The sequence below is a fragment of the Paenalcaligenes suwonensis genome (assembly GCF_011290505.1).
Lineage (GTDB): Bacteria > Pseudomonadota > Gammaproteobacteria > Burkholderiales > Burkholderiaceae_B > Paenalcaligenes > Paenalcaligenes suwonensis.
The window spans coordinates 1-57,671 of record NZ_JAANPV010000010.1 but is presented as its reverse complement, the minus strand read 5'-3'; the positions used below and the strand labels follow the sequence as shown (position 1 = coordinate 57,671).

Sequence of the window (57,671 nt, the reverse complement as noted above, 5' to 3'; positions counted from 1 at the left end):
GTTGCCATGGGTGTTAATACGATGAAATAAATACGCTGCGGGTGGCTTCATGCCTGATTTAGCTAGGAAATAGACAAAAAGTATTATGCGATGGCTAGAGCGTAGAAACCAGACTACGTGTGTATGCACTGTTCAAACTAAGAGGTGGTAGTTCTATACCTTGGTATAGCTAAGGGTGAAATACGTGTGTGGGATGTGCGGCATTTTGTGAACTAGTGATGCAATCTTATTTACATACGTTGTGTATGTAATTGATGGAACAGATAGACCCTCTAGGAGATTTGCTGTGTACGCGCAGTACAAAACATTATTGATTCGCCCTGATGTGCGGGCATTTGTGTGGGCTGGTTTACTGGCTAGGTTAGCGTTACCCATGATGGGGATGGCATTATTACGCTGCTAGTGCAGTGGCGAGAGAGTTATGCATTGGCAGGGGCCGTGTCGGCGACGTTTGTGCTGATGTATGCGGTAGTGTCGCCCTATACGTCGCGGTGGGTAGATAGCAAAGGGCAGCGTTACGTGTTGCCCAGAATTACCTTGCTGTGCGTAAGCGGTGGGGGGATCGTAGTACTGGCCTCGTACTTGGAATTGCACAATGCGTTTCTATTTGTAGGGGCGGCATTGTTAGGATGCATGCCAAGTATCTCAGCATTTATTCGGGCACGCTGGACGGCACTACTCTCTGGGCAGCCGGCATTGCAAACGGCGTATTCGCTTGAAACTGTGGCAGATGAACTCAGTTTTATTGTGGGGCCACCGTTGTCGGTGGGGGTAAGTGTTGTGTGGTTTACCCAAGCTGGGGTGGTGTTAGCGTTGGTGGTGCTAGTAATAGGGGCATTTGCACTGATGAACCAACACGCTACCGAGCCTGCTATAGCTCGCCCTAATCAGGCCAAGCCGCCGTCAGTGCTGTGGTCTACACCTACGGTGCCTCTGTTAACGCTGGTCATGATAGGTATGGGAGTAATGGTAGGGGCTGTAGACATACTGAGTGTGGCGTTTGCCGAGCAGCAAGGCTTGCCCGCGGCAGCCAGTTTGGTGTTGTCTGCTTACGCTGTAGGTTCGTGTGCGGCGGGGTTGGTTTTTGGTGCGCACACAGTAGCTGTGCCGTTGCGCAAGCTGCTTGTGTGGGGCGGCGTAGCGATTGCGATCAGCACTATTCCCTTTATATGGGTAAGTGGTGTGGTGGGGTTAAGCGCCAGTGTGTTCGTGGCTGGGGTTTGTTTTGCACCTACCATGATTGTGGCTATGTCCTTGGTAGAGCGGCAGTTGGCATCATCCCAGATTACCGAAGGCATGACATGGCTACTGGCGGGGTTGAACAGCGGTGTGGCGTTGGGCGCTAGTTGGTCAGGCAACCGGGTAGATGCGGCGGGCGCACAAGCGGGTATTCCCGTGTTGTGGTGGGCCGCACTAGCGGTGCTCATGTTTGCTGCAATAGCTGCCATGCAACTACGAGAACCCGCTAAAACGGCTTCCTAAAAAAACACCCCCAGCTGAATAGGCTTCAAGCTGGGGGTATGACGTTGCTTAGTCACTATCAGGGGTTACTGGCTACCTGAGGTTCCTCGTTAGTGGGGGCCTCGATTGCCTCTACCTTAGGTGGTGTGGCAGCAACAGTAGGTGCTACAGGGCTGGCAGCTTGCGGTGGTGCCTCAGCAGCAGCAACGGGTGCTGCTACTAAGTCTGCGGCAGGCGATTCACTGGCTGTAGTGGGTTCAACTGCGCTAGCAGGTGCTGCGTCACTGACGGTGTCAGGCTGAGCCTCAGTGTCTGCTTGCGGCCCGTCTACGGCCTTGGTCTTAGCCTCGCCCTCTGTTGCTGAGCTGTCTACGGCAGAGCTTGGTCGGTAGTAGTCTTATCACTTTCCGTAGTTTGTTTGCTGTGATCAGCGGCGATAGCAATGCTTAGCGCTTGCGGGTCTAGATAGCGTTTCAGGGTGTCATTAACCTGTTTAGCATCTAGCTTTTTCAAGGCTTCGTCAATTTCGGCAGACCAAGCAAAGCTACGGTTTTGGTCCAGATAGCGCAGCCATGTATTGGCCAAGATGGCATCTCTGCTGCGAGACAATTCACGGTATTTCAGCATAGCGTCTACCGCTTGTGTGACCTCTTCTTCAGTAAAGCCGTCTGTCAGTACTTTTTGGATTTCTTCCTGCATCGCTGCGGCAACTTTGGCAGAGTTTTCAGGTGCATGTATAGCGTAGAAAATCCACGTGCTATTAGGCTCGTACGACGATGTGTTCAGCATGCTGCGCACATCGTAAGACAAGCCATCTTGCACGCGTACTCGGTTCCATAATCTGGATGTTTCAGATTGACCCAGCATGTAGTTAGCTAAATACAGTGCAGGGAAGTCTGCGTCGGAGTCTTGCAGTGGCAAGCTTTGTTTGGCCATGTAAAACGCATTGGCTTTGTCCGGCGTATTGATAGAGAACTCTTTGGCTTCTACTTGATGGTAAGGGTTTTCAGGGCGTACGTAGGCGGGGGCTGCTTTCCATTGGTTTAAGCCTTCTACCAGCGCTTGCTGTACGACGTCGGGGTTAAAACTACCGGCAGCACTGAAGCGTACATTGCCTGTCCCGTAGAACTGCTCATAGAACTCAAGCACATCGTTGTGAGTAAGTGCTTTAGTTTCCTCAAGGCTTTCTTGCAGTGTAGGTACATAGCGAATGTCATCTTTGGGCCATGTGTTTTCATGCTGTGTGAGCGCTTGTGCGGCAAGCTCTGTAGGCTCGGTCATCGCATTTTGGTAGGCGGTGACTAACTGGGTTTTGTATTTTTCCAGTTCATCAGCCGGTAGGCTTGCACCGCGTAAAATTTCCAGCACCAGTTTTATGACGGCAGGTAGGTTTTCGCCTAGCGTGGAAACGCTGACATTAATCCCCGTGCTGTGACCACTGAACCCTACATCGGCTTGCAGTTCGGTGAAGCGATCGGCAATTTCTTGGCGGCCATGCTGTTGTGTACCAAAGCTCAACAAGCTTGCTACCGTTGTGCCTATGGCGCGTTTCCCTTTGAGGCTTTCTGCATCCCCAAATTGCAGACTTAACACGGCTTCTACACGATCACCGCGTGTGGCTTTGGGAAGTAAGGCCAGTTCAACCGTGCCTAAACCTTCGTTTAGGGTCAGCACAGGACGCAAGGTTTGGGCATCAATGTTGGCAGGAGACACATCAAAGCTGGCCGTTTCTTGTACCAGTTCTTTACCTTGGTAGTCGCTCACCAGTTTTTCTATATCTACAATCTCGGCTTTAGGCGCGCGAGTAGGGGATTCGGTAGGAATGTATTGGCCATTAGTGCGGTTGTCGGGCACTAACCAGCGCTCGACGGCTTTTTGTACTTCATCAGTTTTCAAATTTTCAACGCGATCTCGGCCAATAAAGAACAGTCTCCAGTCACCGACTGCTGCACTTTCTGATAAAGCGGAGGCAAGTTGCGCGGGGTCAGCATACACGCTAGACCAACTGTTCAGCCACTGGTTACGAATACGGTTAACTTCCTCGTCAGTGAAAGGGCGCGCTTGTAGGTTGTCTATGGTTTGGTCCAACACTTGCAAGGCTTCTTCTTGATTCATTTCAGCTTGCAGTTCAGCAGCAAAAAATGCGTAGCCTGGGTCGCGCATGCCAGCAGCATAACCAAAGACACTAGTGGCTAGGTTCTGGTCTACCATGGCTTTATACAGGCGGCCAGATGGCGTGTCACCCAAGATACCTACACCAATACTGAGGGCGATATACTCAGGGTCGGCTTCAGAGGGAATGTGGTAGAGCGCTGCCACAATAGGTGAACCGCCTTGACGGCGCAATACGACAGAGCGCGTGCCATCTTGTACTGGTTCGACGGTGTATTCAGGAGGTAATTGGCGCGTGGGCTTAGGAATGGCCCCGAAGCTTTGAGCAATTTGTGCCAAGGTTTGGTCAGCATCAAATTTACCGCTCACAATCAAAATGGCGTTATCAGGCTGGTAGTACTCGTGGTAAAACGCTTTTAGCTGAACTACATCCACATTTTCTACGTCAGAGCGTGCGCCAATGGTGGACTTGCCGTAGTTATGCCACTGAAAAGCGGCCGATTGCATCTGTTGCATCAGAATACGGAAAGGGCTGTTTTCTCCACGTTCCATTTCATTGCGCACCACCGTCATTTCAGCGTCTAGATCGCTTCTGGAAATGGTGGCGTTGACCATGACATCGGCTTGCCAATCTAAGTACCATTTCAAGGTATCGTCATTCGCGGCGAAGCTGGCGTAATAATTAGTGCGGTCACCCGAGGTAGTACCGTTGGCCGCTAAGCCACGCTTAGAAAACTCTGCTAATGCATTAGGTAGGGTTGGGGTGCCTCGGAACAGCATATGCTCCAGCAAGTGGGCCATACCTGTCTGACCGTAGTTTTCCTGACGTGAGCCTACCAAGTAGGTCATGTTGACCGTGATGTTGGGTCTGGAGGTATCGGCTGCCAACAAAACGCGTAGGCCATTTTGTAATGTGTATTCGGTGACACCTTCTACACTGGCTCCTTGAACTACACCTTCTGGTAGAGCATAAACGCTGACAGGCATCAGGCTGAATAGCGCTAGCCCTAGTCCGGCGGTTAAGCGTGAAACTCGGATGGACAGCATTGTTTGGGTTCCCTTGTTGAGCATGAATGACAACGAATGGTCTTGTAACCTAAGGCCTATACTGTACAGGGAGATAATGGAATGTGAAACAGCCGGAATCGTGAGAAAACGCAACCAAAATCAAACCGCCCCTAGAGGAGGCGGTTTTGGTGTGTATTCAAAGATGTTAGCGAAGGTTAATGCTATCTGGCTAAGTTTTGCATGGCACTTTCTAAACCCTGCAAACTGAGGTCATACATACGGCCACCCATTAACTTCTGAATGGTCAGAATAGATTGATGGTATGACCAGTAGCGACTGGGTTCAGGGTTAAGCCACGCGGCGTGTGGCCATTGATCTAACATGCGCTGTATCCAGACAGCACCAGTTTCATCGTTGTAATGTTCAACGCTGCCGCCTGGCATCATGATTTCATAGGGGCTCATGGTGGCATCACCGACAAAAATCACCGTCCAGTCATCGCCATAACGGTGCAGTACATCCATGGTGGGGATGCGCTCTTGATGGCGGCGGTGATTTTGCGTCCATAGGCCTTCATAAGGGCAGTTATGAAAGTAGTAGGCGTGTAAATGCTTAAATTCACTACGTGCTGCCGAGAACAATTCTTGAACGAGGGCGATGTGGTCATCCATACTGCCACCCACATCCAGCAGCATTAATACTTTGACCGCGTTGTGCCGTTCAGCACGCATTTGAATGTCTAGCAGGCCAGCATTATGCGCAGTTTGGCGTATGGTGCCTTCAAGGTCTAATTCTGTGTGTTGGCCAGCGCGCGCAAAACGACGTAACCGACGTAACGCCATTTTAAAGTTGCGTGTCCCCAGCTCTTGTTGATCGTCGTAATCTTTGAACTCACGCTCTTCCCATACCTTGACCGCAGTTCGATGCCCAGCCGAAGGCCCGCCTACGCGTATGCCTTCAGGGTGATAGCCGCCATGTCCAAAAGGCGAGCTTCCCCCGGTACCTATCCACTTATTGCCGCCCGCATGACGTTCCGTTTGTTCGGCTAGGCGTTCTTTGAACAGTTCCATCAGCTTGTCCCAGCCATGCTTTTGAATGGCGGCACGTTCTTCAGCGCTAAGGTGGCGTTCAAAGTTTTTAATCAGCCAATCCAAAGGAATCTGGCTAGCGTCGGGATCGGCTTCTAGCTTCATCTGGTGCTGCTCATAAAACTGAGCAAAAGCACGATCGTATTTGTCGTACAGGCTTTCATCCTTAATCAGGATGAGTCGTGCGAGCCGGTAAAAGCCTTCCACACGGGTGGGCATGACCGGTTGGCGTAAGGCATCGAGCAGGGTGAGGTATTCGCTTAGCGATACCGGCAACTGATGCGCGCGCAGATGGTAGAAAAAATCAATGAACATGGCAGAGCGAATACCTAGGCGGTAGCCTTAGGATCGTAGCAGACGCCCTAAGCGATTAAGTAGGCTTAGGTCTTGTTCATTTTTCAGCAGGGCGCCTGCCATGACCACTGCGTTTTGGCCGGGTTGCTGTGCAGCCGCTTGCAACTGTTCTGGCGTAATGCCCTCATGCAGCAGCAAATTAATCCAGTCTAAGAACTCAGAAGTGGACGGTTTCTTCTTTAAGCCGGGGGTGTCACGTAAGGCGAAAAACACATCCATGGCTTGGTTGAGCAGTTCGCTTTTTAGCTGCGGAAAGTGCAGTTGCACAATTTGCTCTAACGTCTCGCGGTCTGGGAAGCGTATGTAGTGGAAGAAACAGCGGCGTAAAAAAGCATCCGGCAGTTCTTTCTCGTTGTTCGAGGTAATGATGATGAGTGGGCGATGGCGAGCAGTGACAGTTTGCTGGGTCTCGTAGACGTGAAAGCTCATTTGGTCTAGTTCGCGCAGCAAGTCGTTGGGGAACTCAATGTCGGCTTTGTCTATTTCATCAATCAGCACAACCGTAGGTACATCACTTTCAAAGGCTTGCCACAGCACACCTTTGACAATGTAGTGGGCAATATCGTGTACACGAGGGTCACCCAACTGCGAGTCGCGTAGGCGGGACACCGCATCATATTCGTACAAGCCTTGCTGGGCTTTAGTGGACGACTTAATGTGCCATTGCAGCAGCGGCCTACCTAGTGATTTGGCCACCTCTTCTGCCAAGTGTGTTTTGCCTGTACCGGGTTCGCCCTTGATGAGTAGGGGGCGCTGTAATGCCAGTGCGGCGTTAACCGCCATACTGAGGTCATCGGTGGCAATGTACTGATCAGTGCTAGAGAAACGGACGGAGGTATCAGAAACAGAAGCAGACATGGCAACAAACAAGAAAAAGGTTAGCGGGTGCTGTAACGGTTGATGAGTTCTATATAGCGCTCGTTATCAAGCGGCTTATTCAAACGCTGGGCTTCCCAGATGATTTCACCTAGGGCTTCCATAATGCAGTGCACCGCATCATGGGGACTGCGGTGTTGCAACAACCGATTGTAAGCGGCCTTGATGCCTGGAGGCTGATCAATGGACAGTTGCTCGTGGATAGCCAGATGCATAGACAAGTGTAGGAAAGGGTTAGTTTGACCTTCCTCTACCGTAAAGTCCGCTTGTAAGGCATCGGGGTTGCGTAGCAGATCGTGGTATTCGGGGTGCTCACGTACCCAGTCCACCGCAATGGTTTCAATGGGGGTGAGTACGCCATTTTTCTGGTCTTTTTGCCAGGCCTCGACAAAGAATTGTCGTACCTGTTCGCGGCTGGGGTTGAACATGCGTATCTAGTCTCGTGCAGTATCGTATCTGGTATTATTTTACGCCATGAATTTTGTATTATTACCCGGCTTCGGTTTGGGGGCTTTTCCACTACAGCGGTTGATGAGCGGTTTGCAGGCAAAAGGGCATACGGTGCAGTTGCTTGAGCTTCCGCAGCAGTCATCGTGGGAGGCCTACGTGCATAGCCTTAATTCACCCGAAACCCCCACGGTGCTGGTGGGGTGGTCATTGGGTGGGCAAGTGGCAACCTTACTGGCTCAGCAGTGGGGCTGCGCTGTAGTGACGCTTGCTTCCAATCCGAAGTTTTGTGCATCAGACGATTGGCCTTGTGCCATGCCATCCGCTGATTTTCAGGCGTTTGAACAACGCTATATCGCACAACCTGAAAGGTCTAGGTTGCGCTTTGCGGCCTTAGTGTGCCAAGGTGATGCACACGCAAAAGACAGTGTGAGTCAGTTACGGGCAAGTTTTGATCAGACGGTAGATGTGGCCGCTAGTGCTCAGCAATTGCGTTTGCTGGCTGAGTGGGACACCCGTTCGGTATTGGCCAATTTGCCTACAGCACACTATCACTTTTTTGCCATGAATGATGCCTTGGTACCCGCTGAAGTGGCGCAGCGCCTATCATCGTATTGCGAAGCCTCGCAGATATTTCAATGGGCTGATGCCAGTCACTTTTTGCCTTATACACATGCGCCAGAATTGGTAGAGGCGTTGTGTGAGCTATTCCCTGGAGCGTAGACAGTGAGTAATACCCCCCTGAACATGGATGCTTTTGATAGGGAGCATCTATGGCACCCCTACACCTCGGCGGTAGACCCGCTGCCAGTTTATAAAGTGAGTCATGCCCACGGCTCTACCATTGTGCTAGAGGATGGCACAGAGCTGATTGATGGTATGTCATCGTGGTGGTGTGCTATTCACGGTTATAACCATCCCGTATTGAATCAAGCCGCGAGTGATCAATTACAGAAAATGTCGCACGTGATGTTTGGGGGCTTTACGCATGATCCCGCCATTGAACTAGGTAAGTTGCTACTACGTATAGCACCGCCCAGTATGGACCGCATCTTTTATGCGGATTCAGGTTCTGTGGCCGTTGAAGTGGCGTTGAAAATGGCGGTGCAATATTGGGCTGTTCAGGGCAAAACACAGAAGCAGAATATTGCCACCATTCGTCAGGGCTACCACGGCGATACGTGGAATGCGATGTCGGTGTGCGACCCTGTTACTGGCATGCACCAGATTTTTGGTACTAGCTTACCGACACGGTTGTTTGTGCCTGCACCAGAAAGCGGTTTCTATGACCCGTGGGATGCTGCTGATACTCACGAGCTAGAACAGTTGTTCGCAACTAACCATCACGAAATGGCCGCTTTTATCATTGAGCCCATTGTGCAAGGTGCGGGCGGGATGCGTTTTTATCATCCTCAATATTTAAGAGAGCTTAAGCGGTTGTGTGAGCAGTATGGCGTGTTGCTGATTTTTGATGAGATCGCAACGGGCTTTGGCCGCACGGGCAAAATGTTTGCGTGGGAACATGCAGGTGTAGAGCCTGACATTATGTGTATAGGAAAAGGGCTAACAGGTGGTTATATGACGCTGTCAGCCGTGCTAGCAACCGCGCAGGTAGCCGAGCTGTTATCCAGCGGATCACCGGGCGTATTTATGCATGGCCCCACCTTTATGGGGAACCCACTAGCCTGTGCCGTTGCGCGTAGCTCTACGGAACTCTTATTAGCACAAGACTGGCAGGCTACTGTTCAGCGCATTGACGCTCAGTTAACAGAAGCATTAGCCCCCGCGAAAACATGGTCATGGGTACGTGATGTACGTGTACTAGGCACTATTGGCGTCATAGAAATGCAAGATCCTGTAGACATGGCTGTTTTACAAAAAGAGTTTGTACGCCGAGGTATTTGGGTGCGACCTTTTGGGCGCTTAGTCTACATCATGCCTCCATACGTCATCAGCAAGCAGGAATTGCATACGCTCACCCGTGAGTTGCTGGCTGTAGTGCAGCAAATGGGGGCAGGGCAATGAGTTGGCAGCAGTATTTTGTAGAGGCACAAGAAAAGCAGCGCCAACAAGGCACATTGCGTCAGTTGAATAGCTTTGAGCACCACGATACAGAGTTGCGTAGACAAGGCCAAAGCTGGTGCAACTTAGCGTCGAATGATTACTTAGGGCTGGCGTCAGATCATGCCTTAAAGCAGCAGTTTTATGCGCAGTTAGCGAAAGCCGATGCCGGGCTTTCTGCCTCGTCCTCTAGGTTGCTGACAGGGACCTTCTCTACTCATAGTGCCTTAGAGCAGACCTTAGCTGCTTTGTTTGATCGCGAAGCGGCCTTGGTATTTGGTAGTGGTTACCACATGAACGTAGGGATATTGTCTGCTATTGCGGACAAGCAAACCTTGGTATTAGCCGACAAGTTAGTGCATGCCAGCATGATTGATGGTTTGCGCTTAAGCCCAGCGAAACTATTACGCTATAAGCATAACGACTTGCAGCATTTGGAGCAGTTGTTGCATACGTACCATGGTGATTATGAGCGTGTGCTCATTGTGACGGAAAGCATTTTCAGCATGGATGGCGATATTGCTGATTTACAGGCATTAGTGCAACTTAAACAACGTTATCCACAGGTGGCTTTGTATGTGGATGAAGCGCATGCCGTAGGCGTGCGTGGTCAAACAGGCTTAGGGTGTGCTGAAGAGCAGCAGTGCGTGCAAGACATCGATTTTTTGGTGGGTACCTTTGGTAAGGCTTTGCACTCTGTGGGTGGTTACGTGGTGTGTTCGCAGGTGGTGCGCGATTACCTTGTTAACCACATGCGTACCTTTATCTTTAGCACAGCATTGCCGCCACTCAATATGGCATGGACAGATTTTGTGTTACAGCGCTTGGCGGCGATGCAGGCTAGGCGCGATAGATTGCAACGCCTAACGCTGCAGTTGCGTGAGCGCGTGGCCGAACGATACGACCAGCATTTATCTGCCTCGCATATTGTGCCCGTCGTATTGGGCAGCAACGAGGCTGCCTTGAGTAAAGCCCAACAACTGCAAGAGCAAGGCTTATGGGTGATGGCGGTGCGTCCACCCACCGTGCCGATGAATCAAGCACGGTTACGCATTTCCTTAACGGCGGACGTGCCTGAGGCCGACTTTGAGCGGTTGCTTACGTGCTTGTGATGGATAAAGCCAAAGTGAAACAGCGCTTTCGCAAAGCGGGGGCGCAGTATACGCAGCAAGCTCATGTGCAGCAGCATATGGCGAAGCGTTTGTGGCAGTATGCGCGGCAATTGAATGTTGCCCCCAAACGAGTATTGGAAATAGGGTGTGGCCAAGGTGGTTTTACGCAGTACGTAAGTGGTTGGGCCTCCTTGCAGCAACTGGTGCTCAACGATTTATACCTGGCACATGACGCTTTGAAAGCGGTGTTGCCCGCAACGTTACACGTGCAGTATTTGGAAGGCGATATTGAGGCTGCGGCGTTACCTACCGACCTAGATGTGGTGGTGTCAGCAGCGTCAGTGCAGTGGCTGGTGGATGTGCCTAGCTTACTGAAACGACTAAGCGCTAGTTTGAACGACGGTGGCTATGTGGTGCTGTCTACTTTTGGGCCTGAACAGTATGCTGAAATACGCCAACTGACGGGGCAAGGGCTGCGCTATTACAGTGTGGCTGAGTGGCAAGCGTTATTATCCGTTGAGTACGAGGTGCTCATTGCTGAAGAAGAGCATTTTCAGCGTTATTTTGCCTCTCCTTGGCTGGTATTAAAGCACTTGCAGAGCACAGGGGTAACTGGCGCAGGGCAGTGGGAATGGAATAAAAGCCGTTTGCGTGAGTTCAGCGAAGGCTATGTACAACGTTATGGGGGTGACGACAATGCTGTGTCGCTGTGCTATCACCCTATTTATTTGATTGCCAGGAAGAAAAATGGCTAAAACGTATTTTGTGGGCGGTATTGATACCAACATAGGTAAAACCGTGACCACCGGTTATTTGGCCGGCCAATGGCTGCGCGATGGGTACAACGTGATTACCCAGAAGCTAGTACAAACGGGAAACCCCCATATCTCTGAAGATATAGTGCAGCATCGTAGTCTGATGGGTATGGGGCTAATAGAAGATGATTACCAAGGTTGGACGATGCCTCAGGTGTTTTCTTATCCTGCATCGCCACATTTGGCCGCTAAGTTAGATGGCAAAAGCCTAGACTTAGATGCCATCGCCAAGGCTACACACTACCTAGAGCAACGTTATGATCGCGTGTTGGTAGAGGGGGCGGGAGGGTTGTTAGTACCGTTAACCGATGATTTACTCACGCTAGATTATGTGCAGCAAAAACAGTGGCCCATTATTTTGGTGACCACCGGACGCCTAGGTAGCATTAATCATACTTTGTTGAGCTTGCAGGCCATCGCGCAACGTGGGCTTACTGTGGAGGCTGTGGCCTACAACCATATTCATGACCACGAAGATGAACGTATTGCCCAAGATACGTTGCAGTACTTGCGTCAGTATGTGCAGCAACACCATCCAGAAGCGCAGTTTCTAGAGGTGCCAGTGGTGGAGTTGTAGCGCTGTCCACTACAATGACAGAGAGAATTTGATCCAAAAATCATGTCTTTTTCATGTTTGGATCAGATTTGGGCTAAACTCTTATATAAGACTGGGGCGAGACGACCATCGGGTTTATCACATTCGCCTGTTTTCTACTTTGGAGCACTCATGTCCTATCAGCACATCAAGGTCCCCTCAGAGGGACAGAAAATCACGGTTAATGCCGACTTTTCTCTCAACGTACCAGATCAGCCAATTATCCCTTTTATCGAGGGTGATGGTACTGGCGTAGATATTTCGCCCGTCATGATCAAGGTTGTGGATGCAGCCGTTGCTAAAGCCTACGGTGGCAAACGCAAAATCCACTGGATGGAAGTTTACGCAGGTGAAAAATCCACACGCGTGTACGGCCCTGATGTTTGGCTGCCAGAAGAAACAATGGAAGCCGTAAAAGATTACGTTGTGTCCATCAAAGGTCCTCTGACTACACCTGTTGGCGGCGGTATCCGTTCTTTGAACGTAGCACTGCGTCAGCAACTGGATCTGTACGTTTGTTTGCGCCCAGTACGCTACTTCACAGGCGTGCCTTCACCAGTGCGTGAACCAGAAAAAACCAACATGGTTATCTTCCGTGAAAACTCCGAAGATATCTACGCTGGTATCGAATTCGAAGCTGAATCCGCTAACGCCAAAAAACTGATTGCATTCTTGCAAAACGAATTGGGCGTGAACAAAATCCGTTTCCCTAATACTTCCGGTATTGGTGTGAAACCTGTGTCCAAAGAAGGTACACAGCGTTTGGTTCGCAAAGCAATTCAGTACGCTATCGACAACGATCGTTCCTCTGTGACTATCGTTCACAAAGGCAACATCATGAAGTTCACCGAAGGTGGCTTCCGTGACTGGGCTTACGAATTGGCTCGTACCGAATTCGGCGCAGAGTTGATCGACGGTGGTCCATGGTGCAAATTCAAGAATCCTAAAACAGGTAAAGAAATCATTGTTAAGGATTCCATCGCTGACGCATTCTTGCAGCAAATCTTGCTGCGTCCTGCCGAGTACGATGTTATTGCTACATTGAACTTGAACGGTGACTACGTTTCCGACGCTTTGGCTGCTCAAGTGGGTGGTATCGGTATCGCTCCAGGCGCTAACTTGTCTGACTCCGTTGCGATGTTCGAAGCAACCCACGGTACAGCACCTAAGTACGCTGGCAAAGACTACGTGAACCCAGGTTCCTTGATCTTGTCCGCAGAAATGATGCTGCGTCACATGGGCTGGACTGAAGCTGCTGACCTGATTATTTCCAGCATGGAAAAATCCATCAACTCCAAAAAAGTGACTTACGACTTTGCTCGTTTGATGGAAGGCGCAACACAAGTTTCTTGCTCTGGCTTCGGCGAAGTCATGATCGCGAACATGTAATTCTGTTTGATTCCTTTTTTAGGGGTTCATCAGAAGGAAAACCGGCACGCATAGCGTGCCGGTTTTTTTATGGGTAATTCACAGGCAATAAAAACCGCCATGCAAAAGCATGGCGGTAAGTAAGGCAAAGAAGTAGGGCTTAACGCTTACTCTTCTTTGTCAGCGCCACGGTAGCGTTTGTACGGCAACACGTTCCACGTACGAGTTTCCAGACGTTCGCGGCAAATCACCGAGGGGATATCGCCCAACAAGTTGCGTGCGGATTCCAGCTCGCGTTCGACTTCCACCTTGTCTTGGTACATGAACTCGTCGGAGGCCTCGTCTGGAGCTTGCTCCAGTTTTTCTTCCAAGTCGCTGATAATGCGTTCTTGTTGGAAACGTAGCGCTTGGCGAGCATCTTCAATCCACGATGGTTGCATACTGCGGTTGTGGTCTACGACTGCACTGTACTCGCTGTACACACCAGCGTAGACGTCGCCTGCATGGTGGCGTGCATCGTGGCTAGCAATTTCCAAGTCGCGTACTGTCAGTTTCGCTGGATCCAGCGGTTCTTTGCGCAGCATGCCACCCAAACGGGTGTACTTGGTGTAGTACGGGAACATGCCTTGAATCACTTTTCCTACAGGTTGGATAGCTTCGCCATCATCGCCCAAGCCTTTAGGTTGTACGCCTTGCATAGCGGACAATACCGATTCAGGACGGCAAATTTCTTTAGGTGGCATGATGCCGTAACGCAGCATTTCACGAATACCTGTACCCGAGATAGTCAGTTTAAAGCGGTCATCGTGTGGGCAGGTTTCGCTAGTAGCGTGGCTAGCACAGCGTGTGCAGTAGAACACCTCGTGGAACAGGCGTACATCAATACCCATTTCTTTGGGGCTGAACTGATCAAAAATACTGTGGCTAGCGTATTTGTCGTAGTAGCTACCAATACCCGCGTGGTCACGGCCAATCAGGGCGTGTGTACACCCATAGTTTTTCATGATCAGCGCGTGCAGAATGGTTTCGCGTGGGCCCGCAAAAATATAGGTCACGCGCAGAGGTGACAAAATTGCGCGGTCTTTTGGATAGTAGGTATCCAGCACGTTACGGTAGGCCAGCATGCGGTATTCGTGGCGCACGTACTCACGTTTTGCCATTTCTACCAGTGGTTGCAAGAACAAACCGTCTACGCCTTCTAGTGCGTTGCGGTGAATGTACTCGTGGCCACGGTGCAGTGGGTTGGCGCCTGTAATGAAACCGGCAACCGAATTGAATTTCTTCTCTTCGTAGAAGAGGTGCCACGTATCTTTAGGTTCGCGGCGTAGTTTCTCAAACGGACCCCAATCCACGCGTTGCAACAGGTGCAAGGTACCACCCAGCGATACATCACCCATACGGCGGTAAATAGAGTCTACGCCTGGGTGGTTGCGGTCAGTGGTGCCAAACAACTGGCGTGCACGTTCTTCTTTGTCATAATCGAAAATATCTTCGATGCTTAGAATGGCAACAGGTTCGTTGCGGCTATCGGTCAGTGCAACTTCACCACCTACAGACAAGCTTTTGATGATTTCTTTGTTGCGATCACCGGTAGGCGCAAAGCTAAGTGGCACAGGCCAGATCACACCATTGGCTAAACGGCCAGAGGTCAGAACGGACTTGTAATCGTCTTCGTTCATGAAGCCTTTGTTTGGGGACAGCACGCCGGTGGTGATCATTTCGATGGTGATCACGGCTTCCAAGTCTACGCGAATAGAAGGCAGCTTACGGGCGCGTTCGATTTCAGCTTGAACTTTGTCTGCGGGTACTACCTGATTAACTAGCTTTCCACCGTGTGGTTGTTGTGGATAGCGATCGAAATTCAGTGTCTTCTCCATGTTTCCTCCTGACTGCTTTGTCTGGGCTGACCCAGTAAAGCGGTTCTTTTGTAATGTGTGGCGGTTAGGCCGTGGTCACAGTGTGGTTTGAAAATAATCAAAAGCTAATTCTGTTTTAAAGCGAATTTGTGCTTTCGTAAATACACCTTTAGTTAGAGTGCCTGTTTTTTTATAGCTGATAGCGATGGCGGAGTAAATCTTGCAGATGTTTGGCTTGGCGCAAGGACTCCCGCAACATGCGGCGCTCAAGGGGATTCAGCTCGGCGGTGGGGAGCTGATTATTGAGAGGCTGATTCTGCTGCGTTTGGCGCAGATGCAGCTGTAAGCGTAACAATTGTAGATAGCTGTAGGCATCGTGAAAAGCGTTTGCGTCATTTGTGGTGAAGATGCCGTGTTCACCCAATTGGTGCAAACGCTCTAGTGTGGATGCTTCACTAATACCATTGCTGAGGGCGAAAATACGCACGCTGTCTACAAAGGGGCTAAGGGCACCAGCCTTAAGGTCTACTACCGGCTCATTGGCCTGTAATAAGCTCCCTAGGCGTTGTAGAAGGCCTTGCAAGGGTAAGCGGTAACGTAGTGCGTTGTTGGCCATCATGCGCTGAAACTGTGGGCTGTCAGTAACCATGGCTAAAAGCTCAGGCAGCAACATGTCCACACCATGTTGATCCCCCCATAGGGCGCGTAGGTCGAAAAAAATACTGCCTTGTAACAGGTGCGTGGGGTCGGGTTGCAAAATAATGTGGCGAAACTTGTGTAGCCATTCTTCCGCAGATAAACACAAGGCCGGGTTACTGGCCATGATGTTCCCTGTGCACAGAGTTAGCCCACAACTGTCTAAGGCATGATTAATATGGTTAGCAACGGGTAATAGCAAGGTTCTGCATGCATCCGACGACATGCCTTCTGGTGGATAAAACAGCAGGCCGTTGTCTTGGTCAGTCAGCAAGGTCTGTTCGTGACGTCCTTCACTACCAAAAGACAGCCAACAAAAGCGGGGCAGCTCAGTAGGTTGTTCGGCTAACGTCAGCTCAATAACGCGTATGGTGCTATGGTCATTCAGCTGCGTAATCAGGTGCGTGATCTGCGTGGCACTGGCTTCGTTGGCCAGCATGGCTTGTACCAAGCGTGGAATGCGTAGCCGTAGTTGCTGTAGGTCGGCTAGGGTGTCGGCATGACGTAGGGCACGCGAGAGCTGCACCAGATTAATGCGTTGTAAGTCGAATAAGTCTCGCTCAGACAGCACACCTACCAGCCGTTGCCCCTCACATACACAAATATGTCCTATATGGTGCTGAATCATCAGCATGGCCGCATCGTAGGCGGTGTGCCGAGGGCTTAAGTAAAACGGTGACTGCGTCATTAATTGCCCAATGGGCTGATCACGTTCGGCAAGATTTTGGCTAAATACCCGGCGTAAATCCCTCAGCGTGAAGATACCTTGCAGATGGTGGTTGGGGTCGGTAATCGCCACGCTGCTGATATTATGCTCGTGCATCATCGCGACCACTTCAGCCAAACTGTTTTCAGCATGACAGCTAATGGGAGCATGCTGAACAAAGTGAGCTAAAGGGGTATTTAAGCTGGTGTCAGGGTGCTGTTCTTGCCAATGTTGTAAGCGTGCCTGTTTGCGCAGTTTGTCTAGCAGCACAGCACTGCCTTCTTGCATGAAAAGCTTGAAGGGCTCTGATTCGCTTAGCAGGTGTGTAAAAGCATCGCGCGGCAGCAGTAAGCAGGTGCATGCACTTTGCGCAATGTAATGGGTACGGGTAGCACGCTCTTCCTGCAGAGCAACCAAGGGGAAGCTGTCACCGCTGCCTAAATAAAATGCTTGGTCATCAGGGATGGCGGAACGCTGGGCACAAATGGTACCCTCTATCAGTAAAAACCAGTGCTGAACTTGACCCATTTCAGGGGCAAGTACAATACTACCGGGTGTAAAGTGCTGTTGCTGACTGTGCGCAACCAGATACTGCAGATGAGGCGGCTGCATCTGGTTAAACGGCGCATGAGGCCGTAGTGCCTGAATAATAAATTGTTGTGCCTCGGATACCGAGGAAGGGATGGAGTCTGGTGCGTGGTGGTGCATGATGTAACCCCCTAGCTGTATAGCACTATTATTGCCGTTGACTTTCGATCCTGAGAACAACTACTACCAAAGTAGGAGACAAGCTTGATGGAACCGGCATGGGTGGTCCTAGCATCACTGGTCTATGCGGCGTTGTTATTTGCCATAGCGTGGATAGGAGACCGTCGACCTTTGTACCCACAACGACCATGGCTGAGGCCAGTGGTCTACAGTTTAGCGTTGGCTGTGTATTGCTCGTCGTGGACGTTTTACGGTGCCGTAGGTTCAGCCATGCGCTATGGCGTAGGCTTTTTACCCATCTACTTGGGGCCTATGTTGATGCTGCTTTTTGGCTGGCGCATTGTTGAGCGCTTGGCGTTAGTGGCTCAGTCACAAAACACCGTATCCATTGCTGACTTTATTGCTAACCGTTTTGGGCGATCTCAACGCTTAGCGGCTTTGGTGGCATTGATTGCAACGGTTGCCGCAGTGCCGTACTTGGCATTGCAATATAAAGCGGTAGCGCTCAGTTTGCGGGTGCTGACGGACACTGACATGTACACCAGCGTGTTGGGTGATCCTGCCTTATATGTGGCCATTTTAATGGCGCTTTTTTCTATTTTGTTTGGTACGCGTCAGGTGGATGCGACCGAGCATCGCCCGGGGTTGATGCTGGCTGTTGCCTTTGAATCTTTAGTGAAACTGGTGGCGCTCTTGGCGGTAGGCTTGTTTGCTGTCAGTTGGTTTGGTGGCAATGAACTCAACATGAACGAGGCCATTCACGAGTTATTGGTGAATGCGCCACCCATAGGGTTTGTGGGCCAAACCTTATTGGCCTTTGCGGCCATTCTTTGCTTGCCACGGCAGTTTCATGTGGCCATTGTGGAGTGTGGCGATGTCTCGGATATACGTAGAGCACGGTGGTTGTTTGGTGCTTATTTAGTCATTATTAGCTTAATGGTGCTGCCCATTGCGGCGGTAGGTGCCAGCATGTTGGGAGTGGATGGTATGGCACCCGACAGTTTTATGCTGCTGCTACCGCTATCCGAGAACCAGTTAGGCTTGGCGTTAATGGTGTACATAGGCGGATTTTCCGCGGCGACAGGGATGGTGATTGTGACCAGCGTAGCCCTGTCCACCATGATTAGTAATGACTTGGTGATGCCTTTTATGCTGCGCCGTGGCTGGGTGCAGTACGACCAAGGCAACGTGGCATCTACGGTGCTATGGATTCGACGTTTAGCCATTATGGCGTTGGCTGGTGCTGCCTATGGCTATTACATGTTAAGTAATACCGATACCGCCTTGGCGTCGTATGGTTTATTAGCCTTTGCCGCGGTAGCGCAGTTTGCACCGAGTTTGATCGGTGGTTTGTACTGGCGTGGTGCGAGTAGGCAAGGTGTAGAGGCAGGGTTGATTCTGGGTTTTGCCTTCTGGATATACACCTTGTTCCTGCCTGTACTAACTGAAGCCGGTTGGTTTAATGATCAGTGGTTAAGCAGAGGGCCGTGGGGGCTTAGCTGGTTACGTCCTACGCAGTTGTTTGGCCTTGGCGATTGGGATCCCTTAACCCATGGCACATTCTGGTCGTTGCTCTGTAACGTCAGCGCGTTCTTATGGGTATCGTTGCGTCGTAGACCAGGGTTAGGAGAGCGTTTGCGTGCTGAGCCTTTTTTAGACCCGTATGCCGAGCGTCAAAAACTTGCCCCACAACAGTGGTACGGCAGTTTGTTGGTGAACGATCTACTGGTGTTGGCCGAGCGTATTACGGGCGAGAAGATGGCGAATCGTGCGTTTAGGGATAGGGCCTTACAACGCAATCAAACCTTGTCCCCCGATTTGCGTGCCGATAGCGAATGGGTGCATTTTACAGAGCTATTGTTGGCGGCTGTAGTGGGGGCAGCATCTGCACGTTTGGCGATTACCAGTGCATTGCGTGGTTCGGGGATGGAGCTTGCCACCGTTGTGGCTGTACTAGACGAAGCCGGGCAGGCCTTACGCTTTAATCGCGATATTTTGATGAGCACGCTGGAAAACATCGATCAGGCGGTCAGTGTGGTGGATTCCCAAATGCGGCTAGTGGCGTGGAATCAAAACTATCAACAACTGTTTCGCTTTCCGGTAGGGATGCTCTATGTGGGCCGACCGGTTGAGGACTTGCTGCGCTTTAATGCCGAGCGGGGCAAGATCAATAGTGCAGCACATGATATGGATGAGGCCATACAGCGGCGCATTACTTTTATGCGCAATGGCTCTTCCTATGTGAGTCAGCGTACGCTGAACGATAAGGTAATTGAGCTTAGGGGGCGGCCCTTGCCTGGTGGTGGTTATGTGACCAGCTACAGCGACATTTCACATTACGTAAAGGTAGAGCGCGAGTTACGAGATATCAACGAAACACTAGAGCAGCGAGTAGCAGAGCGCACACGCGAAGCGGAAAAAGCGCAGGAATCTCGCACACGTTTCTTAACGGCCGTTAGCCACGACGTTTTACAGCCTATTAATGCAGCACGTCTGTTTGCATCAGCGCTGCGAGAGACGGATGAGGTAGAGGAAATGCCTAGACTGGCTGAACGCATTGATACCGCATTGCGTACGGCTGAAGATTTGTTGGAAGGGCTGCTGGATATCTCTAGGCTAGATGCAGGGGTGTTGAAGCCCGAAATAGAAGTGATCAACGTGTCTAAGCTGTTGCACCATTTGGCAGATCAATATGCGCCTATGGCCTTGAGGCGTGGGCTAAAGTTGCGTGTGCATGCGCCTACGGTGTATGTGCGTAGTGACTTACGTTTGCTGCGCAGAGTATTGCAGAACTTCTTAGCCAATGCACTGCGTTACACCAAGGAAGGTAGGATTGTGGTGGGGGCTAGACGGCAGGGTGAAAATATCGTGTTTCAAGTGTGGGATTCAGGGCAAGGTATTCCGCCACAGCACGTTAAACAAATTTACGCTGAGTTTCACCGCTACGAACAGCCTTTTGATTGGGATGGTAGAGGCTTAGGTTTAGGGCTGTCTATTTGTCAGCGTATTTCACTGTTGTTAGGCCATAAGTTGGATGCCGACTCAGAAGTAGGCAAGGGCAGTGTGTTTGCTATTTCCGTACCACGAGCTCCCGCACCAGCACAGCAGCCGCATACCGTAGTGTCAGATGCGGGTAATAGTGCACAGCCACTGAAAGGGTTGCGTGTGCTGTGTTTGGATAACGATCCCGATATTATTTCCGGTATGGAGGAACTGCTTTCGCGCTGGGGTGTGCACAGTATTATGGCGACTACCGTGGATCAGGCCTTAGAAAAAATGGCTGATGAACCGCATGTGTTATTAGCGGATTACCATCTGCACGACAGGCTAAATGGCTTGGAAGCACTAGAGCTATTAAGCAATATAGCGCCGGGTATTCCTGGTGTGTTGCTGACAGCGGATGGTAGTGACGAGCTTAAAACAGCTGCTAAACAAAAAGGGTATCCGGTGCTGACAAAGCCGGTAAAACCCGCTTCGTTACGGGCTTTCTTGTCGGCTCAGATGGGTAGGGTGACGTAGCTGCGCTATGTTTAGCAGGCTAGATGGCGGCGCATAGGTGCATAGCTTATGCGCCGTTTATTCGTCTACTAAGACCTGCTCTTTTTCTTGTAGCCCTAATTTGTTGGCGATGAGCACAGCTTGTGTTCTGTTTGATGCTCCTAGTTTGCGCAATATTGCCGTCATGTGCGCTTTAATGGTGGCTTCGGAAACACCCAGTTCGTGCGCGATTTGTTTGTTCAGTTGCCCCGTGCCCACCATTTGTAAAACGCGGAACTGTTGTGGGGTGAGCTCACGCAGTTGGGCGGCGGCGTGTTTTTCATCGGCATCTATACCGGGTATAGCGTGGCCTAACTCTGGGGCCCATGTGCCACCATTTAGAATTTCGCGTAGAGCCTCGCTAAGTGTGCTGGTATCCACAGATTTGGGGATGTAGCCCATCGCACCATGATCCAACGCGCGACGTATCAAGTGAGGGTCTTCATGCGCAGACACAACGACAATGGGTAGTGAGGGATAGTTCGCCCGTAAATGCACTAAAGCACTAAAGCCTATAGCTCCTGGGATATTTAAATCCAACAGCAGAAGGTCGGCGTCTGGTGTGTGTTCAACCAATTCGTAAAGGGCTGAAATACGATCTGCTTCGTGAATGGTAGTGCCAGGAAACAGGTTAGCCACGACGCCACGTAGAGCTTCGCGGAACAGGGGGTGATCATCAGCAATGAGTAGTTCGTTCATACCAGTGTGCTGCCATAAGGAAGTTGAGGTATTGTGCATAACTAAAGATAACAGATTTACAGAAAAAAGCAGGGTACCGAAGTACCCTGCTTGACAGTGCACAATGCCTGCTTTAGGACTTAGTGCTGGGATGCAGCTGAGGCACCAATACCGGTTTGACTGCGTACAGTCAGTGCATCAAATGCCGCTTTCTCTGTTTTGGCACGTTCGCTAGTATCGGTGATAGAGAAGAACCAGATCGCTAAGAATGCCAATGGGATAGACAGAATACCTGGGTTAGGGAAGGGGGTAATAGGTGTGGCGAAGCCAAACACATCTACCCATACTGTTGAACTGAGTACCACCCAGCCAGTGGCGACGATCAGACCCAAGAAGCCACCGATGGTTGCGCCCCGTGTCGTACAACCACGCCATGAAATGGACAGTACCAGCACAGGGAAGTTAGCACTTGCTGCAATCGCGAAAGCCAAGCCCACCATAAAGGCTACGTTTTGGTTTTCGAAAATAATACCCAGCAAGATGGCGAGCACACCCAACACAATGGTTGAAATACGAGAGATACGCATTTGGTCGCGTTCTGTAGCACGGCCTTTAGCAATCACGTTAGCGTACAAGTCGTGCGAAATTGCCGCTGCACCAGCCAGTGCCAAACCGGCTACCACCGCCACAATCGTCGCGAAGGTTACAGCAGCCAAGAAGCCCAGCAGAAGGTTGCCACCCACAGCATTCGCCAAGTGCACCGCCACCATGTTGGTACCACCAATTAGGTTGGTTAGCATGTTGAACTTACCGTCAGGGCCGGTGTGGAAGTACTCAGGGTGTTGCCACAACAGAGCGATAGCACCAAAACCAATAATGAAGGTCAGCAGGTAGAAGTAGCCAATAAAGCTGCTGGCGTAAATTACCGATTTACGAGCTTCTTTGGCATCGGCTACGGTAAAGAAACGCATTAGGATGTGGGGCAAGCCTGCAGTACCGAAGGCTAACGCAATACCCAAGGAAAGTGCGTTAAGTGGGTTGCTACTGACTTGTGAACCAGGAGCCAAAATTTTCGCACCGTCAGGGTGAACTTCCACCGCACGAGCCAAGATGGAGTCGATGTCCCAGCTAAAGGCTGCCAGTACCAAAATTACCATCAGCGTGGCACCAAATAGCATCAGTACGGCTTTAATGATCTGTACCCAAGTGGTGGCTGTCATGCCGCCAAAGGCTACGTAAATCATCATCAGACCACCTACGATCACGACGGCAACGTTGTAGTCCAAGCCAAACAACAGCACGATCAGCTTACCTGCACCTACCATCTGAGCGATTAGGTACAGCGCAATAATCAGCAGTGATGCGCTAGCAGCCAGAACACGCATAGGGGTTTGGGCCAAACGGAATGACGTGACGTCGGCGAAGTTGTAGCGACCTAAGTTACGTAGACGTTCAGCGACTAAGAACATCACTACAGGCCAGCCGAACAAGAAGCCAATGGCGTAAATAATGCCGTCAAAGCCGGACACATACACCATACCGGCAATACCCAAGAAGGACGCTGCGGATAGGTAGTCACCAGCAATTGCCAAGCCGTTTTGGAAACCAGTTAGGCCACCACCAGCCGTGTAGAAGTCAGATGTTGTACGTGTACGTTTAGCCGCCCACCATGTGATGACCATGGTCCCGGCGATAAAGATTAGGAACATGACGATGGCAGAGGTGCTGGTCGCACCTTGGGCTGCCATGACGGGGGTGCTCAGCAAACTGAGCATCAAAGCGATGGGAAGTACGTTTTTCTTCATGTTACATCCCTCACGATTTTTGCCAACAATGGATCAAATATCTTGTTGGAAATGTAGACGTAGATAGAAATCAGCACTACCGCACTGATGGCCACAAAAATGGCGGTCATAATGCCGATAGAGATAGTGAGGGAACCTACAGGCGAGCCAAATAACGTGGGATCAAAAGCCAGAGTCAGAATGAAACCAGCATAAATGACCAAGGTGATGAAGAAAAATATAAAGCTTAAGCGAGTCCTCCGTCGCAGCAGTTCCTGATAGGCAGGATGCTGCAACACCGCCGATACAACATCATTGGGTGATGCCATACTTGTCTCCTAATGGATGGATGTTTGTACATCTACCTTGGCTAGGTCGCCAAGTTTGACGCTTTATTGCGTTCTATGGCGTCCAATATAGAACGAGACTTTATTTGGTAATAGGCGACTTTGGTTGTATGTGGAAAACCCTGCATGGTTGTAAAGAAAGCGTCTTATTTACTGCATAGAATACAAGAGACTAATCGTAGTGTTGTGTAGTGCCATATCAGGAGGGCTGTAGTGAATCCATCATCAGAACACGCACGGCTCATTTGCTATTTGGAGCAGCATGTACACCACATCATTGTGCAAGCCAGTGGGCAAGTCATTGGATTACCTGTGCTTTACGATATGCAGCAAAAAAACACCTGGTCTATGGTGCAACAGGCTGATGTGTTGAAAGTGTGGGAAAAATACAGTGGTTGGGCCAAGCAACGTGGTGTAGTGGCAGACCCGCTGCTATTTGCGGTGTCGTATGTGAATCAGAATTTTGCAGCGACGTCATTGCAACGAGCTGTTTCAGGGTAGGAAAGTGATTTTCTGACCCTTCCTATCAGTGCATTCCCTAAGTGCTTTAGGTCATAAACTCATGCACAATACACTTCATGCAGGTGAGGAGACCAAAGCAGCCCAAAAAAAGGGCAACCACTCAGGTGGTATTTTAATAAAGCAGTATCTATAAAAACTAGAAAACGCAAAAAGGCCAGTGGAATAACCCACTGGCCTTTTTGCTTAATTGCGTCGTGTGCGTAGTAAAACTTTTACAGCACCTTTGCCGCCCTCTCTGGGACTGCACTCTACATAGGCCAACACGTCCTGCATTTGGCTTAACCAACGACGTACAACGGGCAGCAAAATTGGGCCTTCTTTATTGCTAGACCCGTAGCCTACTCCGTGTACGATACGTATGCATTTTAGATGGTGGTCCAAACAGTCTTGTATAAACTCATTGACCAGTAGTCTAGCCTCATCCAGACGTGCGCCATGCAAATCTAAGTTCGCCATAATCATCCAGCGACCTTGCTTTAAGTAGCGTAAGACGTCAGTGCCACAGGCGGGGCTGGAGTACTCGCACGGGTCTGACTCTAACCAGGCTGGCACATAGTGGTCCGATGTCAGTAGAGGTAGGGTGGGCAGTAGGTCCGGGCCAGTAGCATGTTGCAAGCGTTGCTGCTGTTGCGCCTTATCAATAGCCGTAGGTAATGGGCTTAGCTGATAGCGCTCAGTGGCTTTTAGAGGGATGTCATGGCGGGTTTCATGTTTAAACAGAGCTTGATCAGCAGCCGTTAATCCCGCCTCAGAAGGGTGGGCAGTATGAAGTAAGGCCGAGAAGGTACCGGGGGCAGCATCCGGCGTGAGAGCAGGTTCTTGCGCTTTGGCGCTAGAGCCTGCTTTCTGTTGTTGACGCAATGCACGTAATGCTGCCAGCCCACCTGCCGGCTTTTTACTGGCCTTCATTCTCCAGCCAACGCTGAGCATCTAAAGCCGCCATACATCCAGCACCTGCGCTAGTAATGGCTTGACGGTATACATCGTCTTGTACGTCACCCGCCGCAAATACGCCGGGAATGGATGTCATGGTTGCCATACCGCCGTGGCCCATACGGGTGCGGATATAGCCATTTTCCATGTCGATTTGGCCTTTGAAAATCTCGGTGTTAGGGTGGTGACCAATGGCAATAAAGGCACCCATTACATCTAGGGTTTCGGTATCACCCGTTTGGGTGTTGCGCAGTTTCACGCCAGTGACGCCAGTGTTATCACCCAGTACTTCTTCCAGTGTGCTGAAGAGCTTCAGGCGGATGTTGCCATTTTTCACACGCTCCATCAGTCTATCCGTTAGGATAGGCTCTGCACGGAAGGTGTCACGACGGTGAACAACGGTCACGGTTTTGCAGATGTTAGACAAGTACAGAGCCTCTTCTACGGCAGTGTTTCCGCCACCCACTACGATGACGTCTTGGTTTTTGTAGAAGAAACCATCGCAGGTCGCGCAGCCAGAAACCCCACGGCCCATAAAGGCTTGTTCGGATTCTAGGCCCAAGTACATGGCGGAGGCACCAGTGCTAATGATCAGGGCGTCGCAGGTGTACACTGCACCACTGTCACCATTCAAAGTGAAGGGGCGTTTGCTTAAGTCTACAGAGGTGATTTGATCGAATACCATTTCGGTTTCGAAACGTTCAGCATGCTGCTGGAATCGGGCCATCAAATCGGGGCCTTGAACGCCAGCGGCATCAGCAGGCCAGTTTTCCACATCAGTGGTGGTCATCAGTTGGCCGCCTTGTTCCATACCTGTAATTAACACAGGGTTCAGGTTGGCACGAGCTGCATAAATAGCAGCGGTGTAACCAGCAGGACCAGAGCCTAAAATGAGCACTTTTGCATGTTTGACAGTCGACATGACAGAAATTCCAGAAAATCAATAACCAGCCAATTATAATGAGTCCATGGCAAGATTACCCGCATCCTCTACTCGATCATCCAAAAACGTACGAAATGGTCCCTCAGCATTACAGTTGAGGTTGACTTCGTTAGCGCGTGAAGCGCGTTGGATTGTTTTTGTCTTATTGGCCGCTTGGTTAGGTTTAGTGCTGGCTACATGGAGCCCGCTAGACCCAGGTTGGTCACAGTCTGTTCACGCTGGCATCATCCAAAACAAAGGCGGTACCTTTGGTGCAAACGTGGCCGATGGCTTGTACTACCTATTTGGGTTTAGTGCGTGGCTATGGGTGGTGTTGTTAGCACAGCGCATTGGTGTGGCGTTTTACCGATTGACGCACATGATGATGCCGCAACAGGTGAAGGCTCCTGAATCACTACCCCGTGTGCGTTGGGAAGTGGGCGTAGGCTTTACGCTATTGTTGTTAGGCAGTATGGCGTTTGAAGCCATGCACTTCCAAGCATGGGGCGAAATTGCTCAACTACCTGCGGATGCAGGCGGCCCTATAGGCCAAATGCTCGCGAATTTCCTAGTGGTGACCTTAGGTAGCCCCGGTACAACGTTGTTGCTATTGGGGGCTATTTTGGTGGGTTCCAGCTTGTTCTTGGGTTTCTCGTGGCTGCATGTGGCCGAGAAAGTAGGCTGGTTGGTAGAAAAAATCTTCACGCGTGTGCTGGAGTTTAAGTCTGCACGTGAGGACCGCCGTATGGGCGAAGTGAAAAGCGCCGAACGCAAAGAGTCCGTTGCCACTAAGCAAGAAAAACTGGTGCACGATACACCAGTGCGTATTGAGCCCGCTATTACTTCGGTACCTAAGTCCGAACGCGTACAGCAAGAGAAACAACAAAAACTCTTTGTGGCACCGGTGCCTAAAGCTACAGGACAAAGCTCGGGTGATGGCGTACTACCTGAAGTGAGTTTGTTAGATCCAGCAGATGAAAACCAAGAAACCGTATCGGCTGAAACCTTAGAGTACACATCGCGCTTAATCGAGAAAAAGCTCTCTGACTTTGGTGTGACCGTGACAGTAGTGAGTGCACAGTCAGGGCCAGTCATTACGCGCTACGAGATTGAGCCAGCAACTGGGGTAAAAGGTAGCCAGATCGTGAACCTAGGCAAAGACTTGGCTAGGTCATTAAGCTTGGTCAATATCCGTGTGGTAGAAACTATCCCCGGTAAAAATCTGATGGGCTTAGAACTGCCAAACCCTAAGCGCCAAATGGTGCGTTTAGAAGAGATTATTGGCTCGCAAACCTATCACAACAGTGCATCGTTGCTCACGATGGTGCTGGGTAAAGACATTGCAGGTAACCCAGTGGTTGCCGATTTAGCGAGGATGCCGCACCTATTGGTGGCAGGTACTACTGGGTCAGGGAAGTCCGTCGGGATTAACGCCATGATTCTGTCCTTGCTGTATAAGGCAACGGCGGATGAGGTCAAACTGATACTGATTGACCCCAAAATGCTAGAGATGAGCGTATACGAAGGCATTCCTCATTTGTTAGCGCCCGTAGTGACAGACATGCGCCAGGCCGCTAATGCACTGAACTGGTGCGTGAACGAAATGGAACGTCGCTACCGTCTAATGAGTAAATTAGGTGTACGTAACTTAGCAGGTTTTAACGCCAAGATACGTGAGGCACAAAAGAAAGACGAAGTTATCCCTAACCCCTTCTCGTTAACCTCCGACGCTCCTGAGCCATTAAGTACCTTGCCATTTATTGTGGTGGTAATTGATGAGCTGGCCGACTTGATGATGGTGGCGGGCAAGAAAATCGAAGAGCTGATTGCTCGCTTGGCACAAAAAGCGCGTGCGGCAGGGATTCATTTGATTTTGGCTACACAGCGCCCCAGTGTGGATGTGATTACGGGCTTAATTAAAGCCAATATTCCTACCCGTATTTCCTTCCAAGTGTCGTCGCGCGTAGACTCACGCACCATTTTGGATCAGATGGGTGCAGAAACCTTATTGGGTCAGGGTGATATGTTGTACATGCCACCGGGCACAGGGTTGCCAGTACGCGTGCACGGTGCGTTTGTGCATGATGATGAAGTTCACCGTGTGGTGGATCATCTGAAAGAACATGGCGGCGAACCTAATTACGAAGATGGTATTTTGGATGGCATACAGCCGGGTGAAACAGGCGATGGTGTGAATGCCATTACGGGCATGGTCGATGCCGAGTCTGATCCCCTGTATGATCAGGCGGTGGCCATTGTGTTGAAAAATCGCAGGGCGTCCATTTCGTCGGTTCAGCGTCATTTACGTATTGGGTATAACCGTGCGGCACGACTGTTAGAGCAAATGGAAATGGCCGGTGTGGTGTCAGCCATGCAACCCAATGGTAATCGTGAAATATTAGCGCCGGCAGGAGTCGCAGCAGATGACGATGAGAATTAAGTCTTTGGTAGTGGCAGCGGTACTCAGCAGCGCCAGCGCGTTGGCGTGGGCCGAAGACGCCAGCATACAGCTACGTTCGTTTGTGAAAAACGTGCAAGCCGCAACCGGTGAGTTCACGCAACAAGTATTTAGTGCTCAAGGTGAGGCGCAAGCCGCTCAGCAGGGTGAGTTTGCCTTTCATAGGCAAGGCCAGTTTCGCTGGGAAGTGTTGCGCCCTTACGAGCAGTTGGTATTGTCTGATGGGCAGTTTGTGTATCAGTACGACCCCGATTTAATGCAAGTTACTCAACGCGGGGTAGATGAAGCCATCGGTACATCGCCTGCCGCCATCTTGTTTGGTTCTCGTCGTATTGACGATGCGTTTAACCTAACAGATTTACCTGATCGTGATGGTATGCAGTGGTTGCGTGCTCAACCACGCACATCAGATGCGGGTTTTGAGTATGTAGACATTGGGTTTAAAGATAATCTACCTACCGCGCTAGAGCTGCGTGACACCTTTGGCCAAACTACACGTATCAGCTTACGAGCCTTGCAGCCGCAAGAGAGCATTGCTGCTGAGCGTTTTCATTTTGTCGTACCAGAAGGGGTAGATCTGGTACGTATGCCGTGATGCAGTAAAAGGCGTATGAGCACAGATTTATTTTCTTCTAAAGGCGCAGAGGGCGCTGTCCCTAGCGTGTACGCACCGTTAGCGGAGCGCATGCGCCCTAACACCTTAGATCAGGTTGCAGGGCAGCAAGATTTGGTAGGGCCAGGCAAACCATTACGTGTGGCCTTTGAGTCTGGCAGGCCGCACTCCATGATTTTCTGGGGGCCGCCAGGGGTGGGGAAAACCACCTTGGCACGCATGATGGCGCAAGGCTTTGATGCCCAGTTTTTAGCAATTTCTGCTGTATTGGGCGGTGTTAAAGACATACGTGAAGCCGTCACCAAAGCGCAAGTGGCACAAGCACAAGGTAGGCGTACCATTTTGTTTGTGGACGAGGTACACCGCTTTAATAAATCACAGCAAGATGCTTTCCTGCCGTATGTGGAAAGTGGCCTCTTTACCTTTATTGGCGCCACCACAGAAAACCCCTCCTTTGAAGTGAACTCAGCCTTGTTGTCGCGAGCTCGCGTGTATGTGCTGCAGTCCTTAGCGCTGGAAGACTTACAGTCGTTGTTCGATAGAGCACTCATCGTGTTGAACGAAGAGGAGCGCTACGGTGGGCAACTGAGCTTTACTGAAGCCGCCCGAGGACAATTGTGTACATGGGCAGATGGTGATGCCAGACGCTTATTGAATACGATGGAAGTGGTGGCAGAGTCTGCTAATGGAGCAGGGCGTTTAGCCGTCGACGAGGAATGGCTAGAAACCGCTATGTCGCAAAACTTGCGACGTTTCGATAAAGGCGGTGATGCCTTTTACGATCAAATCAGTGCCTTGCATAAATCAGTGCGAGGCTCAGACCCCGATGCATCGCTGTATTGGTTTTGCCGCATGTTGGATGGCGGTGTAGACCCTAAATACTTATCGCGTCGCATCGTACGTATCGCGTGGGAAGACATAGGCTTAGCCGACCCACGAGCCATGCAAATTGCCAACGATGCCGCAGCGACCTATGAACGCTTGGGCTCACCTGAAGGTGAGTTAGCCTTAGCGCAGGCGTTGTTGTATTTGGCCATAGCCCCTAAAAGCAATGCTGGTTACATGGCTTATAACCAAGCGCGTCGCTTTGTGATGGATAAAGGTAGTGCACCAGTACCCATGCATCTACGTAATGCACCCACTAAGCTCATGAAAGAATTGGGTCATGGTAATCAGTATCGTTACGCACACGATGAGCCTAATGGCTATGCTGCGGGGGAGCGTTACTTCCCTGATGGTATGCAAGCGCGCTTTTATCAGCCTACCGATAGGGGGTTGGAAATTAAGATTGGTCAAAAACTGGCCCAGTTGAAAAGCTGGGATGCCGAAGCACGTCAGAAAAAACACAAATAAATTCGCTACAATGTAGCCAACGAATTTTTAATGGTACTTCTTCACCCATGCTAGATATCACCTTACTACGTAAAGATCTCCCCGCTGTTGTCGCTGCTTTGGCAACGCGTGGTGTAGCCTTTGATACAGAACGTTTTAACGACTTGGAAGCCAAGCGTAAGTCTGTACAGGTGGAAACAGAGACTTTGCAGGCCAGACGAAATGCGTTGGCTAAACAAATTGGTCAGCTTAAAGCCAAAGGTGAAGATGCGTCTGCGGTGATGGAAGAGTCCAAGCAGATTCCTCAGCGCTTACAAGAGTTAGAGCAGCAGTTATCTGCAGTACAGTCCGAGCTAACCGGTTGGTTGGAAAGTATTCCTAACACTCCCCACAGCAGTGTGCCTGTGGGTGAGTCTGAAGAGCAAAACGTAGAAGTTAGTCGTTGGGTGCCAGGTAATAGTGCGCCTGATGCAATTCCTGCGCCTTTTGCTTTCCCTGCTAAAGATCACGTAGAAATCGGTGAGCGCATCGGTTTGGATTTTGAGTCTGCTCGTAAACTGTCGGGTGCACGTTTTATGATGCTGCGTGGCAATATTGCCCGTTTGCACCGTGCGCTGGCTCAGTTCATGCTAGATGTACAAACTCAAGAGCACGGTTACACTGAGTGCTACACACCCTACATCGTGAACAGCTCTACGTTGTACGGCACAGGCCAATTGCCTAAGTTCAAAGAAGACATGTTCTGGGTGACTAAAGGTGGCCAAGACGAGGAAGGCGAAGAAAATACCGCTGAAGACCTGTACTTGATTTCCACTTCTGAAATCACACTAACCGGCACGGTGCGCGATGAAATTCTGCCTGAGCAAGATTTACCATTGAAAATGACAGCACACACACCTTGCTTCCGTTCTGAAGCCGGTAGTGGTGGTAGAGACATGCGTGGCATTATTCGCCAGCACCAGTTTGATAAAGTGGAAATGGTGCAAGTAGTGCATCCTGATCACTCGTACGAGGCGTTGGAAGCCATGCGCGGCCATGCAGAAAGCATTTTGCAACGTCTGGGCTTGGCATACCGTGTAGTGTCACTGTGCACAGGCGATATGGGCTTTTCGGCGGCTAAAACCTATGACTTAGAAGTATGGTTGCCAGCACAAAACACATGGCGCGAGATCTCTTCTGTTTCTAACTGCGAAGCCTTCCAAGCCCGTCGCTTGCAAGCCCGTTTCCGTGCTGATAAAGGTAGACCTGAATACGTGCACACGTTAAACGGTTCTGGTTTGGCTGTAGGTCGTGCATTGGTTGCTGTTCTGGAAAATTACCAGCAAGAAGATGGCTCCTTGCTAGTGCCAGAAGTATTGCGCCCTTATTTGGGTGGTCAAGAAGTAATGGCTACAGCGTAAGTACATCGTATGACATAAAAGAACCAGGCAATGCCTGGTTTTTTTATGTGTCTACTTATTTGATGGTGACTGGATAGTCTTTGGGTAAGGGTAGTAGTAAGGTACGCGGTTTGGCTGTGGCTGCAGGCTTATTGCCGCGCGATACTAGCCATAAGAATAGGCAAATCCAGAACAGTAGCGTAATAGCCTTTGTGGGTACGGTATTTAAACTGGAATAACCTGTACTGGCCGATGCTTGCACATGTAAAAGCGTCGCAAGGGCAGGAAATTGGCCAATGGCTTCTAAGAGCAGATTGCCAGGAAGCTGGAAAGCCCATCGTACAGTTTCCCACATTTCCCACATGCTGAATTTCCCATCACCGTTGATATCCATCGACCATTGTAGAGAGCGGATATACATGACAACCTCCTATCAGAAGTAAGGTATAGGCATGGACTGATCAGTGTTTTACAGCACCTTTAAAACTACTATATACCTGATATGTATGAAGAAAATACAGGTTTACCCTAGATAAAAAAAGACCCGCAGGGAGCGGGTCTTTTTTAGTGTGGCAGTGTTTGATCTTACGCAAATCGGTCTGATCGGAACGGCTGAGGATTGATATAAGGCGTATCGCCTTCCATCATTTCGGCCATTAATCTACCGGTTGCAGGCCCTAAGGTGAAACCTTGGTGGGCATGACCAAAGGCCAACCACAGTTGTTGGTGGGCATGGGCTGCACCAATCACGGGTTTCATGTCAGGCATGCAAGGTCTGGAACCAAACCATGGTTGTGGTTCTATGCCCTCACGCAAGGCTGGCATGATTTCTCGTGCCAGTTTTTCGTCTTCAGTAATTTGGTCTGTACGCACTGGGTCGGTCATCAGTGCAAACTCGGCACCAGTAGTTAAACGCACGCCAGCTTGCATAGGGCCTAGTACAAAGCCTTTATCGTTATCGATGACGCTGTGGTTCAGTACGGCACCTTCTGCCAATTTGTAGTGGCGGTGATGGCCACGTAATGGGAAGAGGGGGAAGTCATAGCCTAAAGGTTTCAGCAACTCGGCAGACCATGGGCCTGCGGCTACCACCAAGTTAGCAGCGCGTAAGGTACCGTCTGATGTAGACACTACCCATTCATCACCTTCTTTGCGTATGGCTTGAATTTCGCTTTGTTGCAGCGTACCGCCATTATCCGCAAAGTTCTTGGCGTAGGCTTTGACTAGCCCACTAGGGTTTACAACTTGCCACGAGTTAAGCCAATGAATAGCACCGGCGTACACAGAAACGTTTAAGCTGGGTTCGGCCTCTTGCAGGGCTGCTTTATCTAGTGACTTAAACTCCACACCATGGTGGGTGGCTTTTTCAGCCGCATGCAAACCTTCTTGCCAACTTTTGTGGCTGCGGTGTGTTTGAATCCAACCCACTTTACGGACTAGGTCGCTCGCGCCTGCTGCCGTAAACATACGTTCATGTTCTGTGGTGCAGTGTTCAATGAGAGTGGCCCACTCTTTGACGATTTGGCCGAAGCGCTCGGGCGCTGAATTTTTCCAATATTGCATCAGCGGGCTGGCATAGTGCAGCATCGCGCCGGGACGGTAACGAATATCTGTACTTTGATTAGGCAGAATACGCAGAATTTCGGAAAGCTCGCGAGGAAAACTATGCGGGTAAATCGCTTCGCGTTGAATCAGCCCAGCATTACCGTAAGAGGTTTCTTCACCAGGAGCTTTACGGTCTACCAATGTTACGGTATGGCCTCGTTGGTTCAAATGCCAAGCGATGGAGGTACCCACCATGCCAGCACCGATTACGATGGTTTCTTTTTTCATGAAGTAATTATTCCATTAGCCACTAAAAAGAGCTCAGACACGAGGAAGGCCTATTTACCTTACCAACCGCTGCAATATTGAGCTTATTCGTCATTTTACACGTATTGAAACAGCCTGTAGCGTCAGAGTAGGGAGTTTTTATCCTCGTAAATAGAGGAAAATAAGCCCTAAACCAAGGTGGCTAGACAGCCAGCAGGAGTATCTTTACAGTGATGTCAGCACACTTTTTCATGATTTTTATGGCGACTAAACGATGCTCATGCCTATTTCTGTAGACCAATTCTGGGCGTTCTTATTAACAGCAGTAGCGGTGACGGCATCTCCTGGCCCTGATAATTTAATGGTGCTGGGCATGGGAATGTCTAAAGGACGCCGCTACGGCATGGTGTTTGGCTTGGGCTGCGCCTTAGGGTGCTTGAGTCATACTGTCTTGGCAGTGTTGGGCGTTAGTGCATTGGTCATGGCATCTCCTACGGCTTTTACCGTACTCAAAATTGCGGGTGGTATGTATTTGGTGTGGCTGGGTATTCAAGCGTTGCGCAGTAATGGGCAAGCACAGGCCCTGCGCACTGAGGTACAGCTTTCTATGCGAAAGCTATTTCTGAAGGGATTGGTGGCCAATGCCATTAATCCTAAAGTGGTAATGTTCTTTCTGGCATTTTTGCCGCAATTTGTACAGCCACAACAAGGCAGTGTCAGCGCACAGATGGCTGTGCTAGGTGTGATCTTTACCGTGCAGGCTGCGGTGTTATTTGTGACACTGGGCTTTTTTGCGGGCAGTGTAGGGCAGTGGCTAACAAGACGACCGCGTGCTGGTGTATGGCTGGATAGATTGGCAGGTGGGATTTTTGTTGGGCTGGGGCTGCGCTTGTTGTTTGCTAAGGCTAACTAGATCCGCAATAGGGACTACACAATAAAAAACACCCCAAAGTCGACAATATCGATTTTGGGGTGTTTTTTAGTACAGCAATGTCTTGGCGGGCAGGGTGAGATTCGAACTCACGATACGTTTGCACGTATACCGAATTTCGAGTCCGGCGCATTCGACCACTCTGCCACCTGCCCGCTGGTATCCTAAGACAAGAAAAGAATTCTAGCAGGGTTTTTATTATTTGGCTACTTGTAAGCGATGAGGTGGGCGCTAAGGTTAAGGACTGCGTAGCGCGCACGCCGCTAGTGGTTAGTGCTTACGGTTTTTAGCAGCGTAAAACAGTAGGCAAGCATTTGTGTGTAGAATTCTGGGATGTGTATAGGATTTTGAACGGTTAAAGGAGCACATATGTTAAGTGGAAGAACGGCTGTAGTGACGGGGTCAACTAGCGGTATAGGGTTGGCGATAGCGCAAGGGCTGGCGGCACAAGGTGCCAACATAGTGCTAAATGGATTTGGTGATAAGGCGGAGATTGAAAAGCTGCGCATCAATATAGAGCTGCAAAGCGATGTTAAAGCGATTTATTTGCCAGCGGACTTAAGTACAGCCGAAGGCGCGCGTGAGCTGATCAGCCAGGCGCAAGAGCAGATGGGCAGCGTGGATATTCTGGTGAACAACGCGGGTATTCAGCATACAGATTCCGTTGAAGAGTTTCCTGTCGAGCGCTGGGATGCCATTATTGCGTTGAACCTATCTGCCGTATTTCATACCAGTGCGGCCGCTTTGCCTGCGATGCAAGCCAAGGGCTGGGGGCGCATTATTAACATTGCGTCGGCACATGGGTTAGTCGCGTCTGTACACAAATCAGCCTACGTGGCGGCGAAACATGGTGTGGTGGGGCTAAGCAAAGTGATTGCGTTGGAAAACGCTGGTAAAGGCATTACGTGTAATGCGATTTGCCCTGGTTGGGTACGTACGCCATTGGTGGAAAAACAAATTGAAGCTTTAGCGAAAGCGAATCAAACCGATATAGAAACAGCCGCTAAAGCACTGTTAGCCGAAAAGCAGCCTTCTTTGCAGTTTGTGACGCCAGAGCAATTAGCGGGCGCTGCTGTATTCTTGTGTACGGATTCAGCCGATCAAATGACCGGCACTACACTGACCTTAGATGGTGGTTGGACTGCCCGTTAAGTTTTTTGTGAGAGACATTTATGTTGTTTGTACTTTCGCCAGCAAAAAAGCTGGACTATGACTCACCTGTACGCACCACGGAATACACGCAGCCTTTATTCGTAGAGCAAGCCAAGGCGTTAATCGAGATTATGCGTGGTAAAAGCGAAGCTGAAATTGCGAGCTTAATGAGCATTAGCAAAGATTTGGCAACGCTGAATGCAGAGCGTTACGCGCAGTGGCAGCCTACGTTCTCATTGCAGAACTCTAGGCAAGCTATCTTGGCATTTAATGGTGATGTGTACGAGGGTTTACGTGCCGAGGAATTATCCGATAAACAGTTGCAGTGGGCTCAACAGCATTTAGTGTTATTAAGCGGTTTATATGGCGCTTTACGTCCATTAGACTTAATGCAGCCTTATCGCCTAGAAATGGGGACACGTTTGCAAAACCCTAATGGGGCAAATTTGTACGCCTTCTGGGGGGATACTATTGGTCGCTACTTGGCAGAGCGTTCAGCAGAAGATTCTGGTGATAAGGTTTTAGTGAACTTGGCATCAGAGGAATACTTTAAAGCGGTAGACCTTAAGGCAGCGGGTATGCCTGTGGTGCAGTGTGTGTTCCAAGACGAGAAAAATGGTGCTTGGAAGATCATCAGTTTTTATGCCAAAAAAGCACGTGGCTTGATGATGCGTTATGCCATTGATAATGGTGTCACTACCGTAGAAGGGCTGAAAGGTTTTACTACAGCGGGCTACGCCTACCAGCCAGAGCTGTCGTCAGACACCAAGCTGGTGTTCCGACGCCCAGAACAGCGTTAATAAGCAAACCCGTCAAGCCTAGTTCATGGCTTGACGGGGCTTTAGCTCATTTAAGCAATCGCACGTAAATCAGGGCGATCCGCTTCTCCTAGTAGTTGCTCTATGGCACATGACATGGCCAAGATTTCTGCATCATTACCGGCAGAGGCCATCAGTTGTAAGCCCACAGGCAACGCTCCACTGCGATCCTTCAATGGTATAGACACTGCGCACTGCTCCAAGTAGTTGGAGGGCTGTGTGTTTTGAGTCATGCCCAGTGCTAAGGTGAGCGCTTGTTGTGGTTGATCAAACTCGCTTAGCAACGGTGCCGCAACGGTAGTCACGGGGCTAATCCATGCATCAAAACCGCGGAAGCGTTCTTTGACGCGTTGAATACTGGCTTGGCGTTTGGCCTCTAGAGCGAGGAAATCAGCGGCTTTGCTGTGCAGGCCTGTTTCCATGCGCGTGCGAATGACAGGATCAATGTGCTGTTTGTTGGCTTCAAAAAAATCAGCACCTAAGGCGGCAATCAGTGATGCCGGCATCGTTAACGGAAAGTAGTGTTGGCGTTCGGAGGCCTCTGGGATTTGAATGGCGTCAATGCGACATCCGGCTTGCTTGAGTTTACTGGCTGCCTTGTCGTAGCTTTTAGCTACGTCGTCGGATAGTCCATCAAAGAAGTGATGATCAGGTTGTCCTAAGCGCAAACGGTCTAAGCACGGTAGATTGGTGTTAGCGTGGTAGCGGTAGCCAAAGAGTTGAGCAGAAATGGTGTGAAAGGCGACTTGAGCATCCGCCGCTGTACGTGTGAGCAAACCAATGGTGTCTACACGAGGGTCAAGGGCTACGACTCCTTCGGTGGGCCATAAGCCAAATGAGGTTTTAAGGCCAAAAATACCGTTAAAGGCGGCGGGGACACGCACCGATCCACCTGAATCAGATCCTATGGCCAAGGCGCACATACCTGAAGCCACAGCAACGGCAGAGCCGGAACTAGAGCCGCCAGGAATACGATGCTGCGTTAAATCCCATGGGTTATGTGGCGTGCCGCGCGATTCTGAAACCCCCGTAATCCCCAAGCAGAATTCTACAGTTTTGGTTTTGCCTAGCAGTACACAACCTGCTTTACGTAGGGCTTGTACAAAAGGGCCCTCGGTGTCTGAGCGCATACTGCTAATGTCTACATTGCTACCCGCTTTGGGGGCGGGGAAGCCTCGAATCGTAAATACATCTTTGATCGCAATAGGCAATCCCATGAGTGGGCCTAAATCTGTACCCGCCGCGAGTAAGCTATCCATGGCGCGTGCGCTGGCTATGGCTCCTTCGGCATCAACGAACTCAAAAGCGTGCAGGCTAGGGTCCAGCTTTTTGATACGTTCCAAATAGCGGATGGTCACATCTTCTGAGCGAAGAGCGCCGGAACGCAGTGCGTGAGCAAATTGCTCTAGTGACATATTTTCAAGGGGATTGGGTAGTAAGGCCGTCATGTAAAACCTGCTAGTCAGAGTAGGAGCGGAAGGCTCTTTGTAGCGTAAGACTAAAGTCTTACCTATTGGTATTGCCCCTGATTACTGTGTCAGTTCTTCACTCTGTATTATTTTTCACGCCATTACGTTCCTGTCGTGGTGTAAGGCATCAAAAATAAAATGTGGAGAGACAACATGCGAGTAGTAAAAAAGATAAGTGTGGGTGCGCTAGCGTTATCGCTGGCAGCGGCTGGTTTTTCTATGCCTGTATTTGCCCAAGTTAAAGTGGGGGTGATCAATAGCACGTCAGGGGCTTTTTCGGCCTTCGGTCAGCGTTATCAAACCGGTATGGAAGTAGCGCTGGAAGAGATCAACGCGGCAGGTGGTATTAACGGTGAAATGCTAGAGCTAGTGGTGCAGGATGACCGTTCAGAAGCGCAAAGTGCTTTGGCGGCAGTGGAGTCCATGAAAAACCAAGGTATTCCGCTGGTGATTGGGTCGTATGCATCGTCTATTACTGGGCCCATGGCTAGGCTAATGACGCGTCAAAAAATGCCGTTGATTGTGCTGGGTAGTGCGGATGACAGCATTACCAACCCCGGTTCACCTTGGGTGTTTAGAGCCAAGCATAACTCCACGATTGTGGCAAATACGTATTTTGATTTTTTCGACAGCCTGCGTGAAAAAGACCCTGATGGGCTAAAAAACGTCGCGATTTTGCATGGTAATGGTGCATGGCCTACCTCGTTGGCGGAAGAAGGAAAGCGCCAGATAGACAAACGAGGTTATAGCTTGACGGCATCACAGGCTTACGACCAAGGTACCACTGATTTTAGACCGATTTTGAACCGCTTCAGATCGGCCAATCCCGATATTCTTTACATCGTTTCGTATGCGGAAGACGGCGTAGCCATTACCCGTCAGATGAAAGAAGTAGGGCTAAATGCCAAAATTATTTCCTTGGATACGTCTTCCTCATTGCCTAGTTATATCGAGCAGGTAGGGGACTTGGCTGATTACGTGGTGTCTACAGTCAGTTGGAGTAAAGACGTGAAGTACGACGGCGCGGCAGAGCTAGAGGAACGTCTGCGTGCTAAGGCTAAGGGCGAGCCCTCTTTCTATGAGGCCGAAGGTTACTTGGCGGTGAGAGTAGCAGCAGATGCGTTGCAGCGTGCGAAGAGCAAAGAGCCAGAAGACATTCGTCAAGCTTTGGCAGAAACCAATCTAACCACACCTGTCACCACCGTGACATTTGAAGATTGGGGTGCGTTTAAAGGTCAAAACCCTATTCGTAGCCTAATCCTGCAAATTCAAGATGGTAAACACGTGACCGTCTTCCCTGAGGATTTGGCTGCACAAGCACCTCAATACCCCACTCCCGCTTGGGATCAGCGTTAAGACTATGACGCACAAGCTCGTAGCAGAGCTTGTGCGCACTGCGGTGTTTCCAGTATCTGTCTGTCGTAAGGACGGAGGAGTTGTAGATGTTTGATTGGGTTTCATTAATACAGAACCTTTCTAACGGTGTGTTAATAGGTTCTGTGTATGCCTTGATAGGCATTGGGCTCACACTGATTTTTGGTGTGATGCGGGTGATTAACTTCGCGCACGGCGACTTTGTGGTCTTAGGGATGTATGTGGCCGTGCTGATGAGCGGATTATTAGGATGGGATCCGTACTTTTCGCTGGTGGTCGCCTTACCTTTAGGCTTTGTGTTGGGCAGCTTAGTGCAAAAGGTAATTCTGGCACGCATTATTGATGCGCCGCCTGAAACCAGTATGTTGGCGACCTTGGGCGTGTCATTGGTGATTGCGAACGTGCTGCTGCTGGGATTTGGTGGCGATCCGCAATCTGTGCATGTCAGTTATGCCTCAAGCACCTTGCCGGTGGGGTCGGTAAATCTGTCCATGGTGCTATTGCTGGCAGGCTTGGCGACAGTGATGGTCACTATTGCGTTATATGCCTTGTTGAATCACACCGAGTTGGGTAGGGCGATTCGAGCTACTGCAGAGAATCGCTTAGGTGCTGAATTGGTGGGTGTAGATACACGTAAGGTGCAATCTGTTGTGTTTGGGTTGGGTGTGGCGCTGGCCTTAACGGCTGGTGTGGCATTGATTCCTATGCTGTATGCCACGCCAACGGTGACCGGGCCGTTGTTCACCCTCAAGGCTTTTGTAGTCACGGTGCTAGGAGGTTTAGGCAATATTGGCGCTGCCATCGCAGGTGGTTTAGTGCTGGGTATTGTAGAAATTTTAGGTGCTTCGTATCTGTCTTCCGAGTACAGGGATGTATACGGGTTGATTGTGTTCCTAGCGGTGTTGCTGTTTAAACCCGAAGGGCTCTTTGGTAAGTCGGTGAAGCGAGTATGAGAAAGCACTATTTAATTCTGATCGCACTGATGGTTGTGGCAGCGTTGTATCCGGTGGTATCGCCGGTATACCTCACCGTCGCTATCAGTATCTTTTTATTTATTGGCTGGGCAACGGCTTGGGATTTGTTGGGAGGATGGGCCGGGCAGGTAAGCTTAGGTCACGTGAGCTTTGTGGGCATAGGCGCGTATGTCGTGGCAGTAGGAGTAGAGCACTACCATTTGCCATTGTGGTTATGTGTGCTGCTAGCCATGCTGTTTTCGGCGATGTTGGCGTACTGCTGGGGGCGATTAACCTTCAGGCTTAGTGGCCCGTACTTTACGTTGTCTACGATTGCGATTGCCGAGACCTTGCGTCTGATTGCCATTAATGAAACCTGGCTTACCGGTGGTGCTACAGGGGTGTTTATCACCGAACTACCAGAGCCTTTTGGTATAGATCTGTTTGAGAAATGGAATCAATACTACATGGCGCTACTGTTTGCGGGCTTATGCATTGCAACGGTGATGTTCATTTCTCGTCGTAAGTTTGGCTACGAGCTGCGTGCCATACGTGAGGATGAGCAATCGGCGATGGCGGCGGGTATTAATCCCACTAAAGTGAAGTTGCGAGCCTTTATGTTGTCAGCCATGTTGACGGCTTTAGGTGGATGTATTTACGGCATCTTTTTGTCCTTTATGGAGCCGCACGTGATGTTCGGCTTGTTGATGTCCATACAGATAGCACTAACAGCCATTATTGGTGGTAGGGGCACGATCTGGGGGCCGGCAGTAGGTGCGGTACTGCTTATTGTGTCTGGCGAGGTATTCCGTACTACCTTTGCTCAAGCCAATATGCTGGTTTATGGGTTGTTAATTCTTTTGGTGATCTTGTTTTTCCCACGAGGTTTGGTGGGCGAACTCGTACGCAACATGGTTCGGAGGGGTTATGCACGCCGCACTCAAAGCTGAAAATATTACGGTGCGTTTTGGTGGCGTGGTAGCCGTCAATAATGTCAGTCTGCATTTACCCGAAGGTGGTGTGTTGGGGTTGATTGGCCCTAACGGGGCAGGGAAAACCACATTATTTAATGCCATCACAGGTTTTGTACCAGTGGCCGAAGGAAAGGTGCATTACTACCAAACGGATGTCACGCATTTACCTCCCTATAAGCGCACAGCATTAGGGATGGGGCGTACCTTTCAAACAGAGCGCCCATTTGAAGGCTTAACGGTGTTGGAAAACGTGTTGGTCGCAGCCTTCTTACGTAGTGCAAACCGACGTGAAGCCGAAGACATCGCACTGGCTGCGTTAGAAAAAGTGGGTTTGGCCGATAGGGCTTATCAGCCAGCATCAGATTTAAACCTAGCAAGGCTGCGTAGGTTGGAGTTGGCTAAAGCCTTGGCGACTCAACCTAAAGTGCTGTTTTTAGATGAGATCATGGCAGGGCTTAACCCGCCTGCTTTGCACGACATGATTGTGTTCTTACGCTCACTCACTGATTCTGGTATTTCTATTCTGATGGTGGAACACATTATGGAAGCCATCATTGAACTGTCTGACCATGTGTTAGTGCTAGCGAGTGGTAACTTAATTGCTGAGGGTAAGCCGCGAGATGTGGTGGCTGATCCACGGGTGATTGATGCGTATTTGGGGACGGACTAACAATGCAAACACAACATGAAACAGTCCTAAGCGTACGCAACGCCGATTTAGGTTACGGCACACTACAAGTGGTGTTTGATGTCAGCCTAGAGGTAAAGCGGGGCGAGCTTATTGGTTTGGTGGGGGGCAACGGTAGTGGCAAATCCACCATGCTGCGCGCCGTGTCCGGCATGATCAAACCCATGGCTGGCGAAATTTTGTTTAATGGGCAATCCATTGCGGGTTTACAGCCCCATCAAACCGCCAGAATGGGGCTTGCTCACGTTCCTATGGGTAGGCAGTTATTTCCCAATTTAAGCGTGAAAGAAAACCTGTTGATGGGAGCGTATTTACCGCATTTGCGGGCTACGCGGGATCAGCGCCTAGAAGAGGTGACTGCGCTATTTCCTGACTTGAAAAAATACGAGTCCAGTTTGGCGGGGGCATTATCGGGTGGGCAGCAGCAAATGGTGGCTATTGGCCGTGCGCTTATGCTTGATCCCATCATGCTGATTATGGATGAGCCCAGTATTGGCTTGTCGCCACTGTACGTAAAGGAGGTGATGAAGGCTATACGTAAAGTGGCGGATACTGGTTTGCCTGTATTGCTGGTGGAGCAAAATATCAAACAGGTGTTACGAGTCAGCGACCGCACCTACGTGTTGGAAAATGGTCGTCTGGTACTAGAGGGCACCTCCGAGGAGCTAGAGGGCCATCCGGTTATTCGTAAAGCGTATCTGGGCTTATGATGCCGTAAGCAGGGGTTGGGTCGTGCTGGCATGGTCTAACCCCTTCATGTCTTGTTGTATTAACTGCGATGCTTTGATCATCTGGCGAAGGGGGTAGGCAAGCATAGCAAGCTCCCCTTCGGTTTCCAGCGTAGGCGTAGTGTTTTCTACCGGTTGATCATGCAAAATACCTTGTATGGCGGTAATGGCTTGCTGAATACCGGGTGGAATGCTTTCTACTGTGGCGAGCAGCGGGATACTGGCGCTGATTTGCGATGCCAATACATGGTTTTGAATGAGTAGGTTATTGAATAACGCTACATCACGTTGGCGGTTAGCGGGTTCATCCATCATTCGATAAAAGCCCGAGGCAAAGTTATCAAATGAAATATAGACCTGCCGTTTCGCTAACTGCCATTGTGTTTCGGCTTCCGCTAATTGCGCGCCCATCGCAGCATCCACGGGTTCGCTGTCAGGGTTAGCGGCGTGCAGTTGTACGGCCTGCTGGTAATGACGGTTAAGCTCGGCATATTGCAACCCAGTGGTCAGGTAGTGCATGTTTGCTTGCTGTGCTTCGCGAGCAAAACTGCTCATAGAGCTAGCTTCCCACTTAGGCAGAACGTAACTGCATAACAGCGCAATGGCACACCCAATTAAGGTGTCTATAAAGCGTTCGCTAATCACAAACGTGCTGCTGGCGTAGAGGAACTGAAACGAAATTAACGCAGATATGGTCAGGAATGCGGCTGAGAGCAAGTAATGCAATTGCACTAAGCTTTTACCCATCACGTAAGCTACCAGCAAGGCAATGAAATAAAACTCTTTGTTTTCTGTCACGCTAAACAGAATGAAGGTCAGCAAGCAGCCTAGTGCTGTGCCGCCTAAACGCCAAGTGTTGCGCTGTTTGGTTTGTGCAAAGCCTGGTTTCAAAATCACCAGGATGGTCAGAATAATCCAGTTACTTTGGTTAGCAAGTGAATTGATGGGTTCTGATGCGTCGGTGAAATAAGCGGCTAACGCAGGAATGGCGAGGGCCAGCATGGCGGCTACTGTTACACGAATGGCATAACGGAAGCTGGATGAACTCAGTCGTAGGTTGCTACGCAATAGTCCTATCTGTATTTCTTCACGCGACAAAAAGCGGCTTAGGGATTTTTCCAAATACTGATCTAGCGGGATGTCGGTGCCAGCACGCTTGGTGTTGGCGGCCATATGGTCTATGGTTTGTTTGGCCACGCGCAGTCTACGCAGTACTTGCAGCAATAGCCCGTATAGCTCGGGGTCTTGTTGCTGCATGCCTTTTTGTTTGTAGCGCTCTAGCTCATATTCCATGGCTCGTATTTCAGCTTTAACACTAATACGCTGCACGGTTTTTTTGCGTCTGGATACGTTTAACGCAATACGCACAACCTCGGCTGATTGTTTTTGTAGTGCGTCATGGGCAAACTCCATGAAGTCGCTTTCACCCAGTTTGCGACGCAAGGTGTGGTAGTCGGTGTGTGTAGCGACGAGGGTGTCTAGCAGCGCCACCATGTTGGTGTACAAAAAGAGCAGGGTGGTGCGGTCTTGGTCGCCTCGACTTTTTAACTCTTTAGGCAGTTCGCGCAGCACCATGTCTCGGGCGGCTTGTTGTAGCTCGGCCATGCTGGATTGCGCTTTAATGAGGTCGCGATAGGTCGCATCTAAATCTGAATGTACATCATAGAATTTAGAGCGTGCCAGCATGTACTTGGCGGTGGCATGCAAGGCCATAGATAGGGTTCGGCGCTCTTCACCTAACCACAGCAAACGTCTAAACAGTAGGCTGAACGCAAAATAGAACAAGCCGCCAGTAAACGAAAACAGCGTGTGCAGCAGTACGGTATCGTCAGAGGTGGGTTCACGCAGGCTTAATGTCATCAGTAGCAAGCATGCAAAGCCAATTAAGCCGCCGCGTGGGCCATACACGTTCAGCATGGAAAAGAAGAAGCACAGTATGGGGACTAGAATCCATGTGCCCCATAATGATCCCGCCGCAAAGGTGGTTAAGGCTACCGTAATGGTGCCTAGCGCAATACCGCCCAGCATTTCGTTGGTGCGATAACGTTTTGGACCGCCAGGTTGGTCGATAACCGCCACGCATAGCGCACCCATTGAGGCAATAATCCCCATGCTGTAGAGCTGGAAACCTCCCCCCAACACAATCACAGGCAGCAAAATGCCGGCCGCCTGCCGCAGGCCACCTAGTAAGTAATGGCTATAGAGAAAGCGCTGTAGTTGTGGGAGGAAAATGCTGTTCATAGTGTGGTTTTACATGCAGATTTATCAGTATAAGATGCCCAACCTTAACTGTGGGGGAAGATAATTTGCGCTTTACCAACAATTGCAGTTGATTGCCATTTGGCAACAGGGTAAAGTACCTGATGCCCTAGCTCATCCGCTGGGGCAGTAGGGCTCTTTGCACGGGTCATCAACCCGTTTTTTTGCGCCTTTTTATTTGTTGCTGGCCGCGCCACAAGCGTGTGATGCCAGGACTTCCATTTCATGCTATCGCGTTTGTACGCAAGTGCTACTTTCCGAAAGAGTGCAGGTCAAGCAGTAGTGTGTCTGGGTGGCGTGGTCCCGTGGGTCATAAAGCGCCAGATCATGTTGCTGTATTTGGCTGAGACTCCGGCTTAAGTGCCAGTCGGGGAGTTAGTGCAAGACTGAAAGGAATTTCATAATGGAACTCAATGGCGCAGATATAGTTGTGCGCACGCTGGCTGACGAAGGCGTTGAACACGTTTTCGGCTATCCCGGTGGTGCCGTACTATACATCTACGATGCAATTTTTAAGCAGGACAAATTCCGCCATATTTTGGTGCGTCACGAGCAAGCAGCTGTGCACGCGGCGGATGCCTATTCTCGTTCCTCCAACAAAGTTGGTGTGGCGCTGGTAACCAGTGGCCCAGGTCTGACGAATGCTGTAACAGGTATCGCAACGGCCTACATGGACTCCATCCCTATGGTGGTGATCAGTGGTCAGGTTGGTTCTCAGGCAATAGGTGAAGATGCTTTTCAAGAATGTGATGCAATAGGTATTACGCGTCCTTGCGTGAAGCACAACTTTTTAGTGCGTGACGTAAGAGAACTGGCTGATACGATTCGCAAAGCGTTTTATATCGCGACTACAGGCCGTCCAGGCCCTGTATTGGTCGATATTCCAAAAGATATCACTGCAGCAATGGCTCGCTACACGCCTAAGCGTGGCGAGGTAAAAATGCGTTCCTACATGCCTGTATCAAAAGGGCATCAGGGGCAAATCAAAAAAGCGGTGCAGATGCTGGCAGCAGCCGAGCGTCCCATGATCTACGTGGGCGGCGGTGCTATTTTGGATAATGCATCCGAAGAAGTTAAACAATTAGTCGAGCTAAGTGGTGCGCCTTGTACTACTACGCTGATGGCTCTGGGTGCGTACCCAGGTAATAGCGATCAGTACGTAGGTATGCCAGGTATGCACGGTACCTATGAAGCGAACATGGCGATGCAGCACAGTGATGTGTTGATTGCTGTGGGTGCGCGTTTCGATGACCGCGTTATTGCGAATCCTCGTCACTTCATGCAAGTACCTCGCAAAATTGTTCACATTGATATTGATCCTTCCTCCATTTCCAAGCGTGTGAAAGTGGATGTGCCTATCGTGGGCAGCGTTAAGGAAGTTCTGCAAGAGTTTAATGAGCAATATGCTCAAGCTCGCTCCTCATCCGCTAAGAGCAAAACTGCTCTGGAGCAATGGTGGAAGCAGATCAACGTTTGGCGCGAGAAGAAATGCCTAGTCTACAAACCTTCTGACGAAGTTATTAAACCTCAGTCAGTGGTAGAGGCTCTGTGGGAAGTTACCGGCGGCGACGCTTTTGTGACTTCTGACGTGGGTCAACACCAAATGTGGGCGGCACAATACTACCGTTTCAATAAACCACGTCGTTGGTTGAACTCGGGTGGCTTGGGTACGATGGGTGTGGGCCTGCCTTACGCTATGGGCGTGCAGATGGCTAACCCCGATGCGGATGTGGCGGTCATTACTGGTGAAGCATCTATTCAGATGAACATCCAAGAATTGTCCACATGTTTGCAATATCGTATGACACCTAAGTTGCTGTGTTTGAACAACCGCAGTCTGGGTATGGTGCGTCAGTGGCAGGAAATCGATTACGGCTCCCGTTATTCGGAATCCTACATGGATGCGTTGCCTGACTTCGTGAAGTTGGTTGAGAGTTACGGCCACGTTGGTATGCGTATTGATAAACCTGCGGATGTGAAGCCTGCCATTCAAGAGGCCTTCACTAAACACAAAAACCGCTTGGTATTCATGGACTTCATCACCGATAAAACAGAAAACGTCTGGCCTATGGTCAAGGCGGGTAAAGGTTTAACGGAAATGTTGTTGTGTGCAGAAGATCTCAAAGGAGAGGAATTATGAAACACGTGATTTCCATCCTGCTTGAAAACGAACCAGGCGCGTTGTCGCGTGTGGTGGGTTTGTTTTCTGCGCGTGGCTACAACATTGAAACCTTAACTGTGGCACCTACTGAAGACGCAACGTTGTCTAGGATGACGATTGTGACCATAGGTCCCGATGAGGTGATTGAGCAAATTACCAAACATTTGAACCGTCTTGTTGATGTGGTGAAAGTGGTGGATCTTTCCGAAGGCCCGCACGTTGAGCGTGAGCTGATGCTCATCAAAGTGCGCGCGGTAGGTAAAGAGCGCGAAGAAATCAAACGTATGGCTGACATTTTCCGTGGCAGCATCATTGATGTGACTGACAAAACCTACACGATTGAGCTGACTGGAGTGCAGGAGAAAATCTCTGCCTTCATCAATGCACTGGATCGCAGTTCCATTTTGGAAACAGTACGAACCGGTGTGTCAGGCATTAGCCGTGGTGAGCGGGTTTTGAAGGTTTAACTTTATTAAATTAAAACGCCACAAGGCGACAAAAATTTGGAGCAGATTCCATGAAAGTTTTTTACGACAAAGATTGTGACCTTTCCTTGATCAAAGGTCGTACAGTTACCATTATCGGTTACGGCTCACAAGGCCACGCTCACGCACTAAACCTGCATGAGTCAGGTGTGAATGTAGTGGTTGGTTTGCGTAAAGGCGGTGCTTCTTGGAGCAAAGCTGAAGGCGCTGGCCTGAAAGTGATGGAAGTGGCTGAGGCCGTGAAAATCGCTGATGTAGTAATGATCTTGTTGCCAGACGAGAACATTGCTGAAGTGTACCGTACACAAGTTGCTGAAAACATTCGTCCAGGCGCTGCATTGGCATTCGCTCACGGCTTTAACGTTCACTACGGCCAAGTTGTGCCACGTGACGATATCGACGTGATCATGGTTGCTCCTAAAGCTCCAGGCCACACAGTACGTGGTACATACCGCCAAGGTGGTGGTGTTCCTCACCTGATCGCTGTGTACCAAGACAAAACTGGTGCAGCTCGTGATGTAGCGTTGTCCTACGCAAGCGCTAACGGTGGTGGTCGTGCTGGTATTATCGAAACAAACTTCCGCGAAGAAACAGAAACTGACTTGTTCGGTGAGCAAGCTGTTCTGTGTGGTGGTGCTGTTGAGCTGATCAAAGCTGGTTTCGATACATTGGTTGAAGCTGGTTATGCGCCTGAAATGGCGTACTTCGAGTGCTTGCACGAACTGAAATTGATCGTTGACCTGATCTACGAAGGCGGTATCGCTAACATGAACTACTCCATCTCCAACAACGCGGAGTTTGGTGAGTACGAAACAGGTCCTAAGATCATTACTGACGAAACACGTAAAGCAATGCGTGAAGTTCTGGCCGACATCCAAAATGGAGTTTACGCTAAAAACTTCATCTTGGAGCACACTGCTGGTGCCCCAACATTGACATCGCGTCGTCGTATCAATGCTGAGTCTCAGATTGAGCAAGTGGGCGAACAATTGCGTGCAATGATGCCTTGGATTGCAGCCAACAAATTGGTTGATAAATCCAAAAACTAAGCATGTGGCGTAACTAACGCCATAAGGCTGGCCTAGGGATCTCCCTGTGCCAGCCTTTTTGTTTTTTGTAATTGGCCATAAGCTGCTAATATCTCATTCTTACCCAGCTGCTTTTAAGCGGTTTCTTTGGTTTTTTTACCTTCAGCTTGAATTATGCCCGGTCGCAATACAGACGAATTACGTCGTCGCAGTATTTACCTTTTACCTAACGCGTTTACTACCGCGAACTTGTTTGCTGGTTTTTATGCCGTCGTGCAGGCCATGAATGGGCGGTTCGAGGTGGCTGCTATAGCCATCTTCTTGGCGATGGTGTTTGATGGTATGGATGGGCGAGTCGCGCGCCTGACTAATACTCAGTCCGCCTTTGGGGAGCAATACGACTCCATGGCAGACTTAACTTCTTTTGGTGTGGCGCCTGCGTTAGTGATGTATGTGTGGGCTCTGCAAGACTTGGGGCGATGGGGTTGGTTGGCCGCCTTTGTGTTTGTTGCGGGTGCAGCCTTACGTCTGGCGCGCTTTAATACCAATATCGCCGTTGTAGATAAACGCTTCTTTCAAGGGTTGCCCAGTCCTGCTGCTGCCGCGTTAATTGCGGGCTTTGTGTGGTTGTCGGTGGATAATAAATTACCGATTTCTACATCGATGCTGCAATGGAGTGCCTTTGCGTTGACCATTTATGCGGGTGTGGCAATGGTCTCTAATGCGCCTTTTTATAGCGGTAAGTCATTTGCGTTAGGTAAAAGTGTCCCGTTTTGGGGGATGCTGTTGCTGGTGCTGTTGTTTGTGTTTGTGTCGTCTGATCCACCGGTGGTGCTGTTTGGTTTGTTTGTGCTGTACGGTTTGTCGGGTTGGGTGGTGATGGCATGGCGCTGGCATCGAGCACGTAGGTTGATTGAGCAGCGCCGAGAAGACATTTAATCCATACCGCGAAATATGCCGTCGTTAATGTCACGGGGGTCAGGGCCAGGATGGTGATGAACCAACTGGCCTTCGTCATTAAAGTACAGGTACATTAGCGAGTTAAACGCACCGCCTTGTTTGTATCGGTAGGACCAGGTGTGATAAGGCTTGCCTTTCCATAACGCTATTTCTTCAACGGCTGGTGGGCCATACCAGCAGGCAATCATGGGGGCCTCCCATGACTGTTGATCCAGTCGCTTAAAGCCTTCGTCTGATAGCATTTGCTGTATAGATACGATGACTTCTTGTTGATCAACTTCAGCCGTCCAGGCGTAGTACCCCATAGGTTGCATAGACCAGTTAACAAGCTGGGGTTGAGTGTTTGAGCAACGTTGTGTGGGGGTGCCGTATTCGTTGATGGCGGTCTGTAAGGGGGTGCCGGGAGGTACATTGCTTAGGCTGGTGCAGCCTGCAGCGAGCAGAGCTAAAAGCGTCATGCAGGGGAGGGCGGTAAAGCGTGGCATTTTTAGTACTTCCTGTGGTGGTTGCAGCGAATTAATTGGCTGCTGCGCTAAACGAACTTACGCGTTTAGGGGTTTTGCTATATAATTCCAGATTGTTTTGCGTAAGCAAAGTGTTTTTGCTGATGACACGATAGGGCTCCTCGGTTCTATCGCAAGTTATTTGAGGATAATGTTATGACAGTAGTAGTTAAAAAAACCGAAATCGTTTCGGAATACCAACGTAAAGCCGGTGATACTGGTTCTCCAGAAGTGCAAGTAGCACTGCTTTCGGCTCGTATTGCTCATTTGACAGAGCACTTCAAAACCCACGTTAAAGATCACCACTCACGTCGTGGTCTGCTGCGTATGGTTAGCCGTCGCCGTAAACTGTTGGATTACTTGAAAGATCGTAAGCCTGACGCTTACCGTGCGTTGATCGAAAGACTCGGTCTGCGTAAGTAATATGACGGGGCATGCCCCGCACGAAATAACCGTGCTTGCTGCAAGAAACCTCTTGCGGTACGCACGGTTTTTTATTGTAAGGAACGTAGTGAATGTTCAATAAAGTCACAAAAAAATTCCAGTACGGCGCACATGAAGTTGTGCTGGAAACGGGTGAAATTGCGCGGCAGGCATCAGGTGCCGTGCTTGTTTCTGTTGAGGATACCGTTATTTTGGCAACCGTTGTTGGTGCTAAAAAAGCTAAAGCTGGTCAGGATTTCTTTCCTTTGACCGTTGATTACGTAGAGAAAACCTACGCTGCTGGACGTATTCCAGGTGGTTTCTTTAAACGTGAAGGCAAGCCTTCAGAGCGTGAGACATTGACATCACGCCTGATCGACCGTCCTTTGCGTCCGTTGTTCCCAGAGGGTTTTTACAACGAAGTTCAAATCATCATTCACGCGCTGTCGGTTAATCCTGAGATTGACCCTGTTATCCCTGCGTTGATTGGTGCATCAGCTGCGTTGGCTATTTCTGGTATCCCATTCAATGGCCCTGCTGGTGCAGCGCGTGTGGGTTATGTAGATGGTCAGTACGTACTGAACCCAACTACAGCTCAAACCGAGCAATCCAAGTTGGACTTGGTTGTAGCGGGTACAGAGGCCGCTGTGTTGATGGTTGAGTCTGATGCTCAGCAATTGTCTGAAGAAGTAATGTTGGGCGCGATTGCCTTTGGTCACGAGCAAATGCAAAACGTGATCAATGCTATTCATGAGTTGGTTGAAGAGGCCGGCAAACCCGAATGGGATTGGCAGCCAGAGCCAGCTAACGAAGCGTTGATCAGTGCTGTGCGTGCTGTTGCTTTTGATCAGTTGAAAGAAGCCTACCAAATCCGTGAAAAGCAAGCGCGTACATTGCGTTTGAAAGAGATCAGTCAATCTGTGAAAGATTCCTTGGCTGCTTCCGCGGAAGAAAAAGGCGAAGCTGCTCCTGATTCTGTGGGTGTTGAAAACATTCTGTTTGATTTCGAGAGCCAGATTGTTCGTAGCCAGATTCTGAATGGCGAGCCACGTATTGATGGTCGCGATACACGTACAGTGCGTCCTATTTCTATCCGTACTGGTGTATTGCCGCGTGCTCACGGTAGCGTGTTGTTTACACGTGGCGAGACGCAGGCATTGGTAGTGGCTACATTGGGGACACGTCAAGACGAGCAGATCATTGACTCAATCATGGGTGAATACCGTGATCGATTCATGTTGCACTACAACTTCCCTCCGTTCGCTACAGGTGAAACCGGTCGATTCGGTGCGCCTAAGCGTCGTGAAATCGGTCACGGTCGTTTGGCTAAACGCGCGTTGGCTCACATGATCCCTCCTGCCGATGAATTCCAATACTCCTTGCGTATTGTGTCTGAAGTGACAGAGTCCAATGGTTCGTCCTCCATGGCAACCGTATGTGGTGGTTCATTGGCAATGATGGATGCTGGTGTGCCAATGACAGATCACGTTGCTGGTGTGGCAATGGGTCTGATCAAAGACGGTGGCAAGTTTGCTGTGTTGACCGACATTCTGGGTGATGAGGATCACCTGGGTGACATGGACTTTAAAGTGGCTGGTACAGAGCATGGTATTACTGCGTTGCAGATGGATATCAAGATTCAAGGTATCACTACTGAGATCATGAATGTGGCGTTGGCCCAAGCTCGCGAAGGCCGACTGCACATTTTGGGTCTGATGAAAACATCCTTGGAAGGTGCGCGTACAGAATTGTCCGCTTTTGCTCCTCGTATGTTGACTGTAAAAATCAACCCAGAAAAAATTCGTGATGTAATCGGTAAAGGCGGTGCTACGATCCGCACACTGACTGAAGAAACTGGTACGCAAATTGATATCGGTGACGACGGTACTATCACCATTTCTAGCGCTGACTTGGAAAAAGCCCAAGAAGCTGAGCGTCGTATTAAAGAAATTACGGCCGAAGTGGAAGTGGGTCAAGAATACGAAGGCCCTGTGCTGCGTATTTTGGACTTCGGTGCCATTGTTCAGGTGTTGCCAGGTAAAGATGGTTTGCTGCATATCTCCGAGATTGCGAACTACCGTATTGCCAACGTTAACGACGTGTTGAAAGTTGGTCAAATCGTGAAGTTCAAAGTCATCGAAGCGGATGATAAAGGCCGTCTGCGTCTGTCTATTAAAGCGCTAGGTGGTATTGAAGCTCAGGGTGGCGAAGCTGCGCCGGTAGCTCCTGAGGTAGATACTGCTGCTGAATAACGCTACGCAGATGTTGCATTACGCTTGATGTAATGCCTAAAAAACCCGGGCCTGGCTATTGTGCTGACCCGGGTTTTTTATGTAAAAGTAAAAACAGCGGTTCTGTTGTTCGTCTTAAGTGGCTTTTCCCGCTTTGGTCGTATACAAAAAGATAAATTTACGGTATAGTTTTCTTCTTTGCTGTATGGGCCAACCTATTGGTGCAGAAACATCAGCAAACTCAAACTTGGAAGCGTGCCAGAGCGGTTGAATGGACTGGTCTTGAAAACCAGCGATGGGGTAACTCATCCGTGAGTTCGAATCTCACCGCTTCCGCCAAAAAAGTTTGTGTGGCATCCATGGCGGAATAGGTAGACGCAAGAGACTTAAAATCTCTCGATCAAACGATCGTCCCGGTTCGATTCCGGGTGGATGCACCAACTCTCTTCTCGTAAGTTCCTCATTATCCTTTTGATTCAGTTCGGGTCATAATAGATCTCTCTGTAGAGCTATGTGCAAGGATAGTAAATACCATGAAAGCTATAGAAATCTCCCAACCGGGTGGCCCCGATGTGTTGAATTGGGTGGATAGGCCTATGCCTGAGCCGGCTGCTGGGCAACTGTTGCTGCGTGTCATTGCGGCGGGTGTCAATAGGCCAGACGTCATGCAGAGAAAGGGTATGTACCCAGCGCCACCGGGGGCTTCGGATATTCCGGGATTAGAGGTGTCCGGTGAGATTGTGGGGGGTGACGTTTCTGCTAGTGCTTATGCTATGGGCGATAAGGTGTGTGCCTTATTGTCGGGTGGTGGCTATGCGCAATATTGCGTGGTGGATGCCGAGCATTGCTTGCCTATTCCGGCAGGTATGGATCCTGTTCATGCGGCGGGTATTCCTGAAACTGCTTTTACGGTCTGGAGCAATATCTTTAATCGTGGTGCGTTAGCAAAAGGCGAATCATTGTTGGTGCATGGTGGTGCGAGCGGTATAGGGACTATGGCCATACAGTTAGCTGTGGCGAGAGGGCATCAAGTGTTTGCAACGGCAGGTAGTGATGAGCGTGTCGCTATTATTAATGCGTTGGGTGCTACGGGCATTAATTACAAAACTCAGATTTTTGAGGATGTGGTGCGTGAAGCCACGGGTGGTCGCGGCGTAGATGTTATTTTGGATATGGTGGCGGGCGACTATATTAATAGGGATATACGTTGCTTGGCGGATGATGGTCGCATCGTCGTGATCGCGTTGCAAGGGGCGCCTAAGGGTGAAGTGAACTTTGCGCAAATGATGTTGCGCCGATTAACGCTTACGGGTTCTACGTTGCGTGCGCGCGATAAGGCCTTTAAAGCGGCATTGGCTGCTCAGGTGCGCGAGAATGTCTGGCCATTACTAGAAAGCGGGGCTGTACAAGTTAAGCTGCATGCCATTTTTGATATGGCGGATGCGGCTCAGGCGCATGCCATGATGGATGCGGGCGAGCAGGTGGGAAAAATCATTCTACGTGCCTAAAGTGGTGTTTGCTGGCTGTGAATTGCTCTGAGGGTGCGAAAAGCGCACAATTATGAAGCGTAAATCCAGCCAACACGCTACAATTATCGGTTGTTTTATTTGTGATGGCCTTTGGGCCTTCAGGTATTAGGGGTCAATGACAAGTACAACTCGCTCTCCTCTTATTATTGGTAACTGGAAAATGAATGCGTCATTAGGCGGCAGCATGGTTTTGCTGCAGGCGTTGGCGCATTACAAAAGCAGCAAAGCCTGTGAGCTGGCTGTTTGTGTACCATTTCCCTATTTGGCTCAAACTCAGGAAGTGCTTGCTGGTTCATTAGTGTCTTGGGGTGCTCAAGATGTTAGTGATCAGCCTCAAGGTGCGTACACTGGCGAGGTTTCTGCAGCGATGCTGCAAGATTTCGCCTGTAAGTGGGTGCTGGTAGGGCACTCTGAGCGCAGGCAGCGTCATGCTGAGTCAGATCAATTGGTGGCTGATAAGGCTGTGCGTGCGTTGGCTTGTGGTATCACTCCCGTATTCTGTGTGGGCGAAAGCGATGCCGAGCACGAAGCGGGTGAGGCGCATGACGTGGTTTTGCGACAGTTGCGACCCTTATTGGATTTGGGCGCAGATGTGGTGAAGCAGGTTGTTGTGGCTTACGAGCCGGTTTGGGCTATAGGTACTGGTAAAAGTGCAACGCCTGAGCAGGCGCAAGCAGTACATGCATTTATACGAGAGTGTTTGAAGCAAAGCGGTGCGGCCGAAGTACGCGTACTATACGGTGGTAGCGTGAATGCAGCGAATGCAAAGAGTTTGTTTGCCATGCCGGATATAGATGGGGCATTGGTGGGTGGTGCGGCACTTAAGGCCGAAGAATTTTTAGCGATAGCGGCGATATAAGCCACGGAGTGATCACATGGAATGGATTCAACCAGTCTTGCAGGCAGTGCAGGTATTGTCTTCACTGACTATTATTGGTTTGGTGTTGTTGCAACAAGGTAAAGGCGCGGACATGGGTTCTGCCTTTGGTAGTGGTTCTGCTGGTAGCGTGTTTGGCGCTGCTGGTGCGGCTAACTTCTTGTCGCGCACAACTAAATATGCGGCTATCGTATTTTTTGTTTCTACAGCGGGTTTGGCGTGGGTGGTTTACAAGCCATCGGCTAAAGCGGAAATCGAATCTGGTGTGATGCAGGGCTTTGAGTCCATCATTCCAGGTATGTCTGCTCCAGCGCCTGCTACGCCAGCTGCGCCTGATGTAAGCGTACCAGTAATTCCAGCAACGCCGGCTCCGGCAGCAAGCGTACCGCAAGCGGTTGAGCCTACAGTTGAGGAAAAAGTAGAGCCAACAGTGGTTGTGCCTGCTGAGGATGCAAAAGAGCCTACGGCAGAGTAATTGCCTGTATTTACTCTCTAAAAAAGGCCGATCAGTGATCGGTCTTTTTGTTTGTGGGGTAATAGATGTATTTATGGCGCAAAAGTACTTGTGCCCGTGGGGGATCGTGCTAGAATAACGATCTTTCTACAAGTCGATGTGGTGGAATTGGTAGACACGCTATCTTGAGGGGGTAGTGGCGCAAGCTGTGCGAGTTCGAGTCTCGCCATCGACACCAAAACATTTAAGCCGGGGTTAGCCCGGTTTTTTTGTGCCTGCTTTTGGCGTGGTGCTGTCGCCGCCGCCCTGTTGTGGTTGGTTGAGTGCTCTTGGATGGGCTGTTGGGGTAAAAGTAAGAAGTAAGTTTTGAATTTGTTACTTCTTTATAAATCAATCGCTTATGCTTGGATGTTAAATTTTTACTTAAATTTATTGATGCCTAAAAGAGAGGGCTTGGTAGGCTGGGGCAAACCCTGTTTTGTTGTGTGGAAGTGACGTTTTTGTCGTGTATAGGCTACAGAAAAGCCACTTTATGCAAGGTAATCGCATCAAACAATAGTCAACGAGACGGAATTTTGATGCAATAGCTCTAACTTCCCATTGCGGAGTTAGAAAGAGCAGTAGCACCTACATGTTGTGAGTGGCTGCTCTGATTTACTCAAAAAATCCACGGAGATTTCATACATGAAAAAGACTCTGCTCGCTGCTGCTTTGATGGCCGGTTTCGCTGGCGTTGCTCAGGCAGAAACTTCCGTAACTCTGTACGGTATCGTTGATACAGGCTTGGGTTACACACAGTTCAAAAACAAAGACACAGACGTTAAAGCAACTCGCACAGGTTTCTACGACGGCGTTCAGTCCGGTAACCGTTGGGGTCTGCGCGGTAGCGAAGATCTGGGCGATGGTCTGCGTGCTGTTTTCACATTGGAAAGCGGTTTCCGTCTGAGCAATGGTGATTTGGCTCAAGGCGAAAACAAACTGTTCGGTCGTGAAGCAACTCTGGGTCTGGCTGGCGACAGCTGGGGTTCCTTGGTATTCGGTCGTCAACAAAACGTAGCTTCCCGCTACATTGGTGACATCGCTAGCCCATTTGGCGATTCCATGGAATTGGCTGCTATCGGTAAAACATTTACCTCCGCAGCAACTGTTCGCGCAGACAACACAGTTGTATACGCAACACCTAACTTCAACGGTTTTGATTTCGCTGTAGGTTACTCCTTCAATGCTAAGGGTGCTCAGCAGTGGAATGTAAAAAACAACCCAGCCTTCATTGATCCAGTTACGGGTGAGTACAATAACCCTAAAGATGATAACGCTAAACTGGTAACAACTGGTTTGCGTTATGCTAACGGTCCTATCGCTGTTGCTGTGTCCTACGACAACCTGAAAGCTTCTGCATGGGATAAATCCATCCAGGCTTGGAACTTGGCTGGTAGCTACGACTTTGAAGTTGTAAAACTGCACCTTGCTTGGGGTCAAGAGCGTAACGGTACATTGGCTACACGTGGTTACGGTGATACAAACACTGTAATGGGCATGGGCTTTGCTGGTGCAACTGAGCAGAAAGACTACAAAACCAACAACTTTGCAGTTGGTGTAAGTGCTCCTGTTGGCGCTGCTGGTAAAGTAATGGCTGGCTGGGCAATGTCCCGCGTTAGCGACAACGACTGGTACGATAGCTACAAAGCTGACAAAAAATCTCAAAACTTGTTCAGCTTGGGTTACACATACAACCTGTCCAAACGTACAAACGTTTACGCAGTTGGTACATACGGTACTGGCTACGCATTCAAAGACGTACGTGCTACACAGGCTATCGTAGGTCTGCGTCACCGCTTCTAATCATGCCGCATGGCATAGCCATGTATCATGATGGCCTGCTTAGTCAGGTCGATGCGAAATGCTTAGGCATGGAAAAGCCACTCTTCGGAGTGGCTTTTTTTGTGCTCAGAATAAACGTAACTTTGTTTTCGATGGCATTGGTATGCTGCTTTGTGATGATGGTGTGTATTAAGTGTTAGTGAGCGTGGGTGCCGGCATGCGTGCTAGACGTTATTGCGCTGATGTGTGGTGGGGGGGGGGGCTTCTTAATGG

Annotated in this window: 49 protein-coding genes and 4 tRNA genes; 35 read left to right on the top strand and 18 right to left on the bottom strand. The window is 50.0% G+C overall.

Annotated features, from left to right (window positions below; all coding sequences use genetic code 11):
- Nucleotides 1-438: 438 nt before the first annotated feature.
- Together GY634_RS14545 and GY634_RS14540 are read left to right on the top strand one after the other, a co-directional pair.
- Nucleotides 439-1,482 (top strand): MFS transporter, encoded by a 1,044-nt coding sequence (locus GY634_RS14545; RefSeq protein ID WP_207625617.1) that lies wholly within the window; start codon nt 439-441, stop codon nt 1,480-1,482.
- Nucleotides 1,483-1,574: 92 nt separating this feature from the next.
- The gene (locus GY634_RS14540) at nt 1,575-1,763 is read left to right on the top strand and encodes a hypothetical protein (RefSeq protein WP_166409452.1); all 189 of its coding nucleotides are present in this window, start codon (nt 1,575-1,577) and stop codon (nt 1,761-1,763) included.
- Nucleotides 1,764-1,830: 67 nt separating this feature from the next.
- Here GY634_RS14540 and GY634_RS14535 read toward each other — a convergent pair whose 3' ends face one another.
- The 4 genes from GY634_RS14535 to GY634_RS14520 all read right to left on the bottom strand — a co-directional run bounded on the left by GY634_RS14535 (nt 1,831) and on the right by GY634_RS14520 (nt 7,327).
- Nucleotides 1,831-4,620: a M16 family metallopeptidase gene (locus tag GY634_RS14535; RefSeq protein ID WP_242683720.1), complete on the bottom strand. Its 2,790-nt coding sequence runs from the start codon at nt 4,618-4,620 to the stop codon at nt 1,831-1,833.
- A 182-nt stretch (nt 4,621-4,802) separates the two neighbouring features.
- Nucleotides 4,803-5,984, bottom strand: a complete 1,182-nt coding sequence (locus tag GY634_RS14530; protein ID WP_166409451.1) for a vWA domain-containing protein — start codon at nt 5,982-5,984, stop codon at nt 4,803-4,805.
- 27 nt (nt 5,985-6,011) lie between these two features.
- Complete coding sequence (locus tag GY634_RS14525) at nt 6,012-6,881, bottom strand: AAA family ATPase (protein ID WP_166409450.1); 870 nt, start codon at nt 6,879-6,881, stop codon at nt 6,012-6,014.
- A gap of 20 nt (nt 6,882-6,901) precedes the next feature.
- Entirely contained in the window at nt 6,902-7,327 is a 426-nt protein-coding gene (locus GY634_RS14520) for a DUF1841 family protein (protein WP_166409449.1), read from the bottom strand.
- Between the two features lie 46 nt (nt 7,328-7,373).
- Between GY634_RS14520 and GY634_RS14515 the strand changes: the two genes are divergently transcribed.
- From GY634_RS14515 to icd, 6 genes are all read left to right on the top strand, one after another.
- Nucleotides 7,374-8,069: an alpha/beta fold hydrolase gene (locus GY634_RS14515; protein WP_166409448.1), complete on the top strand. Its 696-nt coding sequence runs from the start codon at nt 7,374-7,376 to the stop codon at nt 8,067-8,069.
- A 3-nt stretch (nt 8,070-8,072) separates the two neighbouring features.
- Nucleotides 8,073-9,371: an adenosylmethionine--8-amino-7-oxononanoate transaminase gene (gene bioA / locus GY634_RS14510; protein WP_242683719.1), complete on the top strand. Its 1,299-nt coding sequence runs from the start codon at nt 8,073-8,075 to the stop codon at nt 9,369-9,371.
- Nucleotides 9,368-10,519 (top strand): 8-amino-7-oxononanoate synthase, encoded by a 1,152-nt coding sequence (locus GY634_RS14505; protein ID WP_166409447.1) that lies wholly within the window; start codon nt 9,368-9,370, stop codon nt 10,517-10,519. Before bioA ends, GY634_RS14505 begins: the two co-directional genes overlap by 4 nt.
- Complete coding sequence (locus tag GY634_RS14500; protein ID WP_166409446.1) at nt 10,519-11,274, top strand: methyltransferase domain-containing protein; 756 nt, start codon at nt 10,519-10,521, stop codon at nt 11,272-11,274. The genes GY634_RS14505 and GY634_RS14500 overlap by 1 nt, the downstream gene beginning before the upstream one ends.
- Entirely contained in the window at nt 11,267-11,911 is a 645-nt protein-coding gene (gene bioD / locus GY634_RS14495) for a dethiobiotin synthase (RefSeq protein WP_166409445.1), read from the top strand. The genes GY634_RS14500 and bioD overlap by 8 nt, the downstream gene beginning before the upstream one ends.
- A gap of 150 nt (nt 11,912-12,061) precedes the next feature.
- On the top strand, nt 12,062-13,318 hold the full coding sequence (icd, locus tag GY634_RS14490) for an NADP-dependent isocitrate dehydrogenase (protein ID WP_166409444.1): 1,257 nt from the start codon (nt 12,062-12,064) through the stop codon (nt 13,316-13,318).
- Nucleotides 13,319-13,464: 146 nt separating this feature from the next.
- Here icd and GY634_RS14485 read toward each other — a convergent pair whose 3' ends face one another.
- Together GY634_RS14485 and GY634_RS14480 are read right to left on the bottom strand one after the other, a co-directional pair.
- Nucleotides 13,465-15,174 (bottom strand): sulfate adenylyltransferase, encoded by a 1,710-nt coding sequence (locus tag GY634_RS14485; RefSeq protein ID WP_166409443.1) that lies wholly within the window; start codon nt 15,172-15,174, stop codon nt 13,465-13,467.
- Nucleotides 15,175-15,343: 169 nt separating this feature from the next.
- A complete protein-coding gene (locus tag GY634_RS14480) occupies nt 15,344-17,263 on the bottom strand; it encodes a DUF294 nucleotidyltransferase-like domain-containing protein (protein ID WP_166409442.1) in 1,920 nt (639 codons plus the stop codon).
- An 87-nt stretch (nt 17,264-17,350) separates the two neighbouring features.
- On the opposite strand from GY634_RS14480, the gene GY634_RS14475 reads away from it, so the two are divergent.
- Nucleotides 17,351-20,782, top strand: a complete 3,432-nt coding sequence (locus tag GY634_RS14475) for a hybrid sensor histidine kinase/response regulator (RefSeq protein ID WP_166409441.1) — start codon at nt 17,351-17,353, stop codon at nt 20,780-20,782.
- Between the two features lie 57 nt (nt 20,783-20,839).
- Here the strand turns inward: GY634_RS14475 and GY634_RS14470 are convergent, their stop codons facing one another.
- The 3 genes from GY634_RS14470 to GY634_RS14460 form a co-directional block, all read right to left on the bottom strand.
- Nucleotides 20,840-21,499 carry a response regulator transcription factor gene (locus GY634_RS14470; protein ID WP_166409440.1) on the bottom strand — a complete coding sequence of 220 codons (660 nt, stop codon included), beginning with the start codon at nt 21,497-21,499 and terminating at the stop codon, nt 20,840-20,842.
- Nucleotides 21,500-21,618: 119 nt separating this feature from the next.
- The gene (locus GY634_RS14465) at nt 21,619-23,283 is read right to left on the bottom strand and encodes a cation acetate symporter (protein WP_166409439.1); all 1,665 of its coding nucleotides are present in this window, start codon (nt 23,281-23,283) and stop codon (nt 21,619-21,621) included.
- Entirely contained in the window at nt 23,280-23,591 is a 312-nt protein-coding gene (locus tag GY634_RS14460; RefSeq protein WP_166409438.1) for a DUF485 domain-containing protein, read from the bottom strand. The genes GY634_RS14465 and GY634_RS14460 overlap by 4 nt, the downstream gene beginning before the upstream one ends.
- A gap of 231 nt (nt 23,592-23,822) precedes the next feature.
- Here GY634_RS14460 and GY634_RS14455 point away from each other — a divergent pair, with 231 nt between their 5' ends.
- On the top strand, nt 23,823-24,110 hold the full coding sequence (locus GY634_RS14455; RefSeq protein WP_166409437.1) for a hypothetical protein: 288 nt from the start codon (nt 23,823-23,825) through the stop codon (nt 24,108-24,110).
- A gap of 204 nt (nt 24,111-24,314) precedes the next feature.
- Here the strand turns inward: GY634_RS14455 and GY634_RS14450 are convergent, their stop codons facing one another.
- Both GY634_RS14450 and trxB read right to left on the bottom strand, forming a co-directional pair.
- Nucleotides 24,315-25,040 carry a Smr/MutS family protein gene (locus GY634_RS14450; RefSeq protein WP_166409436.1) on the bottom strand — a complete coding sequence of 242 codons (726 nt, stop codon included), beginning with the start codon at nt 25,038-25,040 and terminating at the stop codon, nt 24,315-24,317.
- Complete coding sequence (trxB, locus tag GY634_RS14445) at nt 25,027-25,986, bottom strand: thioredoxin-disulfide reductase (protein WP_166409435.1); 960 nt, start codon at nt 25,984-25,986, stop codon at nt 25,027-25,029. The genes GY634_RS14450 and trxB overlap by 14 nt, the downstream gene beginning before the upstream one ends.
- Before the next feature lie 46 nt (nt 25,987-26,032).
- Here trxB and GY634_RS14440 point away from each other — a divergent pair, with 46 nt between their 5' ends.
- The 4 genes from GY634_RS14440 to serS are packed head-to-tail and all read left to right on the top strand — an operon-like array spanning nt 26,033 to nt 31,789.
- Entirely contained in the window at nt 26,033-28,426 is a 2,394-nt protein-coding gene (locus tag GY634_RS14440) for a DNA translocase FtsK (protein ID WP_166409434.1), read from the top strand.
- Entirely contained in the window at nt 28,416-29,039 is a 624-nt protein-coding gene (gene lolA, locus GY634_RS14435) for an outer membrane lipoprotein periplasmic chaperone LolA (RefSeq protein WP_341352831.1), read from the top strand. The genes GY634_RS14440 and lolA overlap by 11 nt, the downstream gene beginning before the upstream one ends.
- A gap of 15 nt (nt 29,040-29,054) precedes the next feature.
- Entirely contained in the window at nt 29,055-30,410 is a 1,356-nt protein-coding gene (locus GY634_RS14430; RefSeq protein WP_166409432.1) for a replication-associated recombination protein A, read from the top strand.
- Between the two features lie 47 nt (nt 30,411-30,457).
- Entirely contained in the window at nt 30,458-31,789 is a 1,332-nt protein-coding gene (gene serS, locus GY634_RS14425) for a serine--tRNA ligase (RefSeq protein ID WP_166409431.1), read from the top strand.
- Between the two features lie 55 nt (nt 31,790-31,844).
- Here serS and GY634_RS14420 read toward each other — a convergent pair whose 3' ends face one another.
- Entirely contained in the window at nt 31,845-32,189 is a 345-nt protein-coding gene (locus GY634_RS14420; protein WP_166409430.1) for a hypothetical protein, read from the bottom strand.
- 164 nt (nt 32,190-32,353) lie between these two features.
- Nucleotides 32,354-33,601, bottom strand: a complete 1,248-nt coding sequence (locus GY634_RS14415; protein WP_166409429.1) for an NAD(P)/FAD-dependent oxidoreductase — start codon at nt 33,599-33,601, stop codon at nt 32,354-32,356.
- A 259-nt stretch (nt 33,602-33,860) separates the two neighbouring features.
- Between GY634_RS14415 and GY634_RS14410 the strand changes: the two genes are divergently transcribed.
- Nucleotides 33,861-34,493, top strand: a complete 633-nt coding sequence (locus GY634_RS14410; protein WP_166409428.1) for a LysE family translocator — start codon at nt 33,861-33,863, stop codon at nt 34,491-34,493.
- 83 nt (nt 34,494-34,576) lie between these two features.
- Here the strand turns inward: GY634_RS14410 and GY634_RS14405 are convergent.
- Nucleotides 34,577-34,666 (bottom strand) — tRNA-Ser (locus GY634_RS14405).
- A gap of 214 nt (nt 34,667-34,880) precedes the next feature.
- Between GY634_RS14405 and GY634_RS14400 the strand changes: the two genes are divergently transcribed.
- Together GY634_RS14400 and yaaA are read left to right on the top strand one after the other, a co-directional pair.
- Nucleotides 34,881-35,663, top strand: a complete 783-nt coding sequence (locus tag GY634_RS14400; RefSeq protein WP_166409427.1) for a 3-hydroxybutyrate dehydrogenase — start codon at nt 34,881-34,883, stop codon at nt 35,661-35,663.
- Between the two features lie 20 nt (nt 35,664-35,683).
- A complete protein-coding gene (yaaA, locus tag GY634_RS14395; protein ID WP_166409426.1) occupies nt 35,684-36,463 on the top strand; it encodes a peroxide stress protein YaaA in 780 nt (259 codons plus the stop codon).
- Between the two features lie 50 nt (nt 36,464-36,513).
- On the opposite strand, the gene GY634_RS14390 is transcribed toward yaaA, so the two are convergent.
- Complete coding sequence (locus GY634_RS14390) at nt 36,514-37,929, bottom strand: amidase (protein ID WP_166409425.1); 1,416 nt, start codon at nt 37,927-37,929, stop codon at nt 36,514-36,516.
- A gap of 174 nt (nt 37,930-38,103) precedes the next feature.
- Between GY634_RS14390 and GY634_RS14385 the strand changes: the two genes are divergently transcribed.
- The 5 genes from GY634_RS14385 (at nt 38,104) to GY634_RS14365 (ending at nt 42,649) form a co-directional block, all read left to right on the top strand.
- Entirely contained in the window at nt 38,104-39,306 is a 1,203-nt protein-coding gene (locus tag GY634_RS14385; RefSeq protein WP_166409424.1) for an ABC transporter substrate-binding protein, read from the top strand.
- A gap of 86 nt (nt 39,307-39,392) precedes the next feature.
- The gene (locus tag GY634_RS14380) at nt 39,393-40,277 is read left to right on the top strand and encodes a branched-chain amino acid ABC transporter permease (protein WP_166409423.1); all 885 of its coding nucleotides are present in this window, start codon (nt 39,393-39,395) and stop codon (nt 40,275-40,277) included.
- Nucleotides 40,274-41,227 (top strand): branched-chain amino acid ABC transporter permease, encoded by a 954-nt coding sequence (locus GY634_RS14375; RefSeq protein ID WP_166409422.1) that lies wholly within the window; start codon nt 40,274-40,276, stop codon nt 41,225-41,227. Before GY634_RS14380 ends, GY634_RS14375 begins: the two co-directional genes overlap by 4 nt.
- A complete protein-coding gene (locus GY634_RS14370; RefSeq protein WP_166409421.1) occupies nt 41,205-41,921 on the top strand; it encodes an ABC transporter ATP-binding protein in 717 nt (238 codons plus the stop codon). The genes GY634_RS14375 and GY634_RS14370 overlap by 23 nt, the downstream gene beginning before the upstream one ends.
- Nucleotides 41,922-41,923: 2 nt before the next feature.
- Entirely contained in the window at nt 41,924-42,649 is a 726-nt protein-coding gene (locus tag GY634_RS14365; protein ID WP_166409420.1) for an ABC transporter ATP-binding protein, read from the top strand.
- Here the strand turns inward: GY634_RS14365 and GY634_RS14360 are convergent.
- Nucleotides 42,644-44,908, bottom strand: coding sequence for an FUSC family protein (locus tag GY634_RS14360; RefSeq protein WP_166409419.1), 2,265 nt, complete (start codon nt 44,906-44,908; stop codon nt 42,644-42,646). The genes GY634_RS14365 and GY634_RS14360 overlap by 6 nt on opposite strands.
- Nucleotides 44,909-44,952: 44 nt before the next feature.
- Nucleotides 44,953-45,153 (bottom strand): hypothetical protein, encoded by a 201-nt coding sequence (locus GY634_RS14355; protein ID WP_166409418.1) that lies wholly within the window; start codon nt 45,151-45,153, stop codon nt 44,953-44,955.
- 176 nt (nt 45,154-45,329) lie between these two features.
- Here GY634_RS14355 and ilvB point away from each other — a divergent pair, with 176 nt between their 5' ends.
- The 4 genes from ilvB (at nt 45,330) to pssA (ending at nt 49,539) form a co-directional block, all read left to right on the top strand.
- Nucleotides 45,330-47,066 (top strand): biosynthetic-type acetolactate synthase large subunit, encoded by a 1,737-nt coding sequence (ilvB, locus tag GY634_RS14350; RefSeq protein WP_166409417.1) that lies wholly within the window; start codon nt 45,330-45,332, stop codon nt 47,064-47,066.
- Nucleotides 47,063-47,554 (top strand): acetolactate synthase small subunit, encoded by a 492-nt coding sequence (ilvN, locus tag GY634_RS14345; RefSeq protein ID WP_135861471.1) that lies wholly within the window; start codon nt 47,063-47,065, stop codon nt 47,552-47,554. The genes ilvB and ilvN overlap by 4 nt, the downstream gene beginning before the upstream one ends.
- 50 nt (nt 47,555-47,604) lie before the next feature.
- Complete coding sequence (gene ilvC, locus GY634_RS14340; RefSeq protein ID WP_166409416.1) at nt 47,605-48,621, top strand: ketol-acid reductoisomerase; 1,017 nt, start codon at nt 47,605-47,607, stop codon at nt 48,619-48,621.
- 153 nt (nt 48,622-48,774) lie between these two features.
- A complete protein-coding gene (gene pssA / locus GY634_RS14335; protein WP_166409415.1) occupies nt 48,775-49,539 on the top strand; it encodes a CDP-diacylglycerol--serine O-phosphatidyltransferase in 765 nt (254 codons plus the stop codon).
- Here the strand turns inward: pssA and GY634_RS14330 are convergent.
- Nucleotides 49,536-50,045, bottom strand: coding sequence for a hypothetical protein (locus GY634_RS14330; protein ID WP_166409414.1), 510 nt, complete (start codon nt 50,043-50,045; stop codon nt 49,536-49,538). The genes pssA and GY634_RS14330 overlap by 4 nt on opposite strands.
- Nucleotides 50,046-50,219: 174 nt before the next feature.
- Between GY634_RS14330 and rpsO the strand changes: the two genes are divergently transcribed.
- From rpsO to GY634_RS14285, 9 genes are all read left to right on the top strand, one after another.
- Nucleotides 50,220-50,486 carry a 30S ribosomal protein S15 gene (gene rpsO, locus GY634_RS14325; protein WP_135861467.1) on the top strand — a complete coding sequence of 89 codons (267 nt, stop codon included), beginning with the start codon at nt 50,220-50,222 and terminating at the stop codon, nt 50,484-50,486.
- A 92-nt stretch (nt 50,487-50,578) separates the two neighbouring features.
- Nucleotides 50,579-52,738: a polyribonucleotide nucleotidyltransferase gene (gene pnp / locus GY634_RS14320; RefSeq protein WP_166409413.1), complete on the top strand. Its 2,160-nt coding sequence runs from the start codon at nt 50,579-50,581 to the stop codon at nt 52,736-52,738.
- A gap of 228 nt (nt 52,739-52,966) precedes the next feature.
- Nucleotides 52,967-53,056: transfer RNA gene (locus GY634_RS14315), tRNA-Ser, on the top strand.
- A gap of 14 nt (nt 53,057-53,070) precedes the next feature.
- Nucleotides 53,071-53,157: transfer RNA gene (locus GY634_RS14310), tRNA-Leu, on the top strand.
- Nucleotides 53,158-53,250: 93 nt separating this feature from the next.
- Nucleotides 53,251-54,225 (top strand): NAD(P)H-quinone oxidoreductase, encoded by a 975-nt coding sequence (locus GY634_RS14305; protein ID WP_166409412.1) that lies wholly within the window; start codon nt 53,251-53,253, stop codon nt 54,223-54,225.
- A 136-nt stretch (nt 54,226-54,361) separates the two neighbouring features.
- Nucleotides 54,362-55,105: a triose-phosphate isomerase gene (gene tpiA, locus GY634_RS14300; protein WP_166409411.1), complete on the top strand. Its 744-nt coding sequence runs from the start codon at nt 54,362-54,364 to the stop codon at nt 55,103-55,105.
- Nucleotides 55,106-55,121: 16 nt separating this feature from the next.
- Nucleotides 55,122-55,598, top strand: coding sequence for a preprotein translocase subunit SecG (gene secG / locus GY634_RS14295; protein ID WP_166409410.1), 477 nt, complete (start codon nt 55,122-55,124; stop codon nt 55,596-55,598).
- Between the two features lie 132 nt (nt 55,599-55,730).
- Nucleotides 55,731-55,815, top strand: a tRNA-Leu gene (locus tag GY634_RS14290).
- A 446-nt stretch (nt 55,816-56,261) separates the two neighbouring features.
- On the top strand, nt 56,262-57,419 hold the full coding sequence (locus tag GY634_RS14285) for a porin (RefSeq protein WP_166409409.1): 1,158 nt from the start codon (nt 56,262-56,264) through the stop codon (nt 57,417-57,419).
- The last annotated feature ends 252 nt before the right edge of the window (nt 57,420-57,671 follow it).

What these genes read in the sequence shown, in the direction of transcription:
- GY634_RS14410 (WP_166409428.1), top strand. Translation starts at nt 33,861, where the DNA reads ATGCCTATTTCTGTAGACCAATTCTGGGCGTTCTTATTAACAGCAGTA.
- GY634_RS14360 (WP_166409419.1), bottom strand. Translation starts at nt 44,908, where the DNA reads ATGAACAGCATTTTCCTCCCACAACTACAGCGCTTTCTCTATAGCCAT.
- GY634_RS14470 (WP_166409440.1), bottom strand. Translation starts at nt 21,499, where the DNA reads ATGAACGAACTACTCATTGCTGATGATCACCCCCTGTTCCGCGAAGCT.
- GY634_RS14530 (WP_166409451.1), bottom strand. Translation starts at nt 5,984, where the DNA reads ATGTTCATTGATTTTTTCTACCATCTGCGCGCGCATCAGTTGCCGGTA.
- GY634_RS14480 (WP_166409442.1), bottom strand. Translation starts at nt 17,263, where the DNA reads ATGCACCACCACGCACCAGACTCCATCCCTTCCTCGGTATCCGAGGCA.
- lolA (WP_341352831.1), top strand. Translation starts at nt 28,416, where the DNA reads ATGAGAATTAAGTCTTTGGTAGTGGCAGCGGTACTCAGCAGCGCCAGC.
- GY634_RS14515 (WP_166409448.1), top strand. Translation starts at nt 7,374, where the DNA reads ATGAATTTTGTATTATTACCCGGCTTCGGTTTGGGGGCTTTTCCACTA.
- GY634_RS14370 (WP_166409421.1), top strand. Translation starts at nt 41,205, where the DNA reads ATGCACGCCGCACTCAAAGCTGAAAATATTACGGTGCGTTTTGGTGGC.
- ilvB (WP_166409417.1), top strand. Translation starts at nt 45,330, where the DNA reads ATGGAACTCAATGGCGCAGATATAGTTGTGCGCACGCTGGCTGACGAA.
- bioD (WP_166409445.1), top strand. Translation starts at nt 11,267, where the DNA reads ATGGCTAAAACGTATTTTGTGGGCGGTATTGATACCAACATAGGTAAA.
- pssA (WP_166409415.1), top strand. Translation starts at nt 48,775, where the DNA reads ATGCCCGGTCGCAATACAGACGAATTACGTCGTCGCAGTATTTACCTT.
- GY634_RS14505 (WP_166409447.1), top strand. Translation starts at nt 9,368, where the DNA reads ATGAGTTGGCAGCAGTATTTTGTAGAGGCACAAGAAAAGCAGCGCCAA.
- GY634_RS14385 (WP_166409424.1), top strand. Translation starts at nt 38,104, where the DNA reads ATGCGAGTAGTAAAAAAGATAAGTGTGGGTGCGCTAGCGTTATCGCTG.
- tpiA (WP_166409411.1), top strand. Translation starts at nt 54,362, where the DNA reads ATGACAAGTACAACTCGCTCTCCTCTTATTATTGGTAACTGGAAAATG.
- GY634_RS14500 (WP_166409446.1), top strand. Translation starts at nt 10,519, where the DNA reads ATGGATAAAGCCAAAGTGAAACAGCGCTTTCGCAAAGCGGGGGCGCAG.
- GY634_RS14330 (WP_166409414.1), bottom strand. Translation starts at nt 50,045, where the DNA reads ATGCCACGCTTTACCGCCCTCCCCTGCATGACGCTTTTAGCTCTGCTC.
- GY634_RS14485 (WP_166409443.1), bottom strand. Translation starts at nt 15,174, where the DNA reads ATGGAGAAGACACTGAATTTCGATCGCTATCCACAACAACCACACGGT.
- GY634_RS14525 (WP_166409450.1), bottom strand. Translation starts at nt 6,881, where the DNA reads ATGTCTGCTTCTGTTTCTGATACCTCCGTCCGTTTCTCTAGCACTGAT.
- GY634_RS14440 (WP_166409434.1), top strand. Translation starts at nt 26,033, where the DNA reads ATGGCAAGATTACCCGCATCCTCTACTCGATCATCCAAAAACGTACGA.
- yaaA (WP_166409426.1), top strand. Translation starts at nt 35,684, where the DNA reads ATGTTGTTTGTACTTTCGCCAGCAAAAAAGCTGGACTATGACTCACCT.
- pnp (WP_166409413.1), top strand. Translation starts at nt 50,579, where the DNA reads ATGTTCAATAAAGTCACAAAAAAATTCCAGTACGGCGCACATGAAGTT.
- GY634_RS14535 (WP_242683720.1), bottom strand. Translation starts at nt 4,620, where the DNA reads ATGCTGTCCATCCGAGTTTCACGCTTAACCGCCGGACTAGGGCTAGCG.
- GY634_RS14285 (WP_166409409.1), top strand. Translation starts at nt 56,262, where the DNA reads ATGAAAAAGACTCTGCTCGCTGCTGCTTTGATGGCCGGTTTCGCTGGC.
- GY634_RS14450 (WP_166409436.1), bottom strand. Translation starts at nt 25,040, where the DNA reads ATGAAGGCCAGTAAAAAGCCGGCAGGTGGGCTGGCAGCATTACGTGCA.
- GY634_RS14375 (WP_166409422.1), top strand. Translation starts at nt 40,274, where the DNA reads ATGAGAAAGCACTATTTAATTCTGATCGCACTGATGGTTGTGGCAGCG.
- GY634_RS14430 (WP_166409432.1), top strand. Translation starts at nt 29,055, where the DNA reads ATGAGCACAGATTTATTTTCTTCTAAAGGCGCAGAGGGCGCTGTCCCT.
- serS (WP_166409431.1), top strand. Translation starts at nt 30,458, where the DNA reads ATGCTAGATATCACCTTACTACGTAAAGATCTCCCCGCTGTTGTCGCT.
- ilvC (WP_166409416.1), top strand. Translation starts at nt 47,605, where the DNA reads ATGAAAGTTTTTTACGACAAAGATTGTGACCTTTCCTTGATCAAAGGT.
- GY634_RS14365 (WP_166409420.1), top strand. Translation starts at nt 41,924, where the DNA reads ATGCAAACACAACATGAAACAGTCCTAAGCGTACGCAACGCCGATTTA.
- GY634_RS14380 (WP_166409423.1), top strand. Translation starts at nt 39,393, where the DNA reads ATGTTTGATTGGGTTTCATTAATACAGAACCTTTCTAACGGTGTGTTA.
- GY634_RS14400 (WP_166409427.1), top strand. Translation starts at nt 34,881, where the DNA reads ATGTTAAGTGGAAGAACGGCTGTAGTGACGGGGTCAACTAGCGGTATA.
- secG (WP_166409410.1), top strand. Translation starts at nt 55,122, where the DNA reads ATGGAATGGATTCAACCAGTCTTGCAGGCAGTGCAGGTATTGTCTTCA.
- GY634_RS14390 (WP_166409425.1), bottom strand. Translation starts at nt 37,929, where the DNA reads ATGACGGCCTTACTACCCAATCCCCTTGAAAATATGTCACTAGAGCAA.
- GY634_RS14415 (WP_166409429.1), bottom strand. Translation starts at nt 33,601, where the DNA reads ATGAAAAAAGAAACCATCGTAATCGGTGCTGGCATGGTGGGTACCTCC.
- ilvN (WP_135861471.1), top strand. Translation starts at nt 47,063, where the DNA reads ATGAAACACGTGATTTCCATCCTGCTTGAAAACGAACCAGGCGCGTTG.
- GY634_RS14465 (WP_166409439.1), bottom strand. Translation starts at nt 23,283, where the DNA reads ATGAAGAAAAACGTACTTCCCATCGCTTTGATGCTCAGTTTGCTGAGC.
- GY634_RS14475 (WP_166409441.1), top strand. Translation starts at nt 17,351, where the DNA reads ATGGAACCGGCATGGGTGGTCCTAGCATCACTGGTCTATGCGGCGTTG.
- GY634_RS14520 (WP_166409449.1), bottom strand. Translation starts at nt 7,327, where the DNA reads ATGTTCAACCCCAGCCGCGAACAGGTACGACAATTCTTTGTCGAGGCC.
- rpsO (WP_135861467.1), top strand. Translation starts at nt 50,220, where the DNA reads ATGACAGTAGTAGTTAAAAAAACCGAAATCGTTTCGGAATACCAACGT.
- GY634_RS14355 (WP_166409418.1), bottom strand. Translation starts at nt 45,153, where the DNA reads ATGAAATGGAAGTCCTGGCATCACACGCTTGTGGCGCGGCCAGCAACA.
- GY634_RS14460 (WP_166409438.1), bottom strand. Translation starts at nt 23,591, where the DNA reads ATGGCATCACCCAATGATGTTGTATCGGCGGTGTTGCAGCATCCTGCC.
- GY634_RS14305 (WP_166409412.1), top strand. Translation starts at nt 53,251, where the DNA reads ATGAAAGCTATAGAAATCTCCCAACCGGGTGGCCCCGATGTGTTGAAT.
- GY634_RS14420 (WP_166409430.1), bottom strand. Translation starts at nt 32,189, where the DNA reads ATGTATATCCGCTCTCTACAATGGTCGATGGATATCAACGGTGATGGG.
- trxB (WP_166409435.1), bottom strand. Translation starts at nt 25,986, where the DNA reads ATGTCGACTGTCAAACATGCAAAAGTGCTCATTTTAGGCTCTGGTCCT.
- icd (WP_166409444.1), top strand. Translation starts at nt 12,062, where the DNA reads ATGTCCTATCAGCACATCAAGGTCCCCTCAGAGGGACAGAAAATCACG.